This is a genomic window from Bartonella tribocorum CIP 105476, from assembly GCF_000196435.1.
In the GTDB taxonomy this organism is placed as follows: Bacteria; Pseudomonadota; Alphaproteobacteria; order Rhizobiales; family Rhizobiaceae; genus Bartonella; species Bartonella tribocorum.
Window position 1 is genome coordinate 1 of sequence record NC_010161.1, and the last position, 57,671, is coordinate 57,671.

At 37.3% G+C, this 57,671-nt stretch carries 40 protein-coding genes (1 of these 40 running past the window's edge); 20 read left to right on the top strand and 20 right to left on the bottom strand.

Annotated elements, in window-relative coordinates; translation table 11 throughout:
- From BTR_RS00095 to polA, 6 genes are all read left to right on the top strand, one after another.
- The gene (locus BTR_RS00095) at positions 1 to 825 is read left to right on the top strand and encodes a pyruvate, water dikinase regulatory protein (RefSeq protein WP_012230249.1); all 825 of its coding nucleotides are present in this window, start codon (positions 1 to 3) and stop codon (positions 823 to 825) included.
- A 12-nt stretch (positions 826 to 837) separates the two neighbouring features.
- Positions 838 to 1,434, top strand: coding sequence for a Maf family nucleotide pyrophosphatase (locus BTR_RS00100; RefSeq protein WP_012230251.1), 597 nt, complete (start codon positions 838 to 840; stop codon positions 1,432 to 1,434).
- The gene (locus BTR_RS00105; protein ID WP_012230253.1) at positions 1,427 to 2,299 is read left to right on the top strand and encodes a shikimate dehydrogenase; all 873 of its coding nucleotides are present in this window, start codon (positions 1,427 to 1,429) and stop codon (positions 2,297 to 2,299) included. The genes BTR_RS00100 and BTR_RS00105 overlap by 8 nt, the downstream gene beginning before the upstream one ends.
- The gene (gene coaE, locus BTR_RS00110; protein WP_012230255.1) at positions 2,296 to 2,883 is read left to right on the top strand and encodes a dephospho-CoA kinase; all 588 of its coding nucleotides are present in this window, start codon (positions 2,296 to 2,298) and stop codon (positions 2,881 to 2,883) included. The genes BTR_RS00105 and coaE overlap by 4 nt, the downstream gene beginning before the upstream one ends.
- Before the next feature lie 4 nt (positions 2,884 to 2,887).
- A complete protein-coding gene (dnaQ, locus tag BTR_RS00115) occupies positions 2,888 to 3,595 on the top strand; it encodes a DNA polymerase III subunit epsilon (RefSeq protein WP_012230257.1) in 708 nt (235 codons plus the stop codon).
- A 323-nt stretch (positions 3,596 to 3,918) separates the two neighbouring features.
- Positions 3,919 to 6,825, top strand: a complete 2,907-nt coding sequence (gene polA, locus BTR_RS00120) for a DNA polymerase I (protein WP_012230261.1) — start codon at positions 3,919 to 3,921, stop codon at positions 6,823 to 6,825.
- A gap of 6 nt (positions 6,826 to 6,831) precedes the next feature.
- Here polA and BTR_RS00125 read toward each other — a convergent pair whose 3' ends face one another.
- From BTR_RS00125 to ihfB, 7 genes are all read right to left on the bottom strand, one after another.
- Positions 6,832 to 7,695, bottom strand: coding sequence for an endonuclease/exonuclease/phosphatase family protein (locus tag BTR_RS00125; RefSeq protein WP_038474396.1), 864 nt, complete (start codon positions 7,693 to 7,695; stop codon positions 6,832 to 6,834).
- A 113-nt stretch (positions 7,696 to 7,808) separates the two neighbouring features.
- On the bottom strand, positions 7,809 to 8,582 hold the full coding sequence (locus tag BTR_RS00130) for a Bax inhibitor-1/YccA family protein (RefSeq protein ID WP_012230263.1): 774 nt from the start codon (positions 8,580 to 8,582) through the stop codon (positions 7,809 to 7,811).
- A 794-nt stretch (positions 8,583 to 9,376) separates the two neighbouring features.
- A complete protein-coding gene (lspA, locus tag BTR_RS00140) occupies positions 9,377 to 9,880 on the bottom strand; it encodes a signal peptidase II (protein ID WP_012230264.1) in 504 nt (167 codons plus the stop codon).
- The gene (locus BTR_RS00145; RefSeq protein WP_012230265.1) at positions 9,870 to 10,724 is read right to left on the bottom strand and encodes a TrmH family RNA methyltransferase; all 855 of its coding nucleotides are present in this window, start codon (positions 10,722 to 10,724) and stop codon (positions 9,870 to 9,872) included. The genes lspA and BTR_RS00145 overlap by 11 nt, the downstream gene beginning before the upstream one ends.
- Positions 10,725 to 10,726: 2 nt before the next feature.
- A complete protein-coding gene (locus tag BTR_RS00150; RefSeq protein ID WP_038474399.1) occupies positions 10,727 to 11,659 on the bottom strand; it encodes a class I SAM-dependent methyltransferase in 933 nt (310 codons plus the stop codon).
- Between the two features lie 171 nt (positions 11,660 to 11,830).
- On the bottom strand, positions 11,831 to 12,127 hold the full coding sequence (locus BTR_RS00155) for a LapA family protein (RefSeq protein ID WP_012230269.1): 297 nt from the start codon (positions 12,125 to 12,127) through the stop codon (positions 11,831 to 11,833).
- A 7-nt stretch (positions 12,128 to 12,134) separates the two neighbouring features.
- Positions 12,135 to 12,413, bottom strand: coding sequence for an integration host factor subunit beta (gene ihfB, locus BTR_RS00160; protein ID WP_012230270.1), 279 nt, complete (start codon positions 12,411 to 12,413; stop codon positions 12,135 to 12,137).
- A 185-nt stretch (positions 12,414 to 12,598) separates the two neighbouring features.
- On the opposite strand from ihfB, the gene lptC reads away from it, so the two are divergent.
- The 6 genes from lptC (at position 12,599) to rlmN (ending at position 19,549) form a co-directional block, all read left to right on the top strand.
- Entirely contained in the window at positions 12,599 to 13,246 is a 648-nt protein-coding gene (gene lptC, locus BTR_RS00165; protein ID WP_012230275.1) for an LPS export ABC transporter periplasmic protein LptC, read from the top strand.
- Between the two features lie 75 nt (positions 13,247 to 13,321).
- Positions 13,322 to 13,921, top strand: a complete 600-nt coding sequence (locus BTR_RS00170) for an LptA/OstA family protein (RefSeq protein WP_171815225.1) — start codon at positions 13,322 to 13,324, stop codon at positions 13,919 to 13,921.
- Positions 13,922 to 13,927: 6 nt separating this feature from the next.
- On the top strand, positions 13,928 to 14,722 hold the full coding sequence (gene lptB / locus BTR_RS00175) for an LPS export ABC transporter ATP-binding protein (RefSeq protein ID WP_012230280.1): 795 nt from the start codon (positions 13,928 to 13,930) through the stop codon (positions 14,720 to 14,722).
- A gap of 1,184 nt (positions 14,723 to 15,906) precedes the next feature.
- Positions 15,907 to 16,371: a PTS IIA-like nitrogen regulatory protein PtsN gene (gene ptsN / locus BTR_RS00180; protein WP_012230282.1), complete on the top strand. Its 465-nt coding sequence runs from the start codon at positions 15,907 to 15,909 to the stop codon at positions 16,369 to 16,371.
- A gap of 1,405 nt (positions 16,372 to 17,776) precedes the next feature.
- Positions 17,777 to 18,280, top strand: a complete 504-nt coding sequence (locus tag BTR_RS00185) for an invasion associated locus B family protein (protein ID WP_038474405.1) — start codon at positions 17,777 to 17,779, stop codon at positions 18,278 to 18,280.
- Between the two features lie 42 nt (positions 18,281 to 18,322).
- Positions 18,323 to 19,549: a dual-specificity RNA methyltransferase RlmN gene (gene rlmN / locus BTR_RS00190; protein WP_012230287.1), complete on the top strand. Its 1,227-nt coding sequence runs from the start codon at positions 18,323 to 18,325 to the stop codon at positions 19,547 to 19,549.
- 727 nt (positions 19,550 to 20,276) lie between these two features.
- On the opposite strand, the gene BTR_RS00195 is transcribed toward rlmN, so the two are convergent.
- A complete protein-coding gene (locus BTR_RS00195; protein WP_012230294.1) occupies positions 20,277 to 20,918 on the bottom strand; it encodes a LysE family translocator in 642 nt (213 codons plus the stop codon).
- Between the two features lie 166 nt (positions 20,919 to 21,084).
- Here BTR_RS00195 and BTR_RS00200 point away from each other — a divergent pair, with 166 nt between their 5' ends.
- The 6 genes from BTR_RS00200 (at position 21,085) to trxA (ending at position 33,487) form a co-directional block, all read left to right on the top strand.
- On the top strand, positions 21,085 to 22,320 hold the full coding sequence (locus BTR_RS00200) for an argininosuccinate synthase (protein WP_012230295.1): 1,236 nt from the start codon (positions 21,085 to 21,087) through the stop codon (positions 22,318 to 22,320).
- Positions 22,321 to 22,694: 374 nt separating this feature from the next.
- Positions 22,695 to 24,353, top strand: a complete 1,659-nt coding sequence (locus BTR_RS00205) for a lysine--tRNA ligase (protein ID WP_012230297.1) — start codon at positions 22,695 to 22,697, stop codon at positions 24,351 to 24,353.
- Entirely contained in the window at positions 24,353 to 25,927 is a 1,575-nt protein-coding gene (locus BTR_RS00210; protein WP_012230299.1) for a peptide chain release factor 3, read from the top strand. Before BTR_RS00205 ends, BTR_RS00210 begins: the two co-directional genes overlap by 1 nt.
- 458 nt (positions 25,928 to 26,385) lie before the next feature.
- Positions 26,386 to 29,511, top strand: coding sequence for a double-strand break repair protein AddB (gene addB / locus BTR_RS00215; RefSeq protein WP_012230301.1), 3,126 nt, complete (start codon positions 26,386 to 26,388; stop codon positions 29,509 to 29,511).
- Between the two features lie 2 nt (positions 29,512 to 29,513).
- Positions 29,514 to 32,987, top strand: coding sequence for a double-strand break repair helicase AddA (gene addA / locus BTR_RS00220; RefSeq protein ID WP_012230303.1), 3,474 nt, complete (start codon positions 29,514 to 29,516; stop codon positions 32,985 to 32,987).
- A 176-nt stretch (positions 32,988 to 33,163) separates the two neighbouring features.
- Positions 33,164 to 33,487: a thioredoxin gene (gene trxA / locus BTR_RS00225; RefSeq protein WP_012230305.1), complete on the top strand. Its 324-nt coding sequence runs from the start codon at positions 33,164 to 33,166 to the stop codon at positions 33,485 to 33,487.
- A 759-nt stretch (positions 33,488 to 34,246) separates the two neighbouring features.
- Here trxA and BTR_RS00230 read toward each other — a convergent pair.
- The 11 genes from BTR_RS00230 to gyrB form a co-directional block, all read right to left on the bottom strand.
- On the bottom strand, positions 34,247 to 34,714 hold the full coding sequence (locus tag BTR_RS00230) for a bifunctional alanine racemase/tRNA (adenosine(37)-N6)-threonylcarbamoyltransferase complex ATPase subunit type 1 TsaE (protein ID WP_012230311.1): 468 nt from the start codon (positions 34,712 to 34,714) through the stop codon (positions 34,247 to 34,249).
- 44 nt (positions 34,715 to 34,758) lie between these two features.
- Positions 34,759 to 37,224, bottom strand: coding sequence for a sensor histidine kinase (locus tag BTR_RS00235; protein WP_012230313.1), 2,466 nt, complete (start codon positions 37,222 to 37,224; stop codon positions 34,759 to 34,761).
- Positions 37,225 to 37,259: 35 nt separating this feature from the next.
- Positions 37,260 to 38,657, bottom strand: coding sequence for an adenosylhomocysteinase (ahcY, locus tag BTR_RS00240; RefSeq protein WP_012230315.1), 1,398 nt, complete (start codon positions 38,655 to 38,657; stop codon positions 37,260 to 37,262).
- Positions 38,658 to 39,376: 719 nt separating this feature from the next.
- Positions 39,377 to 40,375 (bottom strand): complex I NDUFA9 subunit family protein, encoded by a 999-nt coding sequence (locus BTR_RS00245; RefSeq protein ID WP_012230317.1) that lies wholly within the window; start codon positions 40,373 to 40,375, stop codon positions 39,377 to 39,379.
- Between the two features lie 43 nt (positions 40,376 to 40,418).
- The gene (locus BTR_RS00250) at positions 40,419 to 41,738 is read right to left on the bottom strand and encodes a bifunctional folylpolyglutamate synthase/dihydrofolate synthase (protein WP_012230318.1); all 1,320 of its coding nucleotides are present in this window, start codon (positions 41,736 to 41,738) and stop codon (positions 40,419 to 40,421) included.
- Positions 41,739 to 41,742: 4 nt separating this feature from the next.
- Positions 41,743 to 42,663: an acetyl-CoA carboxylase, carboxyltransferase subunit beta gene (gene accD, locus BTR_RS00255; protein ID WP_012230319.1), complete on the bottom strand. Its 921-nt coding sequence runs from the start codon at positions 42,661 to 42,663 to the stop codon at positions 41,743 to 41,745.
- A gap of 997 nt (positions 42,664 to 43,660) precedes the next feature.
- Positions 43,661 to 44,380: a sulfate transporter family protein gene (locus tag BTR_RS00260; RefSeq protein WP_012230320.1), complete on the bottom strand. Its 720-nt coding sequence runs from the start codon at positions 44,378 to 44,380 to the stop codon at positions 43,661 to 43,663.
- A 1,573-nt stretch (positions 44,381 to 45,953) separates the two neighbouring features.
- Entirely contained in the window at positions 45,954 to 47,378 is a 1,425-nt protein-coding gene (gene coaBC / locus BTR_RS00270; RefSeq protein WP_012230324.1) for a bifunctional phosphopantothenoylcysteine decarboxylase/phosphopantothenate--cysteine ligase CoaBC, read from the bottom strand.
- Positions 47,379 to 47,446: 68 nt separating this feature from the next.
- Complete coding sequence (ubiB, locus tag BTR_RS00275) at positions 47,447 to 49,033, bottom strand: 2-polyprenylphenol 6-hydroxylase (protein ID WP_012230326.1); 1,587 nt, start codon at positions 49,031 to 49,033, stop codon at positions 47,447 to 47,449.
- Positions 49,034 to 49,035: 2 nt separating this feature from the next.
- On the bottom strand, positions 49,036 to 49,818 hold the full coding sequence (ubiE, locus tag BTR_RS00280) for a bifunctional demethylmenaquinone methyltransferase/2-methoxy-6-polyprenyl-1,4-benzoquinol methylase UbiE (RefSeq protein WP_012230327.1): 783 nt from the start codon (positions 49,816 to 49,818) through the stop codon (positions 49,036 to 49,038).
- A 120-nt stretch (positions 49,819 to 49,938) separates the two neighbouring features.
- Positions 49,939 to 52,389, bottom strand: coding sequence for a DNA topoisomerase (ATP-hydrolyzing) subunit B (gene gyrB, locus BTR_RS00285; protein ID WP_012230336.1), 2,451 nt, complete (start codon positions 52,387 to 52,389; stop codon positions 49,939 to 49,941).
- Positions 52,390 to 53,420: 1,031 nt separating this feature from the next.
- On the opposite strand from gyrB, the gene BTR_RS00290 reads away from it, so the two are divergent.
- Positions 53,421 to 54,350, top strand: coding sequence for a transporter substrate-binding domain-containing protein (locus BTR_RS00290; protein ID WP_012230337.1), 930 nt, complete (start codon positions 53,421 to 53,423; stop codon positions 54,348 to 54,350).
- Positions 54,351 to 54,361: 11 nt separating this feature from the next.
- Here BTR_RS00290 and BTR_RS00295 read toward each other — a convergent pair whose 3' ends face one another.
- The gene (locus tag BTR_RS00295) at positions 54,362 to 55,894 is read right to left on the bottom strand and encodes a YifB family Mg chelatase-like AAA ATPase (RefSeq protein ID WP_012230338.1); all 1,533 of its coding nucleotides are present in this window, start codon (positions 55,892 to 55,894) and stop codon (positions 54,362 to 54,364) included.
- Positions 55,895 to 56,298: 404 nt separating this feature from the next.
- Here BTR_RS00295 and BTR_RS00300 point away from each other — a divergent pair, with 404 nt between their 5' ends.
- Positions 56,299 to 57,671 carry the 5' portion of an autotransporter assembly complex protein TamA gene (locus BTR_RS00300; protein WP_012230339.1) on the top strand. The gene runs 592 nt beyond the window's last position, so 1,373 of the gene's 1,965 nt are visible here — the first part of the coding sequence; it begins with the start codon at positions 56,299 to 56,301; its stop codon lies beyond the right edge, outside the window.

Below are 57,671 nucleotides of genomic sequence, written 5' to 3' on the forward strand. Positions count from 1 at the left end.
GTGACAAAAGAAAAAAAATCCTTTCATTTACACATGCTTTCTGATGCAACGGGGGAAACATTAATCTCTGTTGGAAGAGCTGTCGCATCCCAGTATACAACGTATCAGGCAACAGAGCATATCTATCCTATGATTCGTAATAAAATACAGTTAGAAAAAGCTCTTGATGAAATAAAACAAGAGCCAGGTATTGTTCTTTACACAATGATTGATGAAGAACTTAAACTTCTCCTTCAAAAAATATGCAAAAAAATAAAAATTCCTTGTATTGATATATTGCACCCTGTTTTAAATGCTTTTCAATCTTATCTTGGAACGCCAACACATTTACGTGTTAGTGCACAACATGATCTCAATGCAGATTACTTTCGCCGTATTGAGGCACTGGATTTTACAATAGAACATGATGATGGACAGTCTTCTAGTAACTTATTTGAAGCAGATGTTATTCTTGTAGGAATCTCAAGAACCTCTAAAACGCCAACAAGTATCTATTTAGCAAACCGCGGAATCAAAACAGCCAATGTTCCTCTTATTCCTAATATTGATTTACCAGAATCTCTTTTAGAGGCAAAAAATTCTTTAATTATTGGTTTAATCGCTTCAGCTGAAAGAATCTCACATATTCGACAAAATAGAGATTTAGGAGAAGGTTTTGCTTTTGATAATTATACGAATCGTATAAACATTGCTGAAGAATTAATTTATGCAAAACGTATTTGCGAACGTTTTGGTTGGCCTGTTATTGATGTTACAAGGCGCTCTATTGAAGAAACTGCTGCTGCAATATTTGAACTTTTATCACGATTTCGTGAAGAAAAATAAGAGAAGATTCTCATGAACGCGAGTGTGTTAATATTAGCATCTCTTAGTTCTTATCGTGCGCAATTGTTGAAAAAAGCAGGTTTAAATTTTTTGATTGAAGGAGCTTCTTTTGATGAAAGAGAAATAGAAAAAACGGCAAAAGAAAAAACACCTAAAGAACTCAGCTGTTTTCTTGCCAGTGCAAAAGCAAAAAATGTTTCAGATCGTTTTCCTGATGCCTTCGTTATTGGTTGTGATCAAGTACTTGATTTGGAAGGTCAAGTTTTTCATAAAGCAACAAATATGAAGGAAGCACATCAACGTTTATGCAAGTTATCAGGAAAAATGCATTCTCTTCATAGTGCGGTAGCCTTATTTAAAAATGGTCAAAAAATTTGGGTTGAAGCTTTTAGCGCACATATGTCCGTACGTTTACTCTCATCAAAATTTATTGAATGTTATTTAGCACGTGTAGAAAAAGATGTTTTAAACAGTGTAGGAGTCTATCAAATTGAAGGAGAAGGAATCCATCTCTTTGAAAAAATTGATGGAGATTTTTTTACCATTGTTGGTTTACCTTTGCTCCCTCTACTTACAAAATTACGTTATTTAGGGGTTATTGATGGTTGATTTAACAATAGAAAAGACGAAATACCCCCGCGCTTTTGTTGTTGGTTCTCCTATTCATCATTCAAAATCGCCAAGAATTCATAATTTTTGGCTTAAACAATATGGTTTACAAGGTGAATATCTTGCACAGGAAGTAACCTCTGAAAAATTCAATCATTTTATTACTTCTTTTAAAAAAATAGGCTTTTGTGGAGGAAATGTTACTCTACCGCATAAACAGGAAGCTTTTCGTCTAGCAGATTATAAAGATAAAACAGCAACAATAATTGGTGCTGCTAATACACTTTGGTATGAAGGAGATAAACTTTGTGCCACAAATAGTGATACCTATGGTTTTAGTGCTAATCTTGATGATTTTGCATCTGATTGGGGAGGGGAAACAGCTCTTGTTTTTGGGGCAGGTGGCGCTGCACGCGCTATCCTCTATGCTTTAAAAGAACGCGGATTTGAACAGATTTATTTAGTTAACCGTACAAAACAACGTGCTGATAATTTAGCCCAGCATTTTGGAAAAAACATTAAAGTCTACGATTGGCATAAAATCCATGAAATACTTTATCAGGCTGATTTGATTGTTAATACAACTTCCATCGGTATAAAAAATCCAGAAGAAAAAAGTGATTCTTTTTTTTGTGATTTTCATAAGGCGAAAAAAACGGCATTAGTAACAGATATTGTTTATACACCCTTGATAACCCCTTTTTTACAACAGGCAAAATCTTGTGGTCTAAAAACTGTTGATGGGCTTGGGATGCTTCTCCATCAGGCTGTTATAGGTTTTGAACGGTGGTTTGGAGTAAGACCACAGGTAACAAAAGCGTTACGGACAGCTATTTTAGAGGATATGAGTGAAGAAAGAGAATGAAGATCATAGGATTAACGGGATCTATTGCTATGGGAAAATCAACGGTTGCTGATTTTTTCAAGCAAGCGGGTATTTCTGTTTTTAGTGCTGATGAGGCAGTACAACAGCTTTATAAAAGTGAGCCAGCTTTGTCATGCATAGAGCGTATTTTTCCTGGTGTTGTTGAAAACGGTGAAGTTAATCGTTTAAAACTTTCTGAAATTTTGATTGATGATAAGGAAAAATTACAAACATTAGAAAAAATAATTCATCCTCTAGTGCAAGAAAAAGAAAAAGAATTTATTGATACAGCGCGTGATCAAAGAGAAAAATTAGTTATTCTTGATATTCCTCTTCTCTTTGAAAAAAATGGTGAAAATCGTGTAGATAGCGTTATTGTTGTTTCTGCTCCGCCAGAAATACAAAAAGAACGTGTAATGATTCGCCAAGGTATGAATGAAAAAAAATTTGCCTTTATCAATGCTCAGCAAATGCCAGATGAAAAAAAACGAGAGCGTGCTAATTTTATTATTGATACAGGGAAAGATTTAGAAAATACACGTCAACAGGTTTTTGATGTGATAAAAGAGTTACTAAAGAATTGAAGTCATGCGGGAAATTATTTTTGATACAGAAACGACAGGTTTAGATAAAGAGAAAGATCGCATAATCGAAATTGGTTGTGTAGAAATGGTTGATCGTTATCTTACAGGATGCCAGTTTCACGTTTATTTAAACCCTGAAGGCGTTATTATTCCTGATGAAGTTGTAGCAATTCACGGATTGACCAATGAACGCTTAAAAAACGAGAAAAGTTTTAGTGATATTGTTGATGAATTTTTAGAATTTATCAATGGTGCAACTATGATTGCACACAATGCGAGTTTTGATATAGGTTTTATTAATGCAGAATTAAAACGCGTCAATAAGCCGCTTATCAGTGTTGATAATATTATTGATACATTGGCTATGGCACGGCGTAAATTTCCCATGGGTCCTAATTCTCTTGATATTTTATGCAAACGTTTTGGAATTGATAATAGCCATCGTGTTCTTCATGGAGCTCTCCTTGATGCAGAGATTTTAGCCGACGTTTATATTGAACTGATTGGTGGAAAGCAGGGCGTATTGGGGTTTGATAACAAAAGGAATCTTGATGAACATATCCAAAATGATACAGATATGTCTTATGCAGTTAAATTTCGTCCACAGGCTTTACCTTCAAGATTGAGTGCACAAGAAAAAAAGTTACACGCTGATTTTATCAATAAAATGGGTGAAAAAGCTTTGTGGAATACCTTCAAGATTCATGAATAATACCCCTATCTTTTCTCTAAAAAAGTCACTTAAGATTAAAAATATAGACGTCAAAAAAAACGGTCGTTGTGGGGAGGGGAACACCACAACGACCTTGTCGCTACATCGTACCTCAGCTATCATAGGAGGAGCAAAATGAAAGCTATTAATCCTGTAACAGCAAAGAAAAGCTCTAGGTACGTAATATAAAGTGTAACGACTTCATGTCTTATGAAAAGAAAAAATGGCTTTTTAGAGGCAAAATGAAAAAAATTAAAATAAAAGTGAAAAAAACATATAAGGGTAATGTGTTTTTTTAGCTGAAAAGGAGAAATAAAATTGTCATGAAGGCAACAGATCATCTTTTGTTGGTTGATGGATCAGGCTATGTTTTTCGTGCTTACTATGCTTTACCGCCTTTAAAACGTAAAAAGGATGGGCTTCCTGTGGGAGCAGTAGCTGGTTTTTGTAATATGTTATGGAAATTACTTTGTGATGCTCGTAACACAGCGACAGGTATTGTTCCAACACATTTTGCTGTTATTTTTGATTATTCATCGGATACTTTTCGGAAACAAATTTATCCTCAATATAAAGCGAATCGTGTTGATCCTCCCGAAGATTTAATTCCTCAATTCGCGTTAATACGCCAAGCAACAAAGGCTTTTAATTTGCCTTGTATTGAAAAGGAAGGCTTTGAAGCGGATGATTTGATAGCGACTTACGCACAATTGGCAACAAAGGTTGGTGCAAAAACAACCATTATCTCTTCTGATAAGGATCTTATGCAACTCGTCAATAAGCATGTATCCTTGTATGATGGAATGAAAGATAAGCATATAGGTATCTCAGAAGTTATAGAAAAATGGGGTGTTACCCCTGAAAAGATGATCGATTTACAAGCGTTAATTGGAGATTCGACGGATAACGTACCGGGCATTCCAGGTATTGGACCAAAAACTGCTGCTCAGTTGTTAAATCAGTTTGGTTCTCTTGATCTTTTGTTGCAACGTGTGACTGAAATTAAACAAACAAAACGACGTGAAAATATACAAGCTTATAGTGAACAGGTTAAAATTTCTCGTGAACTTGTTAGGCTTAAAACAGATGTTCCTATAGACAGTGATTTAGATGATTTTATTTTAGAGCCACAAGATGGACCACGCTTAATTGCTTTTTTGAAAGCGATGGAATTTTCAACGTTAACACGTCGCGTGGCAGAAGAGACGACATGCGATGCAGCTGTTATTGATGCACTTGATGTAGATGTTGAATGGGAAAAATTAAGCCATGGGCATGATACTGATATCAAAAATATTGAGAAAACATCACTTCATAATTTTTCTGAAAATTCTCCACAAGTTTTTGCACAAAAACGTAAAGATCAAGCACTAACTCAAAAAATTACAAGAGATACTTATACAACAATTCTTGATGAGGAAATTTTAAAAGAGTGGTTATCACAAGCACAAGAACAGGGTTTTTTCGCTTTTGATACTGAAACAACATCTCTTGATCCAATGCAAGCAAAGCTTGTTGGTTTTTCACTCGCATTACAGCCGGGAAAAGCGGCCTATATACCTCTTGAACATTTTGAAGGAAAAGAGGACCTTTTGAAGGGTGGGCGCATTGCCTCGCAGATTGAGACCCGAAAAGCTTTAGCACTTTTAAAACCGCTATTAGAAGATTCAGCAGTGTTAAAAATTGGTCAGAATATAAAATATGATTGGTTGGTGGTGAAGCAATACGACATTGTGATACGTTCTTTTGATGATACCATGCTTTTGTCATATGCTTTGGATGCTGGAGCTTTAACCCATAATATGGATGATTTATCTGAACGTTGGCTTGAACATAAACCAATTGCCTATAAGGATTTAACACATAACGGAAAAAAAATTACTTCTTTTGCACAAGTAGATTTAAAACAAGCAACTCTTTATGCGGCAGAAGATGCCGATATAACGCTGCGCCTTTGGCAAGTATTGAAACCGCAACTTGTCGCTCGGGGGATGACAAAAATTTATGAGCGTCTTGATCGCCCCCTTGTAGAAGTTCTTGCAAGAATGGAAGAACGTGGGATTCTTGTTGATCGGCAGATTTTATTGCGTCTTTCAGGAGAATTGGCGCAAGCTGCTTTGATTTTAGAAGAGGAAATTTACAAACAAGCTGATGAAAAGTTTAATCTTGCTTCGCCAAAGCAATTAGGGGATATCCTTTTTGACAAAATGGGATTGCCTGGAGGTGCCAAGACCAAGGGTGGACAATGGTCAACTTCTGCACAGACCTTAGAAGAGTTGTCGGCTGAAGGTCATACTTTACCACGTAAAATTATTGAGTGGCGCCAACTTGCAAAGCTAAAATCTACCTATGCCGATGCTTTGCCTTCTTATATTTTACCAAAAACAGGGCGTGTTCATACGAATTATTCTTTAGCAATAACATCAACAGGGCGATTATCATCATCAGAGCCAAATTTGCAAAATATTCCAGTACGAACTGCTGAAGGACGTAAAATTCGAACAGCTTTTATTGCTCCCAAAGGCCATGTTTTGCTTTCTGCTGATTATAGTCAGATTGAATTACGCATTCTTGCACATATTGCGGATATAAAAGCATTAAAAGAAGCTTTTGCTAAGGGTCATGATATTCACGCTATAACGGCGTCACAAATGTTTGGCGTTGCGATAGAAGGAATGCATTCAGATATACGACGGCGTGCAAAAGCGATTAATTTTGGTATCATTTATGGTATTTCAGCTTTTGGTTTAGCCAATCAATTAGGAATTTCACGCCAAGAAGCAGGTCGTTATATTCAACTTTATTTTGAAAGATTTCCAGGAATTAAAGATTATATGGAAAAGACCAAAAGCTTTGCGCGTGAGAATGGTTATGTAGAAACAATTTTTGGACGTCGTATCCATTATCCAGAAATAAAAGCAAAGAATGTAAAAATTCGTTCTCTTAATGAGCGAGCAGCGATCAATGCGCCAATACAAGGTTCTGCGGCCGATATTATTCGCCGTGCTATGATACAGATGGAAGATGCTTTAAAAGAAGAAAATCTATCAGCAAAAATGTTGCTGCAAGTACATGATGAACTGATTTTTGAAGTACCAGAAGAAGAGAGTAAAAAAACTATGGCTGTTGTTAAAGATGTCATGGAAAATGCTACAATGCCGGTTTTATCTTTGTCTGTACCCCTTGAAGTGAAAGTCATGACGGCTCAAAATTGGGATGAGGCACATTAACTTTTTTCATTTATTTTTAAGGATATTCATCGCATTGGCAAGATTAAGATAGGCTTTGATCGGTAAATGATCTGAGGCAATGCGCGCAAGTGGTGAATAGTGGTTTTCAAGATTTGTTACCAATTGGTGAGGAAAGGCAAAAACGCGATCAAGGGCTAAAAAAGGAAAGCGAGAGGGAAAGCTTGGTACAACTTTAAGTGTGCTATCAAAATAGGGATAAAAATGGTTTAAAGATGAGCCTTTTCCCATTCTCCATTCATTAAAATCTCCAATGAGGAGTGTAGGCATAAGGGAGCGTTTTTGCAAAATTGTAAGGAGCATTTTTGTTTGTTTTTTACGAGAATAACGCAGTAAACCAAAATGAGCTGCAATAATACGAATAGGACCTGCTTCCATTTCCAATTCTACAATGATGGCTCCACGTGGTTCAATACTAGGAAGAGTGACTTGCAAGATGTCACGTACATATCCCTTTCGCAAAAAAAGAGCATTCCCATGCCAACCATGACCATGAGGTGACATAGTATTGAGAGGCACAGGGATCAAGCCGGTCTCAGCTTTTAACAGCTGAAGATTAATCAAACCAATGCGTTCCCCAAAACGTTTATCTGCTTCTTGAAGAGCAAGGATATCAACTTGTAATTCAGTAATAACACGAACAATCCGTGTAGGATTAAAAATTTTATCAACACCTACACATTTATGCACATTATAAGAAGCAATGGTCAGATCATAATGATTATTTGGGTTGAGGATATTGGATTGATGATGAGAGCAGCTATAGATTGCCTTTAAAAGGGAGTTATGGAGCTTTTGTTGGATAAAATCGCTAAACCTAGGGAATTTTTGCTTGTAAGGTATTTTTGACATTTTGCGAAAAGAATAGTCCTTAGGAGGCAAAGGGTAAAGACTTACACTAAAAACAAAAGAACCTTGTTTCCAAAAGAAACAAGGTTCTTTCATTAAGCAATGATTTTTTAAAATCAATCACGATTTGAACCAAGAAATTGTAGCAAGAAGACAAACATATTGATGAAATCAAGATAAAGACTCAACGCACCCATGATAACTTTACGCCCTCTGGTGTCACCTTCATCTCCTTCGTAATACATCAATTTAATGTTCTGAGTATCGTAAGCTGTTAAACCAGCAAAGATAAAAACACCAATAACGGAGATAGCAAATTGCAAAGCACTTGATCCAAGAAAAATGTTCACAACCATAGAAAGCAATAAACCAATCAATCCGATAAATAAGAATGAACCAATTGCTGTAAGATCACGCTTTGTTGTGTATCCATAAAGTGAAAGAGCTCCAAAAGTTGCAGCAGAGATGACAAAGGTTTGTGCAATACTTTCTGTCGTATAACGCAAAACGATAGAAGACAATGAAAGCCCAACCAGAGCAGCATAGCCCAAAAAGAGACTACGAGCAGCATTCGTACTCAATGTATTAATTTTAAAACTGAGGAATAAAACTGCAATGAGTGGTGCAAACATAACAATATAAGCGAATGGCGATGTATAAAATGTTACTCCAAATGATGTTAAATAAACACTGCTATTGATCTGAGCTACTGCTTGGCTCATATCTGTTGTCGTTGCTAATGACACAATCGCATAAGCGGCAGCAGCTGTAATAAGCAAACCAATGGCCATTGTATTATAGACACCCAACATATAGTCGCGCAATCCCTGATCAATTGATGCATCAGCGTGAGAAGCAGGCGCTGAACGTAAATTTTTAAAATTAGCCATAATATAAAATCCTTTAGCATATGTTCCGTCAGGTATCGGTTTTTTTAAAGTGTCTCTTTCATCGCAGAGACAAGTTTCGTACAAGCTTTGATTTGGCGAATACAAAAAACCTCCAGAATCACTGGCGGAATTCCAGCATATTCCCCTTTATTATGGAGATTTATTTAAAAATTACAAGAGATTTATCGAAGCAAAGAACCTTACAAATTGGTAAGGAAAAGGTTCATTTTTATGAAAAATATTTCCGTTTTTTTGCCATATTTTTGCAAGATAACAAAGACGATACCAAAATTTTTTTTATTCACAAAAAAACTATAATTTCACCTAAGAAATATCTATCTTTACGCTTATGAAGGATTGAGCCGGCATCATCGTTATATTTATCAACTTTTAATATTGCAACAGTCCTTGGCAATTTAGACAATATCTAAAAATGAAATTAAAGAGAGTTTTTAGCGAAGCTAAAGAAAAGTACTGTAAGAAATGATATCTGTAAAAACTAAAAAACATACGAGAAGCAATTGCTCTAAGCAAATAAATAGAATTTTAAATACTGTAAAATATTTTCATATCATGATGTTATAGAGGACATATGGATAAAGAGATATTGATTTCTATTTGAAGTCAGTTCTTTTGTATTGAGCAAAGATAGAAATGTAAAGATGAAAAGAAAATAACATTTCATAAAGAACAATATGTGAAACAATTAACCGGAAAAATGAATCAGGAAAAATCAATTTGTAATCAGACTTATGATGGTTAAAAATTTCTGTTTTTTTGAGGCGATGAGAACATCAATGAGAAGATGTGTGGTTGGAATCGCGTTTTGCTTTCATCCAAGTACGTAGTTCTTCAATAAGGATGACAATAACACCGAGAGTGATAAAACTATCTGCAAGATTAAAAATAGCAAAATAAAAAATATCATCAATATAAAAAAGTATGTAATCAGTGACATGATGAAAGCGAATACGATCAATAAGGTTACCGATTGCTCCCCCAATAATAAGGACAAGACCGAAGCGCATTAAAAATTTATTGTCTTCAGTATTTTTCCATAACCATAGAAGAAAGATAATTACAATGATTGTGATAGCAATGATTCCCCAGTGAGAAAAGGAAGAAAAAAACGAAAATGCAATGCCAGAATTACGCACATGATAAAGGGAAAGGAAAGGAATAAGAGGGATTTCTGTTCCTAAAGGCATATTTTGCATAACCCAATACTTAACAGCTTGGTCAAGTCCTGCTGTAAGGGTCAAGCCAAGGAGAAGAAAAAGGAGTGATTTACGGATCATATTTTTCCTCACATGGTTCCAATGTTAAATAAGGGCGACGGATTTCATAAAGCATAACAGCTGTTGCTATAGCCAGATTAAGCGAGTCGGCGCGTCCACTTTGTGGAATACGCGCAAGTTTATCACACCGATTTGTCAGAATATCTGATAACCCCTGTTTTTCATTTCCCATTAAAAGGATGATAGGACCATTTTTCAAATCAAGTTTACGATAATCTAAAGATCCTTTGAGATGCGTGCCAACGATCATGCCTTTAAAGCAAGAAGACCAGTTTAAAAAGGCGCTTTCATCAAAACGATAAAGGGGTATGGAGAAAATAGACCCCATGGTTGCACGAACTGTTTCAGGCGAGAAAGGATCTGTTGTTTCGCCAATTAAAATAACACCTTTAGCACTGACAGCATCAGCAGTACGAATAATGGTCCCTAGATTTCCGGGATCACGCACACGATCAAGCGCGATATAAACATCTTTAGCTTGTCCGGTTATCATTTCAAGAGATTGCCATTTTTGTTTGAAAATACCAATAACTGTTTGTGGATTATCGCGTCGAGTCAGTGATTCCATAACCTTTTGTGAGGCTTTGATAACAAAACCACCATTGGCTACAGCGCGTGCAGCAGTATTTTCGATCGTAGCATTGCCTATTTCGCTTTTGGAAAAAATAAGCGTTTGTATTGTCCAGCCGAGATTGAGAGCATCAATGACCAATTTCAATCCCTCTGCCATGAAAAGACCCTCTCGATTACGGTTTTTCTTTTGGCTCAGTGCCTTAAGATCTTTTATGATGGGGTTGCTAAGAGAGGTAATTTCTTTCACTCTACCAGTTTTGGGTCCACACATATTCAAGTAATCCAACGGCTAAAAAGAGAAGTAGAAAGGGCGCGCCCTGCAATTTCTTCACGTAAAATGAGTTCTCCTGATTCGACTGTACCACCAAGATTTACAAATGTATCGCGCATTAAAGCATGAAGTGCAAAGAAGGAAGCACGAATAGAATAAGCTGTAAGGACAACAGAGAGCGGTTTATCAGAGAGAAGGTTACGACAATTTGTGATCATTGCTGGTAAATGATCAAACAGTTGCCAAACTTCGCCATGGGGTCCTCGCCCATAAGCTGGGGGATCAAGAAGGATCATATCGTAGCTTTTTTTGCGACGCAGTTCTCGCTCGACAAATTTTACAGCATCATCGCAAATCCAGCGAATAGAATGCTCTGGTAGCCCTGCTCTTTCCTGATTAGCTTTTGCCCACACAATGGCTTTTTTAGAAGCATCAACATGGGTAACGTTTGCACCCGCTCGTGCTCCAATCAAAGAGGCAACACCTGTATAGCCAAAAAGGTTCAATAATTTTATAGGACGTGCGGCTTTAACAATTTGTTCTTCCATAAAGCGCCAATGGGCATCTTGTTCAGGAAAAACACCTACATGACGAAAGGAAGTAAAGCGACCTAGAAAAGACAGTCCATTCCAAGAAAGTGGCCATGTTTCATCAAGTGGCTTTTTAGGAAAATGCCAACGACCAACCCCTTCTTCATCAAGGTTTCCTGTGAAAATAGCATCAACATCAGCCCATTGTTTTTGTGTTAAAGCGGGTTTCCATAGTGCTTGACCTTCTGGTCGAATAATTCGATAATCTCCGTAACGCTCTAATTTTTGTCCATGACCAGAATCAATAAGAGCATAATTTTCACTCATACCTGTCTCTAAAATAAGAGGCAGCTTTTCCTGCGGATATCTATTATTGTGAGGGGATTGAAAACATTGTGCAGGCATATTTTGTATCATGGATATGAGGTATTAAAAAATTACACTATAAAGCTCTTAAATGTTTCGTAAAAGCGCAAAAGAGCTAAAATAAATTAAAATACGTATAGAAAAAAGGGTACTTTTAAACTCTGTATTGAATGTAAAACACAGAGAGAAAAAGATTTCATTAAAATACCATTACACCAGATTTGTGATAGACGTTTTCAATTTCTCGATCTCTGCTTCACTTTTTTTGAGAGCTTTTTTGCATTTGTGATAGGAAAACCAACGGATCAGATTTCCTAATAAAATACCAAAACCAAAGAAAATAAAGAGCCATATAAAGAGGGGAGCATGATAAGTAAAACTTTCAGAATTTTCTCGAAAAGGATCAAGGGTTAACGGAACCATTTGACGATTAGCTACGATAAAAACAAACAAAAACGCTGTGAGAATCACACTGATACTTGTTAGAAGAATATGTTTAATAATCATAAGTTTCTCACTGATTAAGACGGTCACGTAAATCTTTGCCAGTTTTAAAAAAAGGAATCCACTTTTCATCAACAGCAACGGCTTCACCTGTTCGTGGATTACGCCCATTACGAGCTGAACGGCTTTTTACAGAAAAAGCTCCAAATCCACGAAGTTCAACACGATCGCCATTTGCAAGTGCTGTTGAAATTTCTTCAAAAATAGCGTTCACAATATTCTCCACATCCCGTTGAAAAAGATGCGGATTATGACGAGCAATAATTTGCACAAGCTCTGATTTAACCACGATAGCCTCACTTTCACACAAAAAACTTTCTTATAATTGTGCACTGCATGCATATTACAATATATAAACGGATAAAAGCAAAATAAAACCAAGAAAAAACAAATTTCAAGAAACAAAATTTGAAAATACCTCTTATAAAGGTTATACAGGTTAAAAATGCGGAATATTTAAGAGATTAGGAGAGTATGTCCGTACACAATCATTATGAAGTCTTTTCAACGCAATCATCTGTTGGAGATGTTTTTAAAAAAGCATCCCAGCATTCGCGTCGTATTAGCCTATTAAAAATTTTTTTACCCCTCTCAGCGTTAGTTTCAGCGTTGATTTTTTGCTGGTTTACGTTTTTCTCAGTTCCTCACGTTACTTCTAATCCTATTCCTTTGAATAATGAAGAAAGTGAAGTGATGAATTTGACGATACTCAATCCAAAATTAGAGGGGTATACACGTGCTCATGAACCTTATTGGCTTAAAGCAGAAAAGGCATTTCAAGATCATACACGCTCTGGAATAATTGGACTACAAAACATTACAGCGAAAGCATCTATGGGTCAACAAAGACAGATTTTTCTCGCAGCACAAGGGGGCGTTTACGATAACATTAATGGTTTTTTACAGTTGGATAAGCCATTCACCATTACGACGAATGATGGAATGATGGCACAATTTATGTCGGCTGATATTAATTTATCTGAGGGACAGTTAAAAACAGATCAATATGTTAATATTCAACGAGCCGGTTTTCATCTTGCCGCCAATGCCTTACAAATTCGAGAAAAAGGAAAAAACATGTATTTCCATGGTGGTGTGCATTTAGTGCTTCAAAAGCAATAACGCAATATCAATACGAATCTTTAAAAGATGTTTAAAAGAGAAGCATGTGACTATACAGACAGAAGAATTGAAATAATGAGATCATACAAAAGATGGATAGGTATGACGTTGGCTTTTAGCATGGGAATGTTAGGAGGAGGAACGGTTTTAGGATATGCTGAAGGGACCCATTTGGGAATAAGTTTATCAAACGACAAAGAACCGGTAGAACTTCACGCAGATTCTTTAGAAATACGTGATAAAGAAGGGATAGCGCTTTTTAAGGGTGATGTTTCAGTTATGCAAGGTGAACGTCTTTTACGGACGGCAAAGTTAGTTGTTTACTACGATAAAGCACATAAAGAAACGGATAAAAACAAAGAAGATACAAAAGCATCATCTGTTGCTTTATTGGGTTCGTCGGGCATAAAAAAAATGGAAGCTGTCGGAAAAGTTTATATAAAAATTGCTACGCAAATTGCTACGGGTGATAAGGGCGTTTTTGATGGAAAATCAAAAATGATGAGTTTGACAGGGAAGCATGTTGTGTTAAAGGATGGTGACAATGTGGCAACGGGGTGCAAACTAACGGCAAATATGGAAAGCGGAAAGGCTTTTTTAGAAGGTTGTGAGACGACTAATAAAAAAGGACGTGTTTCTATTATTTTTAAACAAAATCAAAAGAGTGGCCATTAAGATTTCATGTTTGGAATCAAAAGAAAAAAACAGACAGATGGGTACAATCTTGCAAGCGAAGCTTCAAAAAAGCGCTTAAAAGGGACTTTGATTGCTAGTCATTTGATTAAAATTTATCGAGGAAGACCAACAGTCAATGGCGTTTCTTTTGGCATTCGTACGGGAGAAGCCGTTGGCATTTTAGGTCCCAATGGGGCAGGTAAAACAACTTGTTTTTATATGGTTACAGGGCTCATAAAATCTGATGGAGGGTCTATTAAAATCGATGGATTTGATATTACGCATCTTCCGATGTATCGACGTGCGCGTTTAGGTATTGGGTATCTCCCGCAGGAGGCCTCTATTTTTCGTGGTCTTTCAGTAGAAAATAACATTAAAGCTGTTTTAGAAGTTGTTGAAAAAGACCGCCTTAAACAACGTGAAGAGTTAGAGAGCCTTTTACATGAATTTAAAATTGATCATTTACGTAAAATGTCTGCACTTTCGTTATCTGGGGGTGAGCGTCGACGACTTGAAATTGCGCGCGCTTTAGCTTCTCGTCCTCATTTTATGTTACTTGATGAACCATTTGCAGGAATTGATCCTATTGCTATTTTTGATATTCAGCAGCTTATTCGTCATTTAACGAAGCGTGGCATTGGTGTTTTAATAACAGATCATAATGTACGCGAGACATTAGGACTTGTCGACCGCGCTTACATCATTCACACCGGCAAAGTGTTAGTTCATGGTCGTCCTCATGATATTATCAACAACGTTGATGTTCGCAGGATTTATTTGGGAAATCAGTTTTCTCTATGATTTTACAGCTTTCATGCGTTTCCATTTAAGTTTAACAGAAACAACATGGTCGTCACAAACGCTATTTTAAGTAATCAAACACATTCCAAAAGAGGTAGATGAGATTTCGTTGTGATTATTAATAGGGCATATTATCAATATATATTCCTATTACAGAAAAAAGGTAATTGTTCCTTTATTGTAGAAACTATGATGATGTTTTAAAAGGCTTTAAACCAATAAAAGAATGCGACTTTAGGATAAAGTTTGTTAATTGGGGTATGCAATAAGATTTTTTCTGGTGGTTGTATTTTTTACATTATTATTGAAAATCTCCTTATTTAGGCCAAAACTTCTTTTATGAGTGTAATCTAAAAAAATTTATTGAGAGGTGCAAAAGGGTTCATCACTATAAGATGAGTTTATTGTTTTATTGTTTTAGCTTACTCATGATTGTATCGTAGAAAAGATATCACTAGATTAACGCGATAATGAGTGATAAACGATGCTGTAAATAATGCGTGTGTTATTGAAAGGTGAGAGATATTCGTCATGTTTTCTTTGTCGAATCAAAGAACATATCGCTGATGCTGTTTTGGGTATTTTGATTGGAGCATCAGTTATACCAGTTATATATTTTGTTTATTTAAGAGGGATTGTCGTGTTTTATTGGTCTATATGGTGTATTTAAATATTTAAAATAGGAGCGCGGCGATGGATATTAGGCTAAATCTATAAATCTTTTAAAATAATCATTAAATTTCCAAAAGCCTTTAGATTCTTGTTATAAGGTTTTGTTTAAGCTATACAGTAATTCTCAAACTAAAGGTCTATTTTGCTCAATATGCTTCTCATTCTATTAAGAACTTATTTTTAAAGAAAGAAAAAAATCTAATGGGGAATTATACATTAACTCTTGTGACAAGTTTAATAAATTTATGAATAATGCTCTTTTATAGTGTTTTAAGGAAATTAATTTTATGAACAACTTCGTCTCTTTTTTTCTATTCTCATACTGTTAATGAGGAGCTGAACACTATTTATTGTTCTGTTAAAAATGATATGAGACGTATTAAGCCATCACCCGTTATAAATTGAAAAATAAAAACACATGCGATGTTGCGAAAAGTGAAAGAACTTTAAGATTCGACACCGTTTATAGGTTTATTGGTGAGCATTTGAGCGTGTAAGAGGAAAATTAAAGGATGAATTTGAGTGAGTTAATAGCACCGGAAGCAATTATTCCGGCTCTTAAGGCTAATTCGAAAAAACAAGTTCTGCAAATTTTAGCCGAAAAAGCGTCTAAGCTGACAGGTCTTAGTGAGCATGTAATTTTTGATATTGTTTTACAACGCGAAAAGCTTGGTTCAACGGGGCTTGGCGGTGGTATTGCGATTCCTCATGGAAAATTACCTGATATTAATCGGATTATTGGTATATTTGCACGTCTTGAAAGTCCTGTTGATTTTGAAGCTCTCGATGACGAACCTATAGATCTCGTTTTTCTTCTTTTAGCACCTGAAAATGCTGGTGCAGATCACTTAAAAGCTTTATCACAGATTGCACGTGTTTTGCGTCATGCTGATGTTGTGCAAAAATTGCGCAATACGCATAATGCCAATGCACTTTATGCTTTATTGATTCAAACTTCAGAATCAAATGCAGCTTAAAAGGGATTAATTGAGTGTATAAATTGCGGGGTATACACCATAGAGGGTAGAAATAATATAATTTGTATCTTAAAGGGCTGATAGAAAAAGATTACGTTATGCAATTTTAAAAAATCGTTTCTAAGCGAACCCTTTTTAAAAGAGCAAGCAACAAAGACAAAGTACTTATTTTTTATTGTTCTCATATTATATTAAAGCACCCAATCATTATGCTCTTGAATTCTTTTATCCTTTTATGCTGTAAAACAATAGCATGTGAAGTATGATGATATAAGGCATGTAAGTTTCCTTAATACATTAAGTGCTTTTTAGGATACCTCGTAAATATTCTTAAGCAGGACTTGTTTGTAGAATTCCATGAATTGAAAGACAAGAGGAGCACGCTCAACAAAAACCGAATTGTTGACAGGTCAGATGGGGTTAAGAATCTTCGTCCTTTGAAGGCGAGGAAGAGATCAACTATTTTAATAGATATGGTTTAGATCGCAACTGTTGTATAGAACTCATGCTAAAAAACAATTTTGTACAGTATGAATGAAAATGATAGCTTTAGGTTGGGTGAAAGAGTTTTATAGAAAGATTTATTCAATGATGCTTTAATTGATTAAAATGTTGTTTAAAAACAATAATGTAGATAGTTTAGAGCTGCTGTAGAAAAAAGTTTTATATTTTTATTTATAAATTACTTAAAAATAAGATAAGAAAACGAGACAAAAGAATTCTTCATAAGTTTTTGTAACAGGAAGGAAGATATTCTCTAATGCATTAACAATATGGTTAATCTTGTGTAAGCGGTTAAAATCATTTTAGAAATTAATAATTTGAGATGAGATATAGGGAAATAGTTTCATAACAAACAAAGTTGCATATCTTTATTGAGACAGGATCGAAAGTCTCTATGTTTTATGATTAATATATTGATAATATTTGATTATTTTTGCAAGATATTTTTAATATTATGAAAAGGCAATATCAGGACGATATTGAATACGAGGTATGAATACACTATAATGAATGAAAGGTGGGGTATCTTACGGACATACATGTATTGAATGTTTAGATTTGATAAATGATATTCACAAGGCTATGAAATTTCTTTTAGAGTGCAGGGTGTATTTTCAAAGTTTTGCAGCAGATTAAAGAGAACGTTTTTTATGCAAAAACGAAATGAGTGATATAAAATCAAAAATGTTGTTTTTTTAATGTGATTATTGAATAAAAAGTTCATATTTTAGTAACGACTAAAAGGTCACAATGGAACGTGAAAATCTGTTCTGATTGCTGTGAAAATATTTTGTTTATTGAAGGAATTAGGATAATTACACGTGAGTATCGAGAAGTTTTTATTTGAACTTTTCCAATGAAGAGAGTCTTGTTAAAGATTAAAGAAGTGAGCTAAATGAAGATGTTTAAAAAGACTGTTATTGCTGCATCTGTAATGGTTCTTGTTACAGCTGGGGCGGCGTATGCACAAACGCCAAGCCGTTTAAATCAATTTGAAGCGTGGGGAGCCTATTCTTATAAATCGTCCCAAAATACGATTTGCTATGTGTTGTCTGTTCCTTTGAAGGCTCTTCCAACGACGGTTAATCATGGTGATAATTTTTTCTTAGTTACCAAGCGTTCTCAATCGCCTCTTTCGTTTGAACCGCAGTTTATGGCTGGTTATACGCTTCAAGAAGGGTCGAGAGTGACAGTGACCATTGGAGATAAGGACTTTGATTTTTTCACGAAGGATTCCTCAGCTTGGTTGGCGTCATCAGAGCTAGAAAAACAGCTTGTTTCTGCTATGCGTGCTGGAAACAATATGACAGTGCAAGCAATATCAAAACGGGGAACGCATACCACCTATACTTATTCCTTAAAAGGGGTCACTGCTGCCTTAAATGCAGCTCAAAAGTGCCATTAAGGTTTTGATAACTTCTAAAATAGTGATGTAAATTGGAAAGCAATGGCTATTTCCTATGATCTTAGACCTGTTGGTTCATGTCTAGAACGAAAAACAGATAATATTGTTGTGAAGGAGAGTTCTAAACTCTCTTTAATTGGATTATCGCAAGATGAGATAGTGCAAGCTTTGAAGACTGTTGGTGTACCAGAGCGTCAAACGCGTATGCGTGCACGTCAGCTTTGGCATTGGCTTTATGTACGTGGTGTTTCAAATTTTGATGAAATGCTGAATATTTCTAAAGTAATGCAGGAAACACTTAAACATCATTTTTCCATTGCGCGTCCGGAAATTGTTGGAGAACAAATATCAAAGGATGGTACACGTAAATGGCTCTTACGTTTTCCAGCACGTGGGGCTGGAAGGCCTGTTGAAATTGAAACGGTTTATATCCCTGAAGAAGGACGTGGTACTTTATGTCTTTCATCGCAAGTAGGGTGTACGTTAACCTGCTCTTTTTGTCATACGGGAACGCAGATGCTTGTTCGCAATTTGACCGCGGAAGAAATTTTGGCACAATTATTGGTTGCACGTGATTGTTTGGGTGATTTTCCTGATAAGAATACCCCTGATGGGGCAATTGTTCCTGTTGAAGGACGCAAAGTTACCAATATTGTTATGATGGGAATGGGAGAACCTCTTTATAATTATGAAGCTGTAAAAAAAGCTTTATTGATTGCTTCTGATGGCGATGGGCTTTCTTTATCAAAACGTCGGATTACGCTTTCAACCAGTGGGGTTGTTCCTGGAATTATTCGCACTGGGGAAGAAATTGGTGTTATGTTAGCAATTTCACTCCACGCCGTACACGATACAGTAAGGGATATGCTTGTTCCGATCAATAAAAAATATCCGCTTACTTTGTTAATGGATGCTTGCCGTAATTATCCTGGTCTGTCTAATGCAAAACGAATCACATTTGAATATGTTATGCTGAAAGATATCAATGATAGTTTAGATGATGCTAAGCGATTAATTCAGTTATTGAAAGGGATTCCTGCTAAGATCAATTTAATTCCTTTTAATCCGTGGCCAGGGAGTAATTATCAATGTTCTGATTGGGAGCAAATCGAGCGTTTTGCTGATGTTGTTAATCAAGCAGGCTATGCTTCTCCTATTCGCACACCGCGTGGACGCGATATCTTAGCTGCATGTGGACAGCTTAAATCGGCTTCAGAGCGCTTACGGAAATCTGAACGTTTGAAACTTGAAAATGCCATTGGTCATTAGTTAACGCAATTTTCAACGATATAAAGCCTGTACTTTTTTCCGTAAATCAACATATAAACCTCGTATAAAATAAGCATGTGTGAGACACAGATTAATATGGATAAGTGCGAGATGAACAGCCTCAGCTTTTATGGGGGCAATGGAGGAAAAGATATTGCATAAAGTCTGTCTACATAATCCCTGAAATGAGGATGCAACCTCATTTAGAGGAAAGCCTCAAGGGTTACTCATTTCCACTTCACTCTCATATTCCTTACTTCAGCTTAAAAGCATTGACGATAATATATTTAAAAGAGTGAAGATGTATATTGTCCCATGCTTTTGTTTATTATATTTTTTAATAAAATTACGTTTCACATGCGAAACAGAGGGGCTAAGATATAAACACCATTGTGTTGTCCATTGACATGTTTTTTTAAGTACCTTTTAGTGCGCCCCCCATTTCACGACAATACTTGTAAGGAGTATAACAACAAGCTTCTGTGAAATACATGATATATCCATATTTTTTAACTTTTAATATTGTAACAACTTTTGGTATTTGAGACAGTTCATAAGAAATATTCTTTTCTTAGATAGTTTTTATCCACATAACAATTCAAGCTTTTCTTGTGATACGCAAGGGAAAGCTATTGTTTAATTCAACATAAACAGATTTAAAATGAGAGCGTTTCACAGTATCTAGAGTCCTCATTTAAATTAAAAACGATAAATTATACCTTATAAATCAATTTTTTGTAACGATAAGAAGATGGAGGGCAAAGCTGGTAAAGGTACCAGCAATAAGCCAGTCGAGAAAGCGAAGATAAAGGGGGTTTTGTTTAAGGGTCTTGGTAAGTTTATGTGCTGTAAAAATGACTGAAATTGTAATAGGAAAAGAAATAGGAATATAAGAGAGTCCCAAAAAGAGTAGTTTTTGTGTTGCCATAGGATCATTCGCATTGATAAATTGTGGTAAGAATGTGGCGTTAAAGAGTATGACTTTAGGATTGAGAAGATTAATTCCAATACCAGCAAGATAGTTACGTTTAGAGCTTTGAGATTTAGAAGATGTTGATTCAAAGGAAAGTGTGGGTTTTTTCCGTAACGCTTGAAAGGCAAACCATAAAAGATAAAAGGCGCCCACAATTTTCAGAAGAACAAAAGCGTGTGGCGCAGCAAAAATAAGCGCTGATAAGCCAAGCGCTACGGCGGTAACTTGAATGGCAAATCCTGTTGCACTTCCCAAGGCACACATAATTCCAGCTTTTTTGCTTTGTGTAATGGTTCGTCCTACAGAAAGCATCATATCAGGTCCTGGAATAAGTGCTAAAATCAACGATGCTAAAGCAAATTGTACAACAATAGACCACTCCGGTAGAAATGACACGTCAATCTCCTCTTATTTTTAAGTAATGTTCATTATTTATACTTTGAGGCGTCTTTATTTATGCTTTTTGAGTCTTTTTAATGTTGTTTAAAGAGAATTTATTTTTATATTTCTTGCATCGTTTTAATTTTTTAGAAAAAAAGAGCAATTCGTATAGAGCGTTAGAATGAAAAAGTGGCAAAATATTAGAAAAGTTGTTTTGGCTTATTCGGGGGGATTGGATACGTCAATTATTCTCAAATGGTTGCAAAGTACGCTAGACGCTGAAGTTGTAACTTTTACAGCGGATTTGGGGCAGGGAGAAGAGTTAGAGCTTGCTCGTCGTAAAGCTGAAATGCTCGGTGTTAAAGAAATCTACATTGAAGATTTGCGTGAAGAATTTGTGCGCGATTTTGTTTTTCCGATGTTTCGAGCCAATACCGTTTATGAAGGGGCTTATCTTTTAGGAACGTCAATTGCACGTCCACTTATTTCAAAACGCCTTATTGAAATTGCTAAGGAAACAGGGGCCGATGCCATTGCTCATGGAGCAACAGGAAAAGGCAATGATCAGGTACGCTTTGAGCTTTCTGCTTATGCACTTAATCCTGATATAAAGATTATTGCACCATGGCGTGATTGGGACTTTAAGAGTCGGACAGATCTGTTTGAATTTGCGCGTATGCATCAAATTCCTGTAGAAAAGGATCAGCAAGGCGAAGCACCTTTTTCCGTGGATGCAAATTTATTACATTCTTCATCAGAAGGAAAGATTCTAGAAAATCCAGCACTTCCTGCTCCTGAATATGTCCATATTCGTACTCTTTCACCGGAAGATGCTCCCGATCAGGCAACCAGAATCACTCTTGGCTTTAAAAAAGGCGATGCTGTTTCAATCAATGGAAAAAATTTATCTCCAGCAACGTTACTTGCAGAACTAAATCGTTATGGGCGGGATAATGGTATTGGTCGGTTAGATTTGGTAGAAAATCGTTTTGTAGGTATGAAATCGCGGGGTTTTTATGAAACACCAGGTGGAACCATTCTTTTAGCAGCGCACAGAGCTATAGAATCTTTAACGCTGGATCGTGGTGCAGCGCATTTGAAAGATGAATTGATGCCACGTTATGCAGAACTCATTTATTATGGCTTTTGGTTTTCTCCCGAACGTAAAATGTTGCAGGCAGCGATTGATTTATCTCAAGAACATGTCGAAGGTGAAGTCACGTTAAAGCTTTATAAGGGGAACGTGATTGTTGAAGGGCGCCAAAGCAAAAAATCACTTTATTCGAGTGAATTGGTAACGTTCGAGGATGATCAAGGTGCTTATGATCAAAGAGATGCAACTGGTTTTATTAAATTAAATGCTCTACGTTTGCGTACATTAGCAAGGCGTTGTCAAGGGAATCAAGAAAAGAAATAAAAATTACTTTGATAAGTATCATGTGGGTCAGTACTTTTGTATGAAACGCTTAACTTAAGAATTTTTATCTGTTGGTTTTTATAGTTCTTTCGTTCAATGTTAGAATCTTCGCTTTTTTGCGAATAACCATAATAAGCAAGATCCACGAAAATAATAATGAAGGCTCTGATAATCAAAAAAAGACAATTTTTCTTTATAATCTTCAATGTTTTTTATTTCACTCGGAACGAAATATGTTTACAGCGAGGGTGGTTTTTGTATTTTGACCAAGAGTATAAAGAAATTTACATCTTTTTGCTTGCTATTATTGACGAATAAATTCAAGAACCATACACCCTATTTTGAAAGAGTATAATTTTTTAGGATAAATAACGATGCGTAATCAGTGTGACGCCCTTAGCCTTACGCCTGAATTAAAGGATGCGGCTGCTCAATCGAGAACTTGGCCATTTGAAGAAGCACGTAAGATTATCAAGCGGTATGAAAAGACGGGTTATCCGGACAGTGTAATATTTGAAACAGGTTATGGACCTTCTGGTTTACCGCATATTGGGACTTTTGGGGAAGTTGCACGTACAACCATGGTGCGTCATGCCTTTCATATTCTTACAGAGAATAAAGTAAAAACAAAGTTGCTTTGTTTTTCTGATGATATGGATGGTTTGCGCAAGGTTCCTGAAAATGTGCCTGATCGCGAGAAGATGGAACATTATCTTGGTCAACCGTTGAGCCGTGTACCTGATCCTTTTGGGGATGATTATCCTTCTTTTGGAGTGGCGAATAACGCACGTTTACGGGCTTTTCTTGATCGTTTTGGTTTTGATTATGAATTTGCAAGTGCGACGGATTATTACAGTTCCGGTCGTTTTGATGAAACACTTTTAAAAATCCTTGCTTGTTATGACAAGGTAATGACAATTATTTTACCAACATTGGGTGAAGAGCGACAGGCGACCTATTCTCTCTTTTTACCGATTTCTCCTTTTTCTGGAAAAGTATTACAAGTACCGATGATTGCGCGGAATGTTGAAAAAGGAACGGTTACTTATATTGAACCTGAAACAGGAGAAACTATAGAAACAGAGGTTACAGGGGGCAAGGTTAAGTGTCAATGGAAGGTTGATTGGGCTATGCGCTGGACAGCGCTTGGCATTGATTATGAAATGGCAGGAAAAGATCTTATCGATTCTACCAATCTTTCTTCTAAAATTTGTAAAGTACTAGGTGGAAAGCCTCCAGAAGGATTTAACTATGAACTCTTTTTGGATGATAAAGGGCAGAAAATTTCCAAATCCAAGGGAAATGGCTTAACCATTGATGAATGGCTTACTTATGCTCCAACAGAGAGTTTAGGGCTTTATATGTTTTCAAAGCCCAAGACAGCCAAAAGGCTTTATTTTGATGTTATTCCCAAAGCTGTGGATGAATATTATGCGCATCTTTCCGCCTATGGTCGCCAAAGTTGGCAAGAACGGCTTAATAATCCTGTATGGCATATTCATAATGGTTGTCCACCGCAGGTTGATTTACCTGTACCTTTTGCGTTGCTTTTAAATTTGGTAAGCGCTTCAAATGCAGAGAATGCAGAAGTTCTTTGGGGGTTTATTTCTCGTTATGCTAAAGGAGCCAATGCGCAAACTTATCCAGAACTTGATCAATTAGTGAAGTTTGCCATTAAATACTTTGATGTTTTTGTGAAACCAAACAAAAAGTTTCGTATACCAGATGACAGCGAGCGCGCAACATTAGCACAAATTGATGAAAAATTAGCCAATTTTTCTGAGGCTGTTGATGGCAACACACTACAAAATACACTTCTTGATGTTGCACGGCTAACGGAACGCTACCAAGATCATAGCAAAAAGAGTCCTGAAGGTGGTCCTGGTGTTTCCAATGTCTTTTTTCAAATGCTCTATGAGGTCCTTTTAGGACAAGAGCGAGGTCCGCGATGGGGATCATTTATAGCGCTTTATGGGATTAATGAAATGCGTGCACTGATTGCCGAAGCATTGGCACGACCTATGGAGGAATAATGGAACGAAGAGTCCAGGAAGTAAAGCGACGCCGTACATTTGCGATTATTGCTCACCCAGATGCTGGGAAAACAACATTGACGGAAAAGCTTTTATTGTTTGGTGGTGCTATTCAACTTGCAGGAGAAGTAAAAGCCAAAAAAGATCGTATTCAAACCCGTTCTGATTGGATGAATATTGAGCGTGATCGTGGTATTTCTGTTGTGACTTCGGTGATGACGTTTGAATATGAAAATCATATTTTTAATCTCCTAGATACCCCTGGTCATGAAGATTTTGCGGACGATACCTATCGTACGCTTACAGCTGTTGATAGCGCTATCATGGTATTGGATGGCGCCCGCGGGATTGAACCTAGAACACTAAAATTGTTTGAAGTGTGTCGGATGCGGGATATCCCTATTGTTACTTTTATCAATAAAATGGATCGTGAGGCGCGTGATCCTATAGAGCTTTTAGATGAAATTGAAGAAAAACTTGCGCTTGATACCGCCCCCATAACATGGCCTATTGGGACGGGTAAAGATTTTGTTGGTACCTATGATCTTCATCATAACCGTTTTCGTCAAAAAGATGATGAGATAACACAGCGGATCGTTTCAAATCCCAATGAGCTTGTCCATTTACTTCCAGAGTATCAACGTTCAACTTTTCTTGAAGGAGTAGAACTCGCTCAAAGTGTTTGCAAGAATTTTGATCTTCAAGCTTTCCGTGAAGGTCATATGACTCCGGTTTATTTTGGTTCAGCTTTACGAAATTTTGGTGTTCGTGATTTGATCAATGCGCTTATTGATTTTGGTCAAAGTCCCCGTGATCAAAGTGCAGATCAGCGCAATATCATAGCAACTGAACCTAAAATGACGGGATTTGTTTTTAAAATTCAAGCGAATATGGATCCTAATCATCGTGATCGTATTGCATTTTTTCGCGTCTGTTCCGGAACACTTGAACGCGGTATGAAGACAAAGTTGGTCCGAACAGGAAAACCGATGACGCTTTCGGCTCCACAATTTTTCTTTGCGCGTTCACGCCAAATTGCTGATCAAGCCTATGCGGGTGATATCGTAGGGATTCCTAATCATGGAACGTTGCGTATTGGCGATACTCTGACTGAAGGAGAAGATATTCTCTTTAAGGGAGTACCCAATTTTGCACCAGAGATTTTGCGTCGTGTTTGTTTGGGCGATCCAATGAAAGCAAAAAAGCTCAAAGAAGCTTTGCAACAAATGGCTGAAGAAGGGGTTGTGCAATTGTTTATTCCAGATGATGGGTCGCCTTCTCTCATTGGTGTTATTGGAGCTTTGCAAATTGATGTTTTAAAAGAACGATTGAAAATAGAATATTCTTTGCCCGTGAATTTTGAGTCTGCGCGTTTTAATTTATGCCGTTGGATTTCAGCGCAGAGCAAAGATGCGTTGCAAGAGTTTCTTAACAATCACCGCTCTGCTATTGCGTACGATTTAGAAGGTGATCCAGTTTTTTTAGCGGAGAACCATTTTTCATTGAATTATGAAGCAGAAAGAGCTCCTAAAATAAAATTTTCTGCTTTTAAAGATTATCAAGTACGCTCTTAACATAAAGAAGAATCTTTTATATAACAATTTGGTTGATAATGATTTTTCACATTGAGTTGGAGATTTAAATATTGTTATTTTTTTCTGAAAACAATGGCGTATGTAAAGAACACTTTCAGATTTCATTATAGAAAGAGAGAGGTAAATTTAATTTTTATATTCAATAAGTTATAATATATTTATAACGCCTTTTAAAATTTTAATATTTTTTTATAGTGCCTCTGTGAGTTAGAAAACAATCTGTCGCCAATTCTTCATTGAAAAATATCAGACAAGCTTTAATATATTTTTTCACGATGGCTTAAGACAAGGTCGTATATTTAAGTATTTTGAATATAAGCTCAAAATCTCCTGTATAAAGAGAGCTTTTCAGTTTTTCCTTGTATAAAAATTGTATACAGTCAAAATAATGCAAATAATCAATAAGGTGAAATTTGTTATCCCAAATATGAGATCATATGACTTATAAACCACGTGTCTTTTCTATTTCTCCTGGAACGGCTTTTTTGCCTCATTTTGTTGATGCGCTGCTCTCTGGTACCCTTATTGATGATTTTGCTCCCAATGGAGATATTCAAACGGCCCTTGCCGATAGTCTTATTTATGTTCCGACACGTCGTGCGGCTCGGGCTTTGCGTTTAGCCTTTGTTGAAAGAAGCGAGACACAATCAACCTTCTTGCCAACCATTCGTGCCCTAGGCGATGTTGATGAAGACAGTTTCCTTTTTGTTGAAAATCATACCAGCGTGCTTAATCCGCCTATTGGAGAGAGCGAACGCCTATTGCTTTTAGCGCGTCTTATTCGTCCATGGCGTGAAAGTTTGCCTGCACATTTGCGTGCTCTGTTTGGTACAGAAGATGTACTTATTCCAGCGCATAGTGCCGATGCAATTTGGCTTGCTCAAGATTTGGCACATTTGATGGATGAAATTGAAACAGAAGCAGCAGACTGGTCAAAACTGAAAGATATTGCCCCTGATATGGTTGCTGAATGGTGGCAAATAACGCTCGATTTCCTAACTATTGTTACACAAAATTGGCCACAAATCTTGACAGAAAGGCAGCGAAGTAATCCCGCTGAATGGCGTAATCAAGCACTTACAATGCATGCAGAGACTTTACGACGTACGCAGCCTGATAAACCGATCATTGCGGCTGGTGTTTCAGGTTCTATTCCTGCAGTTTCTCATCTTTTAAAGGTTATAGCCTCTCTACCAAAAGGAGCTGTTGTTCTTCCAGGCCTTGATCTTCATATGGATGAAGATCAATGGAATGCACTTAGCACAAGCAATAAAGAAAAAACAGTTTGTGATTTTTTTGATCATGCAGAAAATGTTTTTAGCCATCCTCAATATCATTTAAAAAAACTTCTAACTCTCATGGACTGTCAACGCGATCATGTTTGCGAAATTGGCCAACAGAGTAGCATAAAAAAAAGGCGAATGGCGCTTTTATCAGAAGCACTCCGACCAGCTTCTACGACAGACAAATGGATACAAATTGTTCGTGATGACTATGAAAGTCTTTGTGCAGATTGGTCATTTATTGAAGCTATCAACGAACGTGAAGAGGCTCTCGCTATCGCTGTTGCTTTACGCAAAGCTATTGAAGAACCCCAAAAAACCACAGCCCTTATTACCAATGATCGTAACTTAGCCCGCCGTGTTGCTGCGGAATTACAGCGATTTGGCATTGAAGCAAATGATTCAGGGGGAATACCACTTGCACAAACATTGCCTGTAACGCTCTTGCGGCTTATCTTAGAAAATGTTTTCCAATCTGATGATCCCATTGCTTTTCTTTCCCTTCTTAAACATCCACTGACAACACTCCAACAAAACCGTCATCGTTTACGCGAAATGGCAGAAAATTTTGAACTTTTTGTTCTTCGAGGGAACACGGGGCGCATCAATCTTTGCGAGTGTGATCAATTTCTTGAAAAATGGATTGAAACCTATTCTCATGATCATAATTTTTCTGAAATTAATGCCCTTGATCAGCAGAAATTTGAAGAAGCACGTCTCCTGTGTCATCTTTTGAAGAAAGCTGTTGAACCTTTAGCTTCTCTCATGAAACAAGAGAAAGAATGCACCATCAACGAAGCTGCGATAGCAACGGTTGAGGTTTTTGAAAATTTTGGGCGCAGTGAGGATAATTCTCTTGCTCATCTTTATCAACACGAAGCAGGACAAGCCCTCTCAAATTTTTTACGGGAATTGGTCAGTGATCAATCAGGATTAACATTTCATCTTTGCGAATGGCCTGCTGTGTTTTCCGCATTGATTGCAACGCGTTCTGTTACACCTTCGCCTGGAGGACATCCGCGTTTATTCATTTGGGGGACTTTAGAATCACGTTTGCAAACGGTTGATACAGTGGTTATTGGCGGTCTTAATGAAGGGTCATGGCCGATATCAACCCGCAATGATGCTTTTTTATCGCGACCGATGAAAATGATGTTAACTCTAGAACCACCAGAGCAGCGTATTGGTCTTTCCGCCCATGATTTTCAATGGGCTATGGGAATGGATAAAGTGGTGATGAGTCGCGCCTTGCGTGTTAATCATACGCCTTCTATTCCTTCACGCTGGCTACAACGCATAGAAACAGTGGTAGGAAAACAGGCTTGGAAACAAATTCGTGCACGAGGTGAAATATTACGCCATTGGACAAAGATGCTTGATCATACCAACATGATTTCTGATGTAGAACGTCCTTGCCCTGTACCACCCCTTGATGGACGTCCGCGTCATTTTTCAGTCACTGAAATAGAAACATTGCGCTATGATCCTTATGCTATCTATGCCAAAAAAATCTTACGACTGAGACCACTTAAACCACTTATTCACGATCCTAGCGCTATTGAGCGCGGAATACTTTATCACGCTATTCTTGCAGCTTTTTGCGCACAGATAAAAAATCCAAATGCCGCAAATGCATTAGATGTTCTGCTTACTCTTGGACGTAAAGAATTTGATAAATTCAATTTTCCACCCGATATTGAAGTCATTTGGTGGAACAGTTTTGAAAATCTTGCTCCACATCTTATTCAATGGGAACAAAGTTTAGGACCGCGAGAGCGATATGCTGAAGTGGTCTCAGAAAAAATCTCTATAGGGACAACAGGGGTAACCCTTTCAGGGCGTGTTGATCGTCTTGATGTTTTGCCAGACAAAACGGTTGAAATTCTAGATTTCAAAACTGGAACACCTCCTTCATCAAAACAAGTTCGTAAATTATTATTTCCACAATTGGCTTTAGAAACAGCTTTGCTGATGGAAGGGGCATTTCCAGATTTTCAAGATCTTACCCCCTCAAATTTATTTTACATTCCCCTGAACGGAAAAGGTGAAATTAAATCCCAATCCATTCTTTTAAAGAAAAAAGAAGAAAACACTTACCTCAGTGCAGTTAATCTTGGTGAAATTGCATGGAAAAATCTTATTGCACTTATAACGTATTATCAAAATCCACAACAAGGCTATCTTTCACATGCTGTTCCCATGGAAAAACGATATGAAGGTGACTACGACCATTTGGCACGGTTGTGGGAATGGTCAAGTGGTTTTTATAAAGAAGAGTAATCATGACTTTTTTTTCTATTCCTGAAGCCGCTCTTGATGCACAAGCAACAGCAACACATCCCCAAAAAAACGTGTGGGTTTCTGCAAATGCTGGATCTGGAAAAACCCACGTTTTAAGTGAACGTGTTATTCGTTTGCTTTTAAACGGTACGCCTCCAGCGCGTATTTTATGCCTTACTTATACAAGAGCTGCTGCTGCTGTTATGCAATCACGCATTTTTCGCACACTTTCCAGTTGGAATGAACTCGATGATGCACAGTTGCAAGAAACCTTAACACGGTTTGAAAATAAACCCGTCAATGCGCAAAAATTAACTTATGCACGACAACTCTTCGCTCGTGCTCTTGAAACACCTGGTGGCTTGAAAATTCAAACGATTCATGCTTTTTGTGAATCTCTCTTGCATCAATTTATGTTAGAAGCCAATATCGCAGGGCATTTCGAACTTCCCGATGATATCAGTCGCGAAAAATTACGACAAGAATCTCGTTGCCAACTTTTAGCACGTCGTGATGTACAACCTGCTTTGCAACAGTTACTTCAAGTTATTAGCGAACATAATTTTAACCAACTGCTCTATGAAGCCGTTGAAAAGCAACATAAACTCTCTGATTTTTTATCTTCTCTTCTATCTGAAAATGGAGAAAAAAAATTGCGCGCGCTTTTCAACTTAGCACCCGATGAAACAAATCAATGCCTGATGGAACAGATACAACAGACTGCACGCCTACCCCTTTATGCTCTTAAACATTGCGAAATTAACGGTAGCCAAAGCTTTAAGGATATGGTGGAAAAATTTTCCCAATTAGAAAAGGCGCGTGATGAGACAAATATTCTCAATATTATTTCTGATATTTATTTTAAAACAAAAGGTGAGCCGCGTAGCTTCTCAAATTTATCTCGTAAAAAATCAGATGAAATTTGGCCTTTTATTCAACAAATGCTTGAAGATAAACAAAACAAGCTTTCTCTTCTTTTAGAAAAACATCAATGTGCAAAGGTTGCCACCCTCAATATGGCTGCTTTTCAGCTCTGTGCCGTTTATCTCAAAATCTATACGAATCTAAAAAAGGCCAATGGCTTCTTAGACTTTGATGACCTTATTGAGCGTACGCTTCATTTGTTACAGCGTAAAGGTGCAAGCCAATGGGTGCACTATAAACTGGATCGTGGGCTTGATCATATTCTCCTTGATGAAGCACAAGATACCAACCCTGAGCAATGGCAAATTATTCAACTGTTGGCACAAGAATTTTTCTCAGGGTATAGCCAACGAACAAATATACGAACTCTTTTTGCTGTTGGAGACGAAAAACAATCTATTTATTCTTTTCAAGGTGCTGCTCCAGAAAACTTTGCTGCAAATGGACGAATCATTCAAAAAAAAGCGCAGCAAACAAATCAGCAATTTGAAAAAATACAATTGCATTACTCTTTTCGCTCTACAGCGGATGTTCTTAAAAGCGTTGATCTTGTTTTTGAAACACCAGAAAACTATAAAGGACTTTCGGCAGAAAATACAAAGACAGTGCATGAAGCTATTCGCGTTCATAGCCCAGGTGAAGTTATTATATGGGATGCCATTTCCAAAGAAACGAGCGAATTTCCTCATGATTGGCATTTGAGTGTTGATCATTTAGATACACCTGAAGTTCGTTTAGCCGAAAAAATTGCTGAAACGATTGCCGATTGGTTACAAAAAGGCGAAATACTTCCAGCAAAGGGACGCTTAATACGGGCAAGTGATATTATGATCTTGGTTCGTAAACGTGATAAATTTGTTTCAGCTCTTTCCCGTGCTCTTAAACACCTTAATATTCCTGTAGCAGGGGCTGATCGTTTACAACTCACCAAGCATATTAGTATCCGTGACTTAATGGCGCTTGGACGTTTTGTTTTGCAGCCACAAGATGATCTTTCTCTTGCTTGCGTTTTAAAAAGTCCTCTTTTTGCTTTTAGTGAAGAGGAACTTTATCAACTTGCCGCACACCGAACCGGCTCTCTTTGGCAAAGCTTATGTACACACGCATCATCGCAGGTATCTTTTAAAGATGCTTTTGAAAGACTTAACCATTATCGCACTTTAGTGGATAAAATACCGGTTTTCGAGTTTTATAGCCATATTCTGAATAATGATAAGGGAAGACAAAAAATTCTGTCTCGTTTAGGATCTGAAGCAAATGATGTACTCGATGCTTTTATGGATTATACGCTCGCTATTCAAAAAACAGGATTACCAGGATTACAAGCTTTTTTAGAAACATTAACTGCAAGCGAGCCAGAAATTAAACGTGAATTTGAACAAAACAATGAAGAAATTCGCATCATGACGGTTCATGCCGCAAAAGGACTAGAGGCTGCTATTGTGTTTTTGGTTGATCCTGGTAGTGCGATTTGGCATCCTCAGCATGCACCTCATTTGCTTAAAGTTCCTTTAAACAATGCACAAGGGAATGGACAACAAGCTTTTATTTGGCGCCCCAATGAAAAGTTTGATACAAAACTCTCTAAGCAAGCAATTTCACATTTAAAAGAGCGTGCCGAAGAAGAGTATAGGCGCCTTCTTTATGTAGGAATGACACGCGCTGAAGATCGTTTATTTATTTGTGGATATAAAGGTCAAAAAACACCCTCTCATACATGGCTACAACTGGTAAAGAAAGCCCTTGAACCCCATGCGGTTGCTATAAAAGGCCCTGCGGAAGATATTGCAGCTTGGCGTTATTGCATTACATCTTCTTCTGCCTCTATAAACCAAGAAGTTTCTTGCGCTGAGAGTCAAGCCTTACCACCTTTGCCTGCTTTTTTCTCTCATAAAGTATCAGTAGAACCAGTTCTCCCAAAACCCCTAAAACCTTCAGTTGCGAGCCTTTCCATTGAAGCTGATACAGAACTTTCGTCAAGCCCAAAACAGCTTTTCACTTCACCTGTTTTAGGAGAAATAAACACCAACAGAGCTTTTTTCATTGAATATGGTCATCTCATTCACCGATTATTACAATATCTCCCCGATTGCCCCCCACAAAAACGTCAAGATTATGCTCGCAACTATCTCAATATCAAAGCTTCTCATTGGGATGAAAGCCAAAGAGAACGTGCTCTTCGCCATGTTTGGAAAATTTTAGATCATGTTTACCTCAAACCCCTTTTCTCTGAGCAGTCACGTGCTGAAGTTCCCTTAATGGGGATTGTAAAAATTCGTGGAAAAGAACAAGCAATTTCTGGTCAAATTGACCGTCTCTACATCACGAAAAACAGCATTATTTTTGCTGATTTTAAAACAGGGATTCCACCTGAAAATGAAGCTGCTATTGCTCCTCATCATTGGTTGCAAATGGCGCTTTATCGAAAATTGTTGCAAGCGATTCATCCTGATAAAGATATCCAAGCTCTGCTTATCTACAGTAAAGAAGCCAAAATTTTTAAACTTCCTCCAGAAAAACTCGAGGCATGTCTTGATGAAATTGCCTTATAAAGTTATTGCTTCCCGTCAAAGTATCTTTACGCTTTTTTACTTTCCTAAAATTGCTCAAATAAACACACGCCACAATTTTTGGTGCAAAAAAGCTTCTTAATAATTTATCTTTGCAATAACTTGATATGAATTGTTATCATACCAATCTATAAAAAGTGAATATAAAGGATAAATCAATGACGTGTGTAAAAGTTGATAAGGACAATTTCGAAAGTGAAGTTCTAACCTCTTCCACCCCTGTTGTGGTTGATTTTTGGGCAGAATGGTGTGGTCCTTGCAAAATGATAGCGCCAATTTTGGATGAAATTTCAACGGAAATGCAAAACCAAGTTAAAATTGTCAAAGTAAATATTGACGAAAATCCGGAATTAGCTACCCAATATGGAGTACGCTCTATCCCTACATTACTAATGTTTAAAAATGGAAATGTCTCATCAAATATGGTTGGCGCTACCTCTAAGGGACGTCTTTCTGAGTGGATAAAAGATGGGCTTCGTTAATGCCATACATAAGGGACGATAAAGGGGAGAAATTTTAGTCTCTCCTTTTGATTTTTTTTAATATTCTTTTCTGTTTAATTAAATCAAAAAGTTAAATGCCATTTATTTTAATACTTTTAAGAATCCACACTGTTATGCATGATTCAAGAGATCATTTTTTATTAAAAAGTTGTTCTGTATAAACAAGGTAGGCAATTCCTTCTTTATATGCACGCCAACGAATATTTAAGTGAATGATATTTTCTTCTTGGACAAGGCGATCAAGATAAGGGTTCCAACACATAAAAAAGCAAATATCACTTTAGCAATAAGGGGGCCTCTGCTTGGAGTGCTTAGCAATAACAGAAGGAGATTTTAAGCAAAAATTTTACAAGTTGCTTTTTTGAAATTTACACTTTTTAAGGAGAAAGAAGAAAGCAATTCACTATAGGGGGTAAGTTAATGCTCTTCTGAGAAAATTATCACCTTGATATAAATTCCCTTACACATTTCTCTAGAATCAAAAGAATTTTAATCTTCAAAAAAATATGAGGGATAAAAAAACATTCTCTAAAAGAAACGACTTAATTCCTACCAATTAATGGATGTCCTTTGCAAGTTGTGCCATTTTTATAAAAGAGTCTGTGTTTTGTTTTATCTTCATGGTTGGTGCATCCATCAGGACTTCTTTATTGTTATTCATCATCTCAAATTTTCTAGGTGTGTCCTAAGGCATCACAAATTAAAAAATGATGATGCCCATGATCATGTCGATATTTTTTATGTGCGAATTGCAAAAGACTGTTGCAAACATTCAATGGAATGTTGTGCAGATCTCAGTATCACATGACGCCCATGTGCTTTATATTGTAAGGTGAGTGCAAAAGTGGCAATCTCTAAAAGATCTGCACTTCTCTCTGGCCATTCAACGAGTAAAATGTTTTTCTCACGTGCTTCATGAAGCCCTAATTCATCAATTTCTTCTGCCATAGAAAGGCGATAAAGATCAGCATGAATAATTTCAAACTGTGGAAGTTGATAGTTTTGCACAAGAGTAAAAGTAGGGCTTGGAACATCCATAGTGTCGTCGTTTACAAGCGTTTGGATGATTGTACGTGCAATGGTTGATTTTCCAGTTCCAAGATCTCCTTGCAGCGTAACAAGATCCCCCGGCTTTAAAGAAAGGGCTAAATTTTTTGCAAAAAGCTTTGTTGCCTCTTCATTTTCAAGAAAAAAATTAAAATTCATCAAGACTTCCATGAACTGGATAAAAAATATAATAAAGGTTAAAATTAAAAAATTTTATCTCCTTTGGAGAGGGGGAAAAAACACTTAACAGTTGTTCCTTTCCCAGAACCGGTAAGAATTTCAACATATCCACCATGTAGTTCAACAAAACTTTTCACAAGCGAAAGCCCAAGCCCCGCTCCTGCACGCCCACCATGGTGTGAATGGGAAGAAAAACGTTTAAAAATACGATCAAGGATGTCTTCAGGGATGTCAGAGCCTTCATTGTGAACGCTAAAGACAATGTTGTCATCTTGTTCATCGACACAAAATTCAATCGTGCTCGCCTCCGTTGCAAAATTAAGTGCATTACTCAGGACATTCACAAAAATTTGATGCAAACGTTTTTCGTCAGCAGAAATAGAATTTAAGGAAGGAGAAATTTGTTGCAAAAGCGTAATATGGCGTCCATTAAGGCGATCTTCTACACGGGCTACTGCTTGTATCATAGCATCGGCAATGTTAACTGGTTTTATGTCTAACTCCATAATGCCTGCATCAAGGGTGGCAAGATCAAGAATATCGTTAACAATATTCAAAAGAGTTCCTGATTCTGAATGAATATGCCCAAGATATTCTTGTTGACGTTCATTGATAGAGCCAAAAATTTGGTCACGGAGAATATCAGAAAATCCAATAATATTGGTGAGAGGTGTACGCAATTCATAGGAAACATGTTGGACAAATTCATTACGCAAACGATCAGCACTTTCTAAGGCTTCATTTCTTTCTTGAAGAGCACGTGCAACATGGACGGTGTCTGTAACATTCACAAAAGTAAGCATTGTTTGTCCATCGGGAAGAGGGACTAAAGTATAGTCAATAATCATATCATTTTTAAGATCTATACGCCCCGAATATGTTTCACGTTTTTCAGCAAAACCGGTAATGAATTTGGTAAACTTATCCCATTCTTGTCCCAAAGTTAAGGCTGAACAATGGCTTTGTAACTGTGTAATATGGGTCCCTTCTACCAGTAAATTATAAGGAAGCGACCACAATTTCGACAAGGCAGGATTCGATAAACGAAGGCGTCCATCCATACCAAAAACGACTACGCCTTCGGAAAGTTTATCAAGTGTTTCCCCTTGTATTTTAATCAGTGTATTATAACGGCGTTCAAGATCAATTTTTTCTGTAAGGTTTTCATAAAGCCACGTGACCCCTCCTTGTGGGTGAGGGTTCGAGACAACACGCACCGTACGCCCATCTGGAAGATTCCAAATTTGTTGGTTTGATTCCATTTGCCGATAGGCTTTAAAAAGTTCTTCTTTCCACGCGCGCCAATCAGGATGTTCAGCAATGAGCCCTTTTTCACGTAAACGTTCAAGAAACAATGTATGACTTGGTTCACTTTCTAAAAAGGAACTCTCCAACGGCCATAAAATTTTAAAAGCATGATTGCAGAATTTTAATTTTTGATTTGTATCAAAAATAGCTACAGCTGTTGAGATTTGGTCAAGGGTTTCACAATGGCTTTGAAGAATATATCTTAATTCATGAGCAAGATTTTCATAGGCGCTGTCATCACGGGCAAAAGCGGCCATCCCTTCGGCTGTTGTGATCCGTGTGAGATGAAAACGGCGCCGCTCTCCATCAATGACGGTGTGAACATGTTCTTGAAAAATTGTTTCTGTTTCATCTGTTTTGCATTGTGTGTTTTCATTGAAAAGATCCCCCACTTCATCACTGCCTTCACGATAGTCTATCATTTCTCTAAAGGCGCGATTGATAAAACAAACTTTTCCTTTACAATCTTTTATCCATACAGGCTCTTGAATAAGATCAAGAAGATTACGCTGCATTCTCAATTCAGTAAGAAGGTGGGCAATATCTTTCTGTAAACGAGCATTTTCGCTCTGCTGTTTTGAGATGTCTTGAAAACGAGCGATGGCGACTGTTCCTGCGATGACCCCTGTAACTTGTAGCAGCACATGATTTGTGGTGGTGATAGAAAGTTCAAAAGGGTGACATTTACAACGCAGTTGAGTCAACGCATAATCAAGTTCTCGCAGAGAATTTTCTTCAACCCAGAGTTCAAAGCGCTGAAAATTTTGCTGATCAATGCCTATTTTTTGCAATGTGGAAAGGGTACCAACGACACGAGGTAAGGTTGTTGGATTTTCCCAAATAAGAAGGAGTTGCTCGGTTTCTTCCAGAAGCCATTCATAATATTTAAGTTTTTCAGAAAGATCTGCATGGACTGTCTTCAGAGGCTTCTGTACAGCTTTTTTTGCATGCATAATAACAACGACGCACGAGAGAATTGAAGCACAAGAAATTCCTCCACACAGCGCTAAAAACAGCCATGGACCATTTGGCAAAGTGAAGGAAAATGGTAAATAATCTTCCAACGATTGAGCAACAGTGCGTGTTGGAGAAAAAAAGAAAAAAAGGCAAAATATAGACGTATAGATTCGGATCATTTTTTGAGCTTTTTCTTTGGGGGTATGGTCACCAAAGCTGAGCACGATATTTTTCCCTTTTTTTAACCCAAGGAAGCATTTTAGTAACGGTAATGGTTTGGTTTATAAGGTCCTTGCGGTGTGACTCCAATATAAGCGGCTTGCTCTTCTGATAAAACAGTTAATTTTATTCCTAACCGATCAAGATGAAGACGTGCAACTTTTTCATCAAGATTTTTAGGTAAAACAGTGACTTCATTGGTATAGTGTTCTGCACGGGTAAAGAGTTCAATTTGCGCTAAAACTTGATTAGTAAACGAGGCTGACATGACAAAAGAAGGATGTCCCGTTGCATTACCGAGATTTAACAAACGCCCTTCAGAGAGCAAAATGATACGTTTTCCATCGGGAAAGGTGATCATATCAACTTGAGGCTTAATATTTGTCCACGGCAAATTTCTAAGAGCTGCGACTTGAATTTCGTTATCAAAATGACCAATATTTCCAAGAATACACATATCCTTGACTTGTCGCATATGGTCTAAACGGACCACATCTTTATTGCCTGTTGTTGTAATGATAATATCAGCACTAGAAGCAGCATCATCTAAATTAACAACTTCATAGCCATCCATGGCCGCTTGAAGAGCGCAAATAGGATCGATTTCTGTTACTTTAACACGCGCTCCAGCACCTGAAAGAGACGCTGCTGAACCTTTTCCTACATCACCATAACCACAGACAATAGCAGTTTTACCAGCAATCATCACGTCTGTTCCACGTCGAATACCATCGACCAATGATTCTTTACATCCGTATTTATTATCAAACTTTGATTTAGTGACGCTATCATTGACATTAATAGCAGGAAAAGGCAGAAGCCCTTCTTTTTGTAATTGATAAAGACGGTTTACACCTGTTGTAGTTTCTTCGCTTACCCCTTTAATTGCTGCGCGCTGTCGTGTAAAAAATCCTGGCGTTGCATCCATACGCTTTTGGATTTGTTTGAAAAAAATTTCTTCTTCTTCTGTTTTAGGATGCGAGAGGATATCTTTATTTTGTTCTGCACGACTTCCCACTAAAATATAGTTTGTAGCATCAGCTCCATCATCTAAAATCATGTTCGAAGGATGACCATCGGGCCATTGGAAAATGGCATCTATATAAGTCCAATATTCTTCCAATGTTTCACCCTTAACAGCGAAGACAGGAATACCTGTTGCGGCGATAGCTGCTGCTGCATGATCTTGCGTGGAAAAAATATTGCTAGAGCTCCACCGTATATCGGCGCCAATCGCTTTTAATGTTTCAATTAAAACAGCTGTTTGAATTGTCATGTGCAATGAGCCAGAAATACGCGCACCACGCAAGGGTTGACTAGAGGAAAACTCCTTGCGACAAGCCATCAAACCAGGCATTTCCGTTTCAGCAATATCAAGTTCTTTACGACCATAGGCAGCAAGGCCAATATCTTTGACAACAAAATCTTGAGCTGTCATTCTTTATTCCTTTAAAATCAGTTTTTCCAAGACGGTAGGAGAAATTAAAAAAAAATGCAAGACAAGAAGAAGACTTCTTTATGTGAAAAAGCTCTTTTAAAATCTCCATAAATTTGGCAACAAATATGCATTTATAGATCTGAGTCATGATATTATGAATAGGACAAGAATATCTCATGATAAATCTTATTATAAAAACAAAATTTTATTTGTTTTACTTGGTTTTTAAACTTTTAAAAATCTCCAGAGGAATACCTTTTAAAGAATAAATATGATGCATTGCTTCACAGTTTTTATATCGATTTTTTTACGGGATAATCAAAAAGAGTATATTCTTACTCTACGTACTCATACGTTTTTTTAAAAAAGGCATTATGATCTTTTTTCATTTCATTATTAAGCTTTAGCAAAATAATATAATGCAAAGTCATATGTTGCTGTCTTTATAGTTATGAATAGACAATATCAGCACTGGTTTTTCTGGATTCCAATGTTGTATCGGCTCTTGCATAAAGACAATTTATAAGAAGTGTTTTTTTCTGTTTTCAACGATTTTTATCAAAAGACTCTAAATGTGAGAGAAAATATTTTTCGTCGTACTGAATGGAGCATTTAAAAAGCAAAAACTTTCGTCCATTGAAAAGTCTGATTTTAAAAGAGCGAACAACAAGCTATGAATTATAAATCAAATAATTAACTCAGTTTTTGGAGAATCTATTTTAGACGGTTAAGTTTTGGGAAAATTGACCATGTGGACGAAACCTCCAGAGATAACTTGGCAAAAATGCAGCCATTGCTCTAGGAGTAACTCCTATACCTTCTAAAGTATGTCCATTTTCAATAGCTTCTTGAGAAACAATGTTATCTATTTGCAAAAAGCGTATCTGATTGGCTGTTACAAGTGTTGGTATAAAAGGTAATTTACCGATTGTTCCCAAAATTCCTCCAATCAATAGACCGGCAGAAAGAGGAATGGATAGGATTGTTTTTTTACGGTGAATAATTTTGAGTATATTTTCAACAGCATTTTGGAAGGTGATAATCTGGGGACCACCAAGATCATAATTTTTCCCCCAAGCAACCTGTCCATCTAAAGCGCGTGCGATAAATTCTGCAACATCACCAACATACACGGGTTGCAATTTACTTTGTCCCCCTCCAAAAAGAGGCATAATGGGTAAAAAGCGTGATAAATCTGCTAAGGTATTAAAGAAACAATCTTCTGGTCCGAAAATAACAGATGGACGCATAATAATTGCTTGAGGATGCTTGTTATAAATGATTTGTTCACCCATAAACTTAACACGTGCATAAAGACATGAAGCGTTCTCATTAGCCACAAGTGTTGACATATAAATGAGTGGAATACCAGCTTCTGCTGTTAATTCAGCAACATTATAAGTACCATCAATTTGTGTGCTTTTAAAATTCGATTGATTTGCTTGTTTTAAACTACCAGGCAAAAACACCGCCGCATCAGCTCCAAGCAATGCGCGTACAACAGATGCACGATGCTTGATATCTGTTTTAAGCATTTGGGTTTGCCCTACTTCTCCTGTTTGGAGCATGTAATAAGCTTTTTGTGGACAACGAACAGCAATACGAACCCGGTATCCCCGCTTCGTCAAATTTTCAACGACATGGCGTCCTACAAAACCAGATCCGCCAAAAACAGTAATAAGTTTAGGGTGTTGATAAAGAGCACAATCAAGTTGCATGATTAAAAAGTCTATCTTTCAAAGCTTTAAAAATAGCCAATTTCTAGCACGGTGGTGTTTTATTGTCACGCAAAATATCGCCCGCAAGATAAAGGGAACCTCCAATAAGAACGATTGCCTCTTGATATTCGACCTTAATTTTATGCAAAGCATCTTGTAGGTGTGCTTGTGGGGATGCAAAGATTCCTACTTTTTGGGCTGATTCAGCTAATTTTATTGGACAGATGCCGGCGTTATTGTCAATAAGCGGTATCGTATATACTTTATCGACAAGGTTCGCTAAAGGACGAAAATAACCGACAGCATCTTTGGTATTGATCATGCCAGCAATCATAATAATGGGACGATTTGTTTTTTTTCTCCATTGTGTAAGTTCAGCCGCAATAACTTTTCCAGCAGCAGGATTGTGACCACCATCGAGCCATAAATCAATATTAGGAGATAGTTGATCAACCAAATGTCCCTGGGTAAGGTGTTGCATCCGTGCGGGCCAATAAATATTTTTCAAAGCGTCATTTATGGTTTGTTCTGAAAGTTGAAAACCTGCTTGACAAACTGCTTCAAGAGAAGCACCAGCATTGGCAATTTGGTAGTCTCCAATAAGGTTTGGAAGGGGAAGATCCATGAGACCCTGATTGTTTTGAAAAACCATACGTCCATGTTCTTTATAGCTTTGATAATCTTGATCAAATAAAGAATAAGGTGCTTTATTTTTATCGGCAAGGGGTATTAAAGTAGCAAGAGTTTTTTCATAATTTTGCTTACCAATAACCACAGGAACGTTTGATTTGATAATCCCCCCTTTTTGAAAAGCGATTTGAGCAATTGTGTTTCCAAGAAAGCTCTCATGATCATAATCAATGGGCATAATAAGCGATACAGCTGGTTTTTTAATAACATTGGTAGCATCAAAACGTCCTCCCAACCCAACTTCTAAAATGATAACATCAGCTGGATGTGTACTAAACAGCATAAAGGCAGCGGCTGTAAAAATTTCAAAAATAGTAATCGGCTCTTGACGATTGATTTTTATAATTTCACGGATTGTTTCAGCCAATAGGCTCTCTGTAACAAGTTGACCACCTCCTTTTTGGCCTAACCGGCAGCGTTCATTCCAGTTGACGAGATGAGGTGAGCTATACATATGAACGCAGTAGCCTGCACTTTCTAAAAGAGCACGACAAATTGCTGAGGCAGAGCCTTTGCCATTTGTTCCAGCAATGTGAATAACAGGGCCAAGTTTTAAATGTGGATTACCAAGCTGCTCTAAAAGGCGAACAATACGCTCTAAAGAAAGATCAAATTTTTTTGGATAGTTTTCCAGTAGATCATCTACGACCTTTTGTACTTGGCTTGGTTGCATGAATTTAGGCTGCTTTTGTTTTAGAAAGCGATGTTTGAGAATCTGTTGGGGATGGGGGGGAAGGGGTAACAACAGCAGGGCGTTTCATCATTAAGCGTAAAAGACGTGCAATAGTCGTTTTCATTTCTAAACGCGATACAACCATATCAATCATACCATGTTCGAGTAGATATTCACTACTTTGAAAACCTTCTGGTAGAGTTTCACGGATCGTTTGTTGAATCACACGTGGACCAGCAAAACCAATCATAGCACCGGGTTCGGCAATGTGAATATCGCCGAGCATGGCGTAAGAAGCCGTAACACCACCCGTGGTTGGATTGGTCAAAACAACAATATAGGGAAGTTTTGCTTCTTTTAGCATTTCAATTGCTACTGTTGTACGGGGCATTTGCATCAATGAGAGTGTTCCTTCTTGCATGCGTGCGCCACCAGAAGCAGCAAAAAGAACCAAGGGGCATTTTTCAGCAATGGCAGTATCAAAAGCTTTGACAATAGCTTCTCCTGAAGCCATACCGAGAGAGCCACCCATAAAGGCAAAATCTTGAACGGTTGCAATAATTGGTAAGCCTTCAATAGTACCGCGTGCACTTAAAATATTGTCATCAACACCAAGTTTAGAACGATAATCTTTTAACCGGTCAATATAACGTTTTTCATCACGAAACTTTAAAGGATCTGTTACAACTTTTGGATTTTCAAGAGCTGTATAGACACCATCATCAAAAAAATGCACGAGACGATTTTTGGCACTAATACGCATATGATAGCCAGAATTAGGAGCCACAAATTGATTGGCTTCCAGATCTTTATGGAAGATCATTTCACCACTGGTAGGATCTTTAATCCACAGATTTTCTGGAATTTCACGGCGTCCCAATATAGAGTTAATTTTAGGACGAACATAATTTGTAATCCAGTTCATCTTTATAGCCTTCCTTTAAATATTACACATCTTTTGCATGATTTGAAAGAATATAGAACTTAAACGGTTACATTTGCTTTTCGGGCTGAACAAACAAGTCTATTTAATGTTTTTATCCGTGCACGTATAGCTCTAACTCCATTGTTTTTTTATTTTTAATATTTCCAATGTCATAACAATCATATGCACAAAGAGTATTCCCTATAACAAATTTCCCAGAAGTTTTAAGAACTTACATATTTTTATTCTTCGATTTTGGTATTAAAACTCATCTCTTGCGCTGGTTAATAAACGGCTTATTTTCTTTTAATAAAAATGAATCTCCAATTACTCATTAATATCAATAGTTTTAAAGCAAAGAAACCTTATAATATAAAACCTACAAGGCGATACGCATCCATTAAAAAGAATGGATATGATAATGTTATGTTAGCGAAACGCTAGCGGCAGAGCAAGATTTTTTTCAAACAGTCTTTTTAAAGCACGCGCGTTTCACATAAAATAAAGCGCTCAAAAAATATCATTTTTATTGTGTATTCATGCGTTGCTATATTTAACAGTCTCACATATTCTCAAAATTCATCTCATGATAGTGCCGATGAAGAGTATATTTCTTCCATAAAAAGCATAAAATTCATATGTTCCCTTATTTTACTGAAATAGAAGGTAATATCATCATACCCTTTGCTAGTTCCAATGTAACAATAATTCTTGCGTTGAGAGAAGGCATGAGAGGCATTTTATATCTTTTTAAAAGTTTTTTTATTCACACGACCGCTCCCGTTTATGATATTTCAACAAACGATTTTAAGTGATTCAACATGAATGGGTGAAAATAAGAAAGCTTTATGATATTGAGTTTTTTTACTCATGTCATAAAATGATAAATTATCATTATAAATCAATATCTTGATTTTAAAAAAAAGGTAAAGCATAAAATTTTATATTATGTTTTCTTTGGCTCGCAAGTTTTGTTAAGTTTAAAGTTCAAGGAATATTATTTTTGTGTGATGCGTGCCATGGTTTTTTGGGAAAGCATTTTGTGTAAATGTGTCATAAAAGCGGCCGCAAAAAGTGGTGTAGCTAGATTCAGAATGGGAATCGAAACAAAAACCGCAATCAACAATCCAGCGCCAAAAACTTTTGTATAATGAGTATGTAAAAAAGCGCGCGCATCTTTCTCTGTTCGAAAACGGTAAGCCGCAAACAAGAAATATTCATGACCGAGCAAATAACCATTAATAACATAAAAAGCAATCAAATTAACACCTGGTATGAAGAATAAAATAAAAGCAATTCCATTACCAATAAGGCTTAAAATAACAAATTTAAAGGAGAGGATAAGAGAACGTCCAAATGGCATAGCTTGTCCAATAGGCTCATTTGGATAATCTTCCTTTTCAATGATTTCAGCAGCAGAGTCAATGAAAAAACCACCTATCATAGCTGTGATGGGAGCAATAAAAAAAGCCAACAAAAGAGCCAAACCAAGATTGAAGATGATAAGCATGCTAAATCCCAACCACCCTGCCCAACTCGGGAGACCAGGAAGAAACTGAGAAGCCCAAGGCCAAAAGTAAGACACAAAAAGTTGGTGCACACATAACCATAAAATGACGAGCACACAAAAAGTAACTCCCAATGCTTTTAGTATCATAATGCTATATTGTGAGGTCAGAAGACGTTGTAAAGCACGATAGGCAGCAGTAAAAATCATAGACTAATAAATTAAGGAAAGAAGCAAAAAAAACAAGAAATATATTGAAGATATTGTGTAATTTTTTATTTCTTGAATTACAAGATCTATTTTCAATAACACTAAGGAAATACATCAATATTGTTTTGTAAAAAGAGGATTTTTCACCTTTATATATTATTCAAATCAGGATAAATTCTTCTTATAGAATGGATAAGATAAAAAATAACGAAGGCTTCTTTGTTTAAAATACAATTTGAATCAATAGAAATTTTGCTTTTAAAAAAAACGAGAAGAATTTAAGAAGCAGCTGTTTTAGAAGAACTTTTAAATATTTTTGTACAAAGTTTAGCTGATTGCGTTTACATGATATATCTAAAAAAATTAAGGTGGTAAGAGATATTGAGGAGGAGTTTTTTACTTCCATTCATCCAATATAGCAGCTTAATTTAATTTATAGCCTTATTTGTTTTGTACGGTCCCTAATATTACTTTTCGATCACTTGGCTTGGCACTCCTCGACTTAGGCTTCTATTCAAAACAATATTGAGGTTAATAAAATAAGGATAAAATTTATGTATTAGTTACGGAAATATTCTGATTTTAGGCAACAGCGTGATTCATGTGATATCGCAATAGGAAAAGAAAGGAACTTTAAACGATTAACACTATATATTTCATAATAGGCAGTTTTTTGAGAAGAAACAAAGAAAGGGAGATGTCACACATGATTAAAAATGATGATATTTTGAGCTATAAATGCAATAAAGTAAAAATTCATTGAAGCACTTTTCATGCAAGTGGTGCATTGTATCAAATAATTTTTAGATAATAACATCATTCATTTATGAAGAGAATTTATCATCTTCAATTTGAATGAGAATCTCAAACATAGAGATATTTTCTCAAATCTTCATTAAAAAAATCATTTATTTGCACATCATAAATAGGACCAATGTAGGGATAACAACATTTAAGAAAGAAAATGTTTTTTGTAAATTTTCCCCAATGCAAGAGCTTTTGTAAAATTGAAGAGTGGCAAATAATGGTTTCAGCTTGTTTTTTTATAGGCTTGAAAAACAGTGGTGCAAAGATTCTATTCTTTATGAAGGCTAGGATAAGATGGGATTTTTTAAAGAAACATCTCTCAACCCTCGTCACACCCATTTCGCAATAGCGCCTGTGAATTGTATAAGGATAAGGCTCCCATGAAGACTATAAAACTTATGAGGGCACCACTCTCTTTATGCTTAACAAAAGAGCATGCTAGCACTATCATACACTTACCCTCAATATTGTGACAAGTCTTGTCTTTTGAAACGGTTCATTATAGTTTTTTTAGTCCTTTCTTAAACACTTTATATTCATGCGGCTATCTTTGCTAACGTGCAAAAAAGGCTGTGATTGATTCAATATCATGGATTTGAAATGAGAAAATCTTACGATATTCGGGTTTCTCATTCAAGTTGAATAACGCTAGATTATTATTATAAATTAATATGTTATCTAATTTAGTCGAGATGGATAGACATCTTCATGGATTCAAAAGTTCAGTTCTTATTTTTTGAGATGTTTTAATAAGGTATTTGAAGAGTTATTCTTTGAAATGGTGTATTTTTTTCTTATGAGGCGTAGGTGTTTGGGGGGTAAAAAATGATACGATGATGTTTGCTAATTTTTGCGCTACGTGTTGTTTACGCATAGGGGGCCATTGTTCAACTTTTTCTTTACTCACAAGATAAACTTGATTTGTATCAGCACCCATGACGCTTGTACCATCTTGTTGAAGAGAAATATCATTAGCAAGAATGAAATCAGCGCCTTTTTCGACACATTTTTTTTGCGCATTGGCAATAATATCACATGTTTCAGCAGCAAAACCAATGACCAGTGAGGGGCGGTTTGGAGCGTGTCCAGTCGTTGCTAAAATGTCAGGATTTTCGACCATATGGAGGGATGGTGGTGTTTTGTGAGCATTCTTTTTAATTTTGTGTAAAGATTGCGTTTGACTGCGCCAGTCACAAACTGCGGCAACAAAGATGGCACCATCAGCAGGCAATGATTCTTGAACGGCTTGTAACATCTGTTGTGCTGTTTCAACATGAATAGTTTTTACTTCTTGTGGGTCTGCAAGATTAACAGGCCCACAAATAAGTGTTACTTTTGCTCCCAAATGCGCAAGAGCAGTTGCAATGGCGTGGCCTTGTTTACCTGAAGACCGATTAGCAAGATAACGCACCGGATCAATTGGTTCATGGGTAGGGCCAGAGGTAACGATGAAATGGCGGCCAGAGAGAGGTTTTTCACGCACATCCAAAAGAGCCTCTATGGCAGCGACAATGGTTAAGGGTTCACTCATGCGCCCATAGCCTGTTTCGTCACGTTCAGCCATATTTCCGATTTCTGGTCCGATAATATGAACGCCATCTGCGCGCAATTGTGCAACATTACGAACAGTGGCTGGATGCGCCCACATAGCTGGATTCATAGCAGGCGCAATTAAAAGTGGACAGCGTGCTGCTAAAAGGACGCAATCGGCTAGATCATCTCCTATGCCATGGGCTATTTTTGCTATGCGATTGGCTGTAGCAGGGGCTAAAATAATGAGGTCAGCTTCCCGTGCTAGTCGGATATGTCCGATATCATGTTCTTCTTCGCGTGAAAATAAATCAGTATATACAGTACGACCGTTGAGAGCTTCAGCGGCTAAAGGCGTAATAAATTTTTGCGCTGCTTTTGTCATAATGATGTTTAAGTGTGCTCCACGTTCTTTTAAACGACGAATGAGATCAAGCGCTTTATAGGCCGCAATACTTCCACCAATAATAAGAAGGAGTGATTTTGATTTCAATGATTGCACTTCAACGGCGCTTACATGAGAGGGGTGTGTGGTGAAAGTGGTGGGATTACTTAAAAGACGGCGCACTTCTTCTTCCATAGAAATGCCATTTTGCGCGGCACGTACGCGCAAAGCTTCTTTAATTTCAGGAGAGAGATTACGAATAGTAATACTGGCCATAAAATACCTCCAATAAACAAAATGATTGCAATGATTTCATTATGGGTATTTTTAGCATATTAAGGAGATTAGAAAAGATGAAAAAAGTAAAAAGTGAAAAAAACGCAACAAAGTGCAATAATAAACAGGCTATAACGACCATAACGGTTTCTACGACTTTGTTCAGCGGCAAGTTGTTTTAGGGTAGCAGGAGAAAGATTAAAACCTGTTGTCCTTATTTGATTGAAATCTTCTTCTATACGTTGGAAATTTTGTAGCAATTGTGGTGTTTTGCGTGCCAGCGAAAGGAGAGCTTGCGCTCCTTCACTAAAGTCTTTTGCAACGCCTACGGGTCCTAAATTTTTACTAATCCATTCTCTGACAACGGGTTCAGAAGCTTTCCACATATTAAAACTGGGGTCTAATGTGCGGGCAACACCCTCCACGACAACCATTGTTTTTTGCAGTAAGAGAAGTTCGGGTCGCGTTTGCATGTCAAACAATTCAGTAACTTCAAACAATAATGTGAGCAACTTAGCCATAGAAATGCTTTGTGCTGATTGTCCGTGAATGGGTTCTCCAATCGCACGATTAGCTTGTGCAAAGCTTTCAATATTATGGTGTGAAGGGACATAGCCTGCTTCAAAGTGGGCACGGGCTACCCGATGGTAATCGCGCGTAATAAAGCCGTAAAGAATTTCAGCCAGGAAATGCTTTTCTTTTTTGCCAAGCCTTCCTGTAATGCCTAGATCAACAGCAACAATACATCCATCTGAGTCTACAAATAAATTACCAGGATGCATATCGGCATGAAAAAAACCGTCACGCAATGTGTGGCGTAGAAAAGACTGAATAAGCGTAATGGCAAGAGCCTGTAAATCAAAACCTGCTTCTTTGAGTTTGGAAATTTCGGATATTCTTATACCATCAATCCATTCCATGGTGAGAACATTCCGCCCTGTCCGTTCCCAATCAATACGAGGAACCCGAAAACCTGTATCCTGTTGAATATTTTCAGCCATTTCAGATATAGCGGCTGCTTCTAAGCGTAAATCCATTTCAAGGCGTGTTGTTTGTGCTAAAGTATCCACCACACGAACAGGACGTAGCCTTCGGGAGGCAGGGATATAACGCTCTTGTAAATGCGCAATGAGATAGAAACCTCTAAGATCTTTAGAAAAACGTGCCCTGATATTAGGGCGAATGACTTTTACGGCACATTTTTTCTTATGACCAGTTTCATCAATATATTCAGCAGGATGAACCTGAGCAACAGAAGCAGCGGCAATGGGGGGATAAAAATTGACGAATAAATCATCAATAGAGCGACCAAGAGAATTTTCGATTTGAGCAATAGCGGCGGTGCAAGAAAATGTTTGGACACGATCTTGTAGTTGTGACAAATCGTCTGCAACATTCCGTCCGACAATATCAGGTCTTGTGGCAAGAAATTGACCAAGTTTTATGTAAGAGGGTCCAAGCTTATTGATGGCATACGAAATATTTTCAGATCGCTGTTTCTTTTTCGTTTTGCGTCGTGCTAATGCACGCGCGATACGATGACATAATGCTGGAAATCCTTGAAGATCATCGTGAGGCAGAGCACTTAAAACACCTTCACGTGTTAAAATCCATCCTGCACGCATCAATTGAAAGTAAGGAGAAATTTGCACCATTTTTAAATTTTCCAACCTGAATGCAGTGCTGCAATCGCACCGGTGAGATTGCGGTATGATACGCGTGAAAATCCTGCTTGCTTGATCATATGGGCAAAATCATTTTGTTTAGGAAATTTGCGAATAGATTCAACCAAATAACGATAAGCATCGCCATCATTTGCAATAAATTGACCCAGCTTAGGGATAGCATGGAAAGACCAAAGATCATAAATTTTATCGAGCCAAGGCATCTCGACATTTGAAAATTCTAAACATAAGAAACGCCCACCAGGCTTTAAAACACGAAAAGCTTCTCTAAGAGCTTGATCAATATGAGGAACATTGCGAATTCCAAAAGCAATGGTGTAAGCATCAAAGCTTTGGTCTTCAAAGGGCAAATGTTCTGCATTGGCTTCAACAAAATCAATTAGAGGGGCAAGACCATTTTTTTGTGCGCGTTGTTTGCCAACGCTGAGCATAGAGCCATTAATATCAAGCACCGTAGCATGGGCTTTTTGACGTGAAGCTTTAAGGATGCGAAAAGCAATATCACCGGTACCACCGGCAACATCAAGAACTTTCCAATGAGAAAGCGCTGGTGGAGAAAGCCATGCAACCATAGAATTTTTCCACACACGGTGTAGCCCTAAGGATAAGATATCATTCATCTTGTCATAATTTTCAGCAACAGAATGAAATACACTATCCACCATGGATTGTTTTTGTGTTTCATCAACTCTTGTAAAACCAAAGGAGTGCTCCATACCCCCTTTGGCTCCTACACGTTCTGTTTCAGTTGCCATGTATATGACCTTCTTCCTTATTTTCTCTTATCGTAAATGAAATAGAGAGGTAATGTTCAAATACGAAAAAACAACGCATAAAACTGCGACGTTTATACAGCCAAAAACAGAAGAGTACCTTTAGATATCAAGATTGGCAACGCTTAAAGCATTGTCTTGAATAAAAATACGTCTAGGTTCAACTTCATCACCCATAAGACGAGAAAAGAGTGAATCTGCATCAGTTGCATCATTAATTTTTACTTGTAAAAGAGAACGCGCATTGGGATCAAGTGTTGTTTCCCAAAGTTGTTCAGCATTCATTTCTCCAAGACCTTTATAACGTTGAAGAGTAATACCCTTTTTACCGTTTGTAAAAATGCTCTCTAAGAGGCTCATAGGTCCAAAAATACGCTCTGTTTTATCTTTACGGCGTAAAAGAAGAGGAGGATGATACAGGTCGCTAAAATTTTGGGAAATGCGATCAATCTGACGTGCGTCTGCTGAGTTTATAAGTCCTGCATCAAGCGTGATAACATCTTTAACACCACGCAAAATACGCTCAAAACATAAACTGCCATCTTCTATATATTGTCCACTCCAACCCTGTTCCATATCATCAGCAATCAGATTAAGGCGGTGTTCGACAGCCTCTGCTATTTTTTGCGCTTTTTCTTGAGTTGCAAAGGCTTCAGGGTTAAAAGCGCCAACAATGGCTGCTTGCTCAACAACATTACGGTCATAACGGGTATGAAGACCATTTAAAAGTTGACGGAATACACGAGCATCTTTAGCGAGTTGATATAAATCAGCTCCTGCACGAACTTCTCCCGTTGAAAGCTCGAGGGTTGTTTCTTCTAGTCCCGTATCGATCAAGAATTCTTCAAAGGCTGCTTCATTTTTAATATATTGAGAAGATTTTCCACGCGATACTTTATAAAGAGGTGGTTGAGCAATATAAAGATGTCCACGTTCAATCAATTCGGGCATTTGTCTAAAAAAGAAAGTGAGCAGCAGAGTGCGAATATGGGCTCCATCAACGTCCGCATCTGTCATGATAATAATCTTATGATAGCGTAATTTATCGGGTGAAAATTCATCTTTACCAATCGACGTTCCAAGAGCTGTAATCAGTGTTCCGATCATATCAGATGAGAGCATACGGTCGAAGCGTGCTCGTTCAACATTGAGGATTTTACCGCGAAGCGGTAAAATTGCTTGATTTTGACGTGAGCGCCCACTTTTTGCTGAACCACCTGCCGAATCTCCCTCGACAATAAAGATTTCTGATTTTGCAGGATCACGCTCTTGGCAATCGGCAAGTTTGCCTGGCAGAGAAGTGATATCAAGCGCTCCTTTTCGCCTTGTAAGTTCACGTGCTTTGCGTGCTGCTTCACGTGCTGTTGCAGCTTCCACCACTTTACTGATGAGAAGCTTTGCTTCATTAGGATGTTCTTCCAGCCATGTCGAAAGCCCTTCATTGACTAAATTTTCAACAATAGGGCGCACTTCAGAAGAAACCAATTTATCTTTTGTTTGTGAAGAAAATTTAGGATCAGGAACTTTGACAGAAAGAATAGCTGTTAACCCTTCACGGCAATCATCACCGGTTAAATTTACTTTTTCTTTTTTGGCAATCCCTGAAGATTCGGCATAACCATTAATTTGACGTGTAAGAGCACTTCTAAAACCGATTAAATGCGTTCCACCATCACGCTGAGGAATATTATTGGTAAAACACAACACTTTTTCATGGTAGGAATCATTCCACCATAGGGCAACATCAACACTCATACCATCTTTTTCACTTGCAATGTAAATAGGCGTATCTAAGAGCGCTTTTTTTGATTGATCAATATATTTGACAAACTCTATCAATCCGCCTTCATAATGCAACTCAACGGCTTTAATGTCAGCATGACGCTCGTCAACAAGAAGAATATGAACCCCAGAATTTAGAAAGGCCAATTCCCGTAAACGGCGCTCTAAAGTTTCAAAATCAAACTCAACCATAGTAAAGGTTTCAGAGCTTGGTAAAAATCTAATTTCTGTTCCACTTTCTTGATCACAATCACCAACAACTTTTAATGGAGCATCAGCCACCCCATGGGTAAATGATATTTCATGAATTTTACCATTTCGTCTGATTTGTAATTTAAGCCAAACAGAAAGTGCATTCACAACAGAGACACCAACACCGTGCAATCCACCCGAAACTTTATAAGAGTTTTGATCAAATTTTCCGCCAGCATGAAGCTGTGTCATGATAACTTCAGCGGCAGAAATACCTTCTGTTGGATGGATATCTGTTGGAATTCCACGTCCATTATCACGAACGGAACAAGAACCATCAGCATGGAGTGTGACGTTTACAAGAGTTGCATGACCAGCTAGAGCTTCATCGATAGCATTGTCTACAACTTCATAGACCATATGATGTAACCCCGACCCATCATCTGTATCACCAATATACATACCAGGACGTTTGCGTACAGCATCAAGACCTTTGAGAACTTTAATAGAAGCGGCGCCATAGTCATCGCCTTTTGTCGGTGAGGTACTTTGTGTCGGTGAGGTTATTTCATCACTCATAAGTTGGTCCATTCCTGTGTTCAATTTACAATATTCTATCTGCTTTTTTACAGCTCAATGTTCTGATCAGTTATTTATGGAATAACCACATTAAACATTTACCGTATATCAGCTCTAGATTCAATATCTGTCGATATATAATGGAGAGAATGATGAAATGATATGACACTATTATACAGTAAAACACCGTCATTTAGGGCGATAATATAAGAAAAGTAAGTTTCTCTTTGTTATATTTAAGTATTTTTACAGTGCGTGGTGAATATTTAGAGCAGTGCTTATCCATATAGCTTTTCGTTAAGTGTATCGCATGAATGGGAAGACCAAAGAAATTAAAAGCGTAATTTATCGAGAAAAATCGACTGTTTATAATCCAACGTTGATATGAATCCTTTTCCTTTAAGATTTGGGGACAAAATCGATTAAGCTTTACGTAAATTTTAAAATCTATGTGAAGAGTAATATTGTCGTTTATTTTTGCATATGCTTAATATTTCAAGATGAGTTGTGCATCTTTATGTTACGCTAACGAGGATTTACATTCTTACCGATAAATCAATTTTCACTTCTAATGAAGTTAATACTATGTGTCCTCTAAGTTTCTCAACTTTTTGTATGTTAGATTGAGGTGAGAATATTGTGTGTATTTGTTTGTGTGATTCCCGTTATGGCGATTACATCTCTCATTCAAAATAAAACACCATTGTGTTGCTTATTCACACACTTCTTTTAAGAAGCATCTCTCAATGTTTCCAGATTTATTTTACGACGATATTTGAAGAGTATAACATCAAATACCTTGTGAATGCTATAAGGTTCATTTCTCTCAAATTGCTTTTTATATACTTGTTTGGGAAAAATTGAGGTCATTTGAGATAAAAAGTTGAAGCATTTTCAATGTATTTTAAAAAAAATATATGAAAATTTTTAACAGTTTAGAAAAGTGCAAGAATTTTATTGATTAAGCGGAAGATATTTTTGTGAAGTGCGTTAGATAATAGCTAAGTAGAGTTTTGTCTTAGCTTTGAAAAATGGGGGGAGAGATTTTGAAAATAAGAAAACTTATACATGTAAAATATCTTCAATGGTGTTTACGGTATCTTTTACTCCATAATTTATACACTATTTTTATTCGTATTTTATTTATAGCAGGGGGATTTCTATTTTCCTCTTACGCAGAAGCTGAAATAGCTGAAAAGTTGCCTTCTTTTTTTGATTCGCATGAACATTGGGTCCAACCTGATACAACGGATATTATTCGTTTGCGTTTTGTAACAACTTTTGATTTTCCCCCCTTTAATTTTCTTGATCAAACGGGGCATCTTGCAGGTTATCATATTGATTTATTGCGCGCTATTTGTTCAAAATTAAAATTAGAAAAATTTTGTGAAGTAGAGGTGGTTCCTTGGAAAGAGCTTGTGGAGCATGTCAAAAATGGTGGTGCAGAAGTCATTATTGCGGGTTTAAAGGAAACAAGTCAAATCCAGCGAGATCTTGTCTTTACAAAGCCATATTTGCGCTTTCCAGCGCGATTTTTTGCTTCTCGAAAGTTAAATCTCGATGAACCAATAAGCAATCAATTAGTCCATTTAACCAGTGGTGTTTTGTCTAAAAGTGTTCACGAACAGCTTTTTCATTATTATTTTCCTAAAGCCCAATGGAAAGGATTTAAAGAGAGAGAAGAGCTCTATAAAGCCTTACAGGAGCATAAAATTGACCTTATTTTTGATGATGGATTTGCTTTATCGTTATGGGTCAAAAGTCAAAAATCTGTTGATTGCTGCCATTTTGTTGGAGGAGTATATATGGCACCACAGTTATTGGGGCAAGGAATGCAGCTTGCTGTGGCAAAAAAGAACGAAAAATTGATTGATATCCTCAATTATGCACTAAAATCACTGGAAGAGGATGGTAAACTTACAGAGCTTTATTTGCGTTATTTTCCAATAAGTTTTTACTGATGAATAGTTTTTTAGTTAAGAGCTGTTAATCTTTCCGTACCGAGTCGATAAGAGATAGCTTCTGCGAGGTGATGGCGTGAAAGATTATCGGCTTCATCAAGATCAGCAATCGTACGCGCAACTTTGAGAATGCGGTGATAAGCACGTGCAGAAAGGTGCATTTTTTCACTCACATCTCGTAAGAGTGTGGCGGCATTTTTATCAGGAATGGCAATTTGTTCTATGATTTTAGCAGGGCAATCGCCATTGGTTCGGATATGGTCAAACCCTAGTGTTGCAAAACGCTTGGCTTGAATGGTACGGCATCGTGCGACGCGTTTGGCAACATCACAGCTTTTTTCTGATTGCTCTGGTTGCATAAGGTCCATTGCTGTTAAAGCAGGAACATCAATCCGTAAATCAATTCGATCGAGCAACGGACCAGAAATACGGGATTGATAATCGATTTGACAGCGTATTCCTTTAGCACAAACGTGGCCTTTTTCACCTGCCATACCGCATCGGCAAGGATTCATTGCGGCAATGAGTTGGAAGCGAGCAGGATAGCTGATATGGTGATTAGCGCGCGCTATAACCGATTCTCCACTTTCTAAAGGTTGACGAAGAGAATCAAGAACCTGCGGAGAAAATTCAGGCAATTCATCAAGAAATAACACACCATTATGGGCAAGTGAAACTTCTCCCGGTCGTCCTTTAAGCCCCCCACCAATCATTGCTGCCATAGAAGCAGAATGATGTGGAGCACGAAAGGGACAATGAAGTGAAATGGTATTATGAACTGTTTCTCCTGTAATAGAAGCAATCAGAGAAACATCTAAAAGTTCACGACTATCAAGAGGGGGTAAAATAGAAGGTAAGCGTTGCGCCAACATAGATTTTCCAGCCCCAGGAGGACCGACAAATAAAAGGTTATGGCGTCCAGCAGCACAAACTTCTAAGGCACGTTTAGCTGTTTTCTGTCCTTTGATTTCGCAAAGATCTGGAAGTTCAGTTTCGATAGTATATTGGCGCGGTTGTGGACGTTTTTGAATTTGAGTTCCTTTAAAATGATTGACGATAGTAAGAAGGGTCTCTGGGGCAAGAATATTTATTTCCGCATTTGCCCATGCTGCTTCAGGTCCACATTGAAAAGGACAAATTAGTCCTTTATCGAGAGACACTGCTGTCATAGCAGCTGGTAAAACGCCATTGACAGCGGTCAGTGAACCATCCAGTGACAATTCGCCTAAAATAACATAGTCTTGCGCTACTTCGGGAGGGAGAATTCCCATAGCAAGCATTAAGCCTACGGCGATTGGCAAATCATAATGCGATCCCTCTTTAGGCAAATCAGCTGGTGCAAGATTAATTGTAATTCGTTTGGTCGGCATAGAAAGCCCACAAGCATGGAGGGCTGCTTGTACACGTTCACGGCTTTCTGCAACTGCCTTATCGGCTAATCCAACAATAGCCATTCCTATTTTACCGGGCGAAATCATAACCTGTACATCGACAGGGACTGCTTCTAGACCGCGAAAAGCAACAGTTGTAATCCGTGCAATCATTTATCTCTCCCCCTTTAGACTTGGGAGAGACAATCATATCTACGCATAAAAATCAAGAAGCATCTCTATGGTTTTTTTTATGAAAAGATCTATATACGTACGCAGGTTTTTGTAGCGTTCTCATGGCAAGTTATTTGTACAAATTTAACCATGATAATATGGAGCGCAATAAAACATTTATAATAAGCTAAATGAATATGTTAAGAAAAAGGAATAAGGCTGTTTGTATGATACAACAGGGTAAAATTTTGTGAAGATATGAGGGGAGGGGGGACGTTATGTATCGCAGAGTGTTATTTGATGTGATAAAACGTATAAAGTATGCAAAGTGGTTATACTTACCGTTCTTATTTTATATTATTTAAAGTGTAGTAAATGCAGAGTGTATTAAAGGTATCTGATTTATGGTATACCAGATAAGAATTTTGTTAAAATCAGGAACTGTGCGCTGTGTATTTATGAGCTTGTGTTTTGCTTTTTCTTTTCCACAGCCACTTGCTGCATTTGATTTTTTGGGCATCTCTCTTTTTGGTCAAAAGAAAACAAATTCTTCTTCACAGCATGTCAAAAATACAGAGAAATTTTATAAAGTTGACATTGTTACACCACCAGGGGCGCCCTTAGAAGGTATAAAAATAGTTAAATCTGTTTCTTCTCTTTTTGCCGATAAAGAGAAAGCATCTGCGAGTTCGTCTGGTTTGTTAGCTAAAGCGCGTTCAGATTATCGGGCGATTCTTTCTGCTCTTTATGCTGATGGGCGTTACGGTGGTGTTATTAGTATTAAAATTAATGGTTTAGAAGCCGCTGATTTAAGTCCGGTAACGCAACTTCCAGCACAATCCAATATCGTTATTACGATTAATGCTGGTCCACAATATGTTTTTAGTCTTGCAAATATTGATAAAGTAGCGCCTTATGAAAAATGTAAAGTGCATAAAATGCCCACAATTGAAGAACTGGGCTATAAAGTTGGAGCTATTGCCAAATCTGAAACCATTTTGAAAGCAGAAAAATGGGCGGTAGAAGGATGGCGTCAACAAGGTTATGCTAAAGCTAAGATTATGAAAAGTGATATCGTAGCTGACCATGCTGCATTGCGTATTGAAGGACGGATTGTTGTTGATCCTGGACAAAAGGCTTATTATGGTCCTTTAAGTGTACGGAATATAAGTAACAACCCCCGTGTAGATTCAGATTATATCGCATGGATGACCGGATTGAAGCTAGGTCAGAAATACGATTCCGATGCGTTAGCTAAGGCAAATGAACGTCTTGCACGCCTTGGAGTTTTTCGTGCTATCAATATACGTGAGGCTGATACCATTAACCCAGATGGCAGTTTACCACTTATGCTTGTTGTACAAGAACGTAAACCGCGTCGTTTCGGTATAGGTGGCAGTTATTCAACATTAGATGGTGCTGGTTTTGAAGCTTATTGGATGCATAACAATCTTTTTGGTCACGCAGAGACCCTTAAACTTGAAACAAAAATAAGTGGTGTTGGCAGTAACAAAAAGCAATCATACAATTTCAAAAATTTTGATTATCTTTTCGGTGGTACGTTTATAAAACCTGGTGTACTCACGCCTGATACAGATCTCAGATCAGAATTAAAAATACAGCAAGATGTTTTAGAAAATTATACAACAAAAGCCATAAAAGGGAAATTAGGTATTAGGCATATTTTCAATAGTCATCTATCGGGACAGACTGCTATAGAAATTTCAAATGGTTACTCACGTGATATCTATTTTGGGAGTCGTAATTTTACAACAAT

What these genes read in the sequence shown, in the direction of transcription:
- lspA (WP_012230264.1), bottom strand. Translation starts at nt 9,880, where the DNA reads ATGATCCGTAAATCACTCCTTTTTCTTCTCCTTGGCTTGACCCTTACA.
- coaBC (WP_012230324.1), bottom strand. Translation starts at nt 47,378, where the DNA reads ATGGCCAGTATTACTATTCGTAATCTCTCTCCTGAAATTAAAGAAGCT.
- BTR_RS00155 (WP_012230269.1), bottom strand. Translation starts at nt 12,127, where the DNA reads ATGATTATTAAACATATTCTTCTAACAAGTATCAGTGTGATTCTCACA.
- BTR_RS00125 (WP_038474396.1), bottom strand. Translation starts at nt 7,695, where the DNA reads ATGTCAAAAATACCTTACAAGCAAAAATTCCCTAGGTTTAGCGATTTT.
- BTR_RS00210 (WP_012230299.1), top strand. Translation starts at nt 24,353, where the DNA reads ATGGAACGAAGAGTCCAGGAAGTAAAGCGACGCCGTACATTTGCGATT.
- BTR_RS00295 (WP_012230338.1), bottom strand. Translation starts at nt 55,894, where the DNA reads ATGATTGCACGGATTACAACTGTTGCTTTTCGCGGTCTAGAAGCAGTC.
- BTR_RS00100 (WP_012230251.1), top strand. Translation starts at nt 838, where the DNA reads ATGAACGCGAGTGTGTTAATATTAGCATCTCTTAGTTCTTATCGTGCG.
- rlmN (WP_012230287.1), top strand. Translation starts at nt 18,323, where the DNA reads ATGGCTATTTCCTATGATCTTAGACCTGTTGGTTCATGTCTAGAACGA.
- trxA (WP_012230305.1), top strand. Translation starts at nt 33,164, where the DNA reads ATGACGTGTGTAAAAGTTGATAAGGACAATTTCGAAAGTGAAGTTCTA.
- BTR_RS00170 (WP_171815225.1), top strand. Translation starts at nt 13,322, where the DNA reads ATGAGATCATACAAAAGATGGATAGGTATGACGTTGGCTTTTAGCATG.
- BTR_RS00130 (WP_012230263.1), bottom strand. Translation starts at nt 8,582, where the DNA reads ATGGCTAATTTTAAAAATTTACGTTCAGCGCCTGCTTCTCACGCTGAT.
- BTR_RS00200 (WP_012230295.1), top strand. Translation starts at nt 21,085, where the DNA reads ATGAAAAAGTGGCAAAATATTAGAAAAGTTGTTTTGGCTTATTCGGGG.
- ubiE (WP_012230327.1), bottom strand. Translation starts at nt 49,818, where the DNA reads ATGGCAACTGAAACAGAACGTGTAGGAGCCAAAGGGGGTATGGAGCAC.
- lptC (WP_012230275.1), top strand. Translation starts at nt 12,599, where the DNA reads ATGTCCGTACACAATCATTATGAAGTCTTTTCAACGCAATCATCTGTT.
- ubiB (WP_012230326.1), bottom strand. Translation starts at nt 49,033, where the DNA reads ATGGTGCAAATTTCTCCTTACTTTCAATTGATGCGTGCAGGATGGATT.
- BTR_RS00230 (WP_012230311.1), bottom strand. Translation starts at nt 34,714, where the DNA reads ATGAATTTTAATTTTTTTCTTGAAAATGAAGAGGCAACAAAGCTTTTT.
- BTR_RS00290 (WP_012230337.1), top strand. Translation starts at nt 53,421, where the DNA reads ATGGGGGGAGAGATTTTGAAAATAAGAAAACTTATACATGTAAAATAT.
- BTR_RS00185 (WP_038474405.1), top strand. Translation starts at nt 17,777, where the DNA reads ATGTTTAAAAAGACTGTTATTGCTGCATCTGTAATGGTTCTTGTTACA.
- lptB (WP_012230280.1), top strand. Translation starts at nt 13,928, where the DNA reads ATGTTTGGAATCAAAAGAAAAAAACAGACAGATGGGTACAATCTTGCA.
- BTR_RS00145 (WP_012230265.1), bottom strand. Translation starts at nt 10,724, where the DNA reads ATGTGTGGACCCAAAACTGGTAGAGTGAAAGAAATTACCTCTCTTAGC.
- BTR_RS00245 (WP_012230317.1), bottom strand. Translation starts at nt 40,375, where the DNA reads ATGCAACTTGATTGTGCTCTTTATCAACACCCTAAACTTATTACTGTT.
- BTR_RS00250 (WP_012230318.1), bottom strand. Translation starts at nt 41,738, where the DNA reads ATGCAACCAAGCCAAGTACAAAAGGTCGTAGATGATCTACTGGAAAAC.
- addA (WP_012230303.1), top strand. Translation starts at nt 29,514, where the DNA reads ATGACTTTTTTTTCTATTCCTGAAGCCGCTCTTGATGCACAAGCAACA.
- accD (WP_012230319.1), bottom strand. Translation starts at nt 42,663, where the DNA reads ATGAACTGGATTACAAATTATGTTCGTCCTAAAATTAACTCTATATTG.
- coaE (WP_012230255.1), top strand. Translation starts at nt 2,296, where the DNA reads ATGAAGATCATAGGATTAACGGGATCTATTGCTATGGGAAAATCAACG.
- ahcY (WP_012230315.1), bottom strand. Translation starts at nt 38,657, where the DNA reads ATGACAGCTCAAGATTTTGTTGTCAAAGATATTGGCCTTGCTGCCTAT.
- gyrB (WP_012230336.1), bottom strand. Translation starts at nt 52,389, where the DNA reads ATGAGTGATGAAATAACCTCACCGACACAAAGTACCTCACCGACAAAA.
- dnaQ (WP_012230257.1), top strand. Translation starts at nt 2,888, where the DNA reads ATGCGGGAAATTATTTTTGATACAGAAACGACAGGTTTAGATAAAGAG.
- ptsN (WP_012230282.1), top strand. Translation starts at nt 15,907, where the DNA reads ATGAATTTGAGTGAGTTAATAGCACCGGAAGCAATTATTCCGGCTCTT.
- BTR_RS00105 (WP_012230253.1), top strand. Translation starts at nt 1,427, where the DNA reads ATGGTTGATTTAACAATAGAAAAGACGAAATACCCCCGCGCTTTTGTT.
- addB (WP_012230301.1), top strand. Translation starts at nt 26,386, where the DNA reads ATGACTTATAAACCACGTGTCTTTTCTATTTCTCCTGGAACGGCTTTT.
- BTR_RS00150 (WP_038474399.1), bottom strand. Translation starts at nt 11,659, where the DNA reads ATGCCTGCACAATGTTTTCAATCCCCTCACAATAATAGATATCCGCAG.
- BTR_RS00260 (WP_012230320.1), bottom strand. Translation starts at nt 44,380, where the DNA reads ATGATTTTTACTGCTGCCTATCGTGCTTTACAACGTCTTCTGACCTCA.
- polA (WP_012230261.1), top strand. Translation starts at nt 3,919, where the DNA reads ATGAAGGCAACAGATCATCTTTTGTTGGTTGATGGATCAGGCTATGTT.
- BTR_RS00205 (WP_012230297.1), top strand. Translation starts at nt 22,695, where the DNA reads ATGCGTAATCAGTGTGACGCCCTTAGCCTTACGCCTGAATTAAAGGAT.